Source organism: Streptomyces sp. NPDC050433 (genome assembly GCF_044458565.1).
In the GTDB taxonomy this organism is placed as follows: domain Bacteria; phylum Actinomycetota; class Actinomycetes; order Streptomycetales; family Streptomycetaceae; genus Streptomyces.
In genome coordinates this window covers 173,015-213,951 of record NZ_JBITIB010000009.1, presented here as the reverse complement: position 1 = coordinate 213,951, position 40,937 = coordinate 173,015, and the positions used below count along the sequence as shown (strand labels likewise).

Genomic DNA, 40,937 nt, shown 5'->3' with positions numbered 1-40,937 from the left:
CCCACCGGGGCGCGGGGGCGGGCCCCGCCGGCCCTCACCTGGGCACCCGGGGTGCAACCCGCACAACCCGGGGGGGCGGGCCGCCACCCCCCCCGCCCCGCCCCACCGGCTTGTTCCGTAACGCTCCCGACGGGGTCACAGGCCCCGGCGCGGCGCCGGTGGCAGAGCCATCTGCGGGCGGCCTCCCGAATACTGCCGGCCGCTCTGCCACGTACTCGCGTACGAGGACTGCCGGTCCTCCGAGGAGCCGTGCATCCCTGTACCGAAGGCGGTGAAGCCCAGGTTCTCCTCACCGCTCCGGTCGCCCGGCAGGGTCCGGAACGACCGCAGGTACTCGGAGTACAGCGCGTCGTAGATCGGCGTGGCCGAGTATCCGGACGAGTACCCGGCCGGGGGGTCCTGGGCCGGGCGCATGGCGGGGACCTGGGGCTGGTACTGCTGGCGAGAACGGTCGTATGAGTGCACGTAGGTGCCAACGACCCCGTCGCCCGTCGGATGCGGGCTGACCGGCGAAAATGCTGGTCGCGAGGGGTGGGAGGACGAACCGGCCGGGGTACGGGCCGGGTCCCCGGCACGGTCCCGCTCCTCCGTGGGGGCGTGGCCCTCGTCCGTCACGTGCCGGCCAGCGGCATCGAGGCCGCCACCAGACGCCCGTTGGCCGCCGCCTTGTCCAGCGCGTCGCGCAGCAGGTCCTCGCGCGGCTGCTGGCCGATGGAGCCGACCGGCGCGGCGAACACCAGGACCGTCCGCGACTTGTTGGCGGCGGCCCGCCAGTCGCCGGTCACCTGGAGCGGCTGGTGCGCCTGCCACCAGGCGACCGGGGTGCCACCGCCCGTACCGGGCTGGAGGATCGCGTGCAGCTGGCCCATCGCGAGCAGCACCGACCAGCCGGACAGCGCGCCCGGAGGCTGCTCCAGATCACCGACCGGCTGGAAGCCCTGCTCCACGAGGAGCGGCAGGAACTCGTCCTCGGTGCCCGCCGAACCGGGCCGGGCGATGGGGCCGGTCGGCTCGACGACCAGCGCGGGGTGCAGCCGGTTGTCGATCAGGACCAGACCGCTGGTGACACCGAGGACGGCCTGTTCGCCGCCGGTGCCCGTCGGCCGGGGTTCGCCGCCGGTGATGCTGCGGACGGCGCCCTGGAGCTGGTCCTCGGCGACCTTGACGACCTGGGAGGGGATACAGCTGGCGTGGGCGAAGGCCAGGACGGCGGTCTCCTCACCGATGAACAGCACCGTGCTGGTGCGCTCGGTCTCGGAGTCGCCGGGAGTACGGCAGGAGGTGCAGTCGTAGCTGCCCGGGGAGTTGTCGCCGACGAGCAGGCGATCGGCTTCTTCGTCGCCGATCTCGGCGCGTACGTCTTCGCTGACGTCGAGCATGCGCGGCACGGGTGGCTCCTCGAACTCGGTGCGGGGGCCGGGCTGTTCCCGGCTCGTAAACAGACAACGGGTCAGCTGTCGCCGGGGTCACGCGCGAAGCCGGACGAATCGAGCCACCCGGCCGGCTCGCACGTACGGGTGAAGCTTCCGGCCGCCCCCGCCCGGTCGGCACGCAACCGGCGTGCTGCCGCGCGAAGGTGCGGCGGCGCCGACGCACCGGCCGGCGGTCCCGCGCACGGCTCACGCGTACGGCGGGACGGGCCGGTCACCGGCCTACAGTCGCTCCAGATTGACCAGGGAGACACCGCGAGCCCATGCACATCTCTTTTCTGCTCCACAACGCCTTCGGCGTCGGCGGCACGATCCGCAGCACGTTCAATCTCGCGCGGGCGCTCGCCGAGCGGCACGACGTCGAGATCGTCTCGGTCTTCCGGCACCGCGACGAACCGACCCTGGGCGCGCCCGACGGCGTCCAGCTCCGCCATCTCGTCGATCTGCGCAAGAACAGCGCCACCTACGACGGCGGCCACCCCGACCTCGGCCGGCCGGCCACGGTCTTCCCGCGCGGAGACGGGCGGCACCGGCAGTACAGCCGTCTCACCGACACCCGTATCGCCGAGCATCTGCGGTCACTGACGGCCGATGTCGTCGTCGGCACCCGGCCGGGCCTCAACTGCCATATCGCCCGGCAGACCGGGCGCGGCCCGGTCCGGGTCGGCCAGGAGCACCTGACGCTGGACAGCCACAGCCACCGGCTGCGCCGCGAGATCGCCCACCGGTACGTGCTGCTCGACGCCGTCACCACCGTCACCGAGGCCGACGCGCGGGCCTACCGCTCGCGGCTGCGCCTGCCCGGCGTACGGATCGACGCGGTGCCCGGCAGCGTGCCCGCGCCCGTCGTCGCCCCCGCCGACTCCACCGCGCGATGCGTCGTGGCGGCGGGCAGGCTCACCTCGGTCAAACGGTACGACCTGCTGATCAGGGCCTTCGCCACGGTGGTGGCCGCGCGGCCCGACTGGCGGCTGCGGATCTACGGGGCGGGGGACGCGACCGGCGACGAACGTGCCGCGCTGCGCGCCCTGATCGAGGAGCGCGGGCTCTACAACCACGTCCATCTGATGGGCACGGCGAACCCGCTGGAGCCCGAGTGGGTCAAGGGTTCGATCGCCGCCGTCACGTCGAGCCTCGAATCCTTCGGTATGACCATCGTCGAGGCGATGCGCTGCGGTCTGCCCGTCGTCTCCACCGACTGCCCGCACGGGCCCGGCGAGATCATCGAGGACGGGGTCGACGGCCGGCTGGTGCCGGTCGGGGACGTGGACGCCATCGCCCGCGGGCTCCTGGCGCTGATCGAGGACGACGACCTGCGGCGGCGTACGGGCCTGGCGGCCGTCGAGTCGTCCGCCCGGTTCGACCCGGCGCGGATCGCCGAGCGGCACGAGGCGCTGTACACCGACCTGGTCGCGCGGGGCCCGAGGACGGGCCCGCGCGAGACGGTGCTCGGCACCGTACGGCGCGGCCGTGGTCTCTTCGTGGGAGGGACGCGGACGGTGCGTGAACTGGCGGCGGCTGCGGTCCGCAAGGGGCGGGCCACATGAGCGCCACCGTCGCGCACTGCACCGCCGACGCGGCGGGCACCGTCACCTTCCATCTGGCGGCACCTCCCGGAGCCCCCGGCACGGAGCTGGTGCTGCGCAGACGCGGCGCCACCCCGGCGGACGAGGTACGGCTGCCGCTGACCGGACAGCGCGCCGTACTGGACCCTGCCACCCCGCTCGCCGAGGGCCGCTGGGACATCGTCCACGTCGCGGAGCCGGGCGACCGCGACGGCCGCCCCGTCCGCCCCGGCACCAGGGACGTACGCGCGCTCGTCGACCGGATCCCCGGCGCGGGCCCGGTCACCGTCCGCGTGCCGTACCCGACCGCCGAGGGCCGCCTCGCACTGCGCTGCTGGGTCCGCGCGCCGCACGCGGAGGCCGGGCCGATCCATCTCGCGGACGGCGCCATGACCGTGCGGGGCGTGCTGTACGGCGCCGAGGCGGGCGACGGCGCGACGGCCGAGGCGCGGCGGTGCGTGGGCCGCGGCGACGGCGGTAGGGCGCCCCGTGCGCGGAGTGTCCCCGTGACGGCCGGCGCGGGCGGCGCCTTCGTCTTCACCCTGCCGTACGTGACGCTGGCCGAACCGGCCATGACGGTGCGGCAGTTGTGGGACCTGTGGCTGCTGCCCGAGCCCGGCGCGGCGCCCGTCAGGCTCTCCCGGATCCTCGACGACGTCTGGGACCGCAAGAGCGTCTACGTCTATCCGGCGTACCGGGCGGACGGCTGGCTGGCCGCCCCGTGCTATTCGGGAGACAACAATCTCCACGTACGCCTCGATCCGGGGGACCGGGAACGCTGAGGCCCCCCATGCGGACAGTCCCTGTCCGCGACGGCTGAGAGAATCGGCGCATGCTGGAGACCTCGGCCCGACTGCTCCGCCTGCTCTCCCTGTTGCAGGCCCACCGCGAATGGTCCGGCTCCGAGCTGGCCGAACGTCTCGGGGTGACACCGCGCACCGTGCGGCGAGACGTCGACCGGCTGCGGGAGCTGGGCTATCCGGTGAACGCCAGCCCCGGCACCGGCGGCGGCTACCAGCTCGGCGCCGGTGCCGAGCTGCCGCCGCTGCTGCTGGACGACGAGGAGGCCGTCGCCGTCGCCGTCGGACTGCGTACGGCGGCGGCGGGCGGCATCGACGGCATCGGCGAGACGTCCGTCCGCGCGCTCGCCAAACTGGAACAGGTTCTTCCCGGCCGGCTGCGCCGCCGGGTCGGCGCGCTCAACGCGTTCACCGTCCCGATGCTCCGCGGCTCGGGCCCGACCGTCGACGCGAGCCTGCTCACCGAGCTGGCGAACCTCTGCCGGGACGGTGAGCGGCTGCGCTTCGACTATCTCGACCATGTCGGCTCCGCCAGCCGCCGGACCGTGGAGCCGCACCGGCTGGTGTGCACCGAACGCCGCTGGTACCTGGTCGCCTGGGACCTGGACCGCGACGACTGGCGTACGTTCCGGGCCGACCGCATCACCCCCAGGCCTCCGCACGGCCCGCGCTTCCCGCCCCGCGAACCGCCCGCCGACGATCTGGCCGCCTATGTCTCCGAGGGCGTCTCCACCCGCGCCTACGCCTCGACCGCGGTGATCAGGCTGCACACGTCCGCGGCGGAGGCGGCGGAGCTGGTGTCACCGTCCGCCGGCGTGCTGGAGCCGATCGACGAGCACAACTGCCTGCTGCGCACCGGGGCGGGCGGTCTGGACGTGATGGTGGTCCATGTGATGCTCCTCGGCGTCGACTTCACGGTGGTCGAACCGCGGGAGCTGACGGAGTACATGAGGACGGCGCGGGACCGCCTTTCGCGGGCGCTGGGGGACACTCCGTAACACCGGAGTGACCGCGTCCGCAGTCATCCGGAAGGTGTCGTACCGCCAATGGCTGTGCGAGGGAGAGGTGAATTCCATACGTCCTGACAAATACCGGCGGACCGTCGAACGCGGGAATTCCGGGGCCGGAAAATACGGTGATCTTCGAGTCTGCCGAATTACTTGTCGCTTACTTGCGGCCGATGTGTGAACACCGGTCCGAAGTAAGCGGAAGTCGCCGAACACGTGTCGTGATCCTGTGACACAAGTGTGACCGCCTTCGTACGCAAGTGCGGAGGGACAGTGACCGGACATCCGCCGCGCACGGGCCTTCCGTCACCGTCCGCCGTCGCCGCCGAACTCTCCCGCCGCCGGGCCGCGACGGCCCGAAAGGCCTAGGCTGAACCGTATGGCATCGATACCGACACCTCCGGCACAGCCCGACGACGCGCCCGACTCCTATGTGGGCCTCGCCGCCCCCGAGGCCGAGCGGATCGCACGTGAGCGCGGCTGGACCACCGTCAGGGCGCTGCCGCCGGGCGCCATCATCACCCTGGAATTCCTGCAGGGGAGGCTGAACTTCGAGGTCGAGAACGACACCGTCATCCGCTGCTGGCTGGGCTGACCCCGACAGCCGAGGACCCCCGGCGGAGCGCCGGGGGTCCTCGGCTGTTTCGGCCGTGCCGGTCGCCCGTCCTTCAACTGGCGCCCGCCGGGCGGGGTTCAGCCGCCTGTCACCGGCCGTGAACGCGGCGGACGGCGGCTGCCGGCCGGGGTGGTCGGCGTCCGCTCCGAGCGCGCCGTGGCGTGCGGCCGGGGCTGGGTGAGCTGCGCGGTGCTGTTCCTGCCGGCCGCGCCCCGTCCCGCGTGGGCCGTGCCGACCGGCGGGCGTCCGGCGTCCTCTTCCTCCTGCGCCTGGAGCTGAGGGACTATCACGGGCCAGGGCCCGCCCGCCGGTGCCGGTTCGGGGGCCGTCGTCCCGCGCCGCTCGCGCCACCGCGCGCGCCACTGTTCACGCACCGCGAAGATGGCGGCCTCGGTACGGCCGATCGTCGGCTCGAACCACGGCAGGGCGAGCAGGATCAGCAGACCGGCGACCCAGCCGAGCAGTACGTCGCTCAGCCAGTGCGTACCCAGATAGACGGTCGTCGCGCCGACCCCGAGGGCGACCACGGACGACCCGATCGACAGATAGCGCCTGGCCCGCGGGGTGGTGGCCAGATAGGCCAGGATTCCCCATGTGACCACGGCGTTCGCGGTGTGTCCCGAGGGGAATATGTCGCCGCCCGCGAAGAGTTCGGCGGATCCGATCTGTGTCGCGTAGTGCGGGCCGAGCCGGCCGAGGCCCAGCTTCACCGCCCCCACGGTCACGTTGAGCAGCAGCAGCGACGCGCCGAGAACCAGCAGCGGACGCAGCGTGTGCTGGCGCCACGAGCGCCAGCCCAGCCAGGCGGCGATCATCACGGCCGTGGGCCCGCGCTGGCCGAGCACCACGAAGTAGTCCAGGAACGCGTGCAGTTGCTGCCACTGCTGGTACGGCCGGAACAGCATGATCTTCCAGTCGAGCGTCACCAGCCAGGTAGAGGCGAGAACGGCGACGACGATGGCGAGATAGAACGCCAAAGTCCCGCCGAAGAGAGTCACGCGGGTACGGCTCATCCGCGGGATCTCTATCTTCGGCGGCTCCGGCTCCCGGTCCAGCCGGGCGAAGATGTCGGTACGCACCCAATCGACGTTACAGCGAGTGAACGGCCGACTCGGTCGTTCCAGTCTCTTTGTGATGACGATGTGATGTGGAGTGTGTCTCGGATCGCTGTTTATCCGAGGCGGTTCCGCAATTTCACGTGACCTTGCGCTCTATTGCTCGCCGCGGGCTCCCGGTAAGTGTCTTTGTGCGCAACAGAATTAGTTCACCGTGGCGATGCGCGGAATTTTCCGGCCGCTTGACCGAGGCTTGACCGCGCCCGGGTGACCCCCCGGCCGTCCTCCACCGGTCGGTGTAAGCGACACTTCAACGTCCGGCGAGGTGAGGTGGGCCACGTTCCGGACGGGGGAACTCGCGTACGCTGTCCGCGCACTCGCCCGTCGATGCCGGGCCGCCCCGGGGGACCACCGCCGTCCCCGGCTGGTCCACCGAGCGCGAGGGACATACTGGGAGGTAGGTAGATGTCCGGGACCACCACGGCCGGCGAGCGGCTGCGTGCCGCCGTCGGCGGCGGTGCCCCCGGTGGCGGCGTCAACCGCTGGGCCGTCCTGGTCGTACTCTGCGTGAGTCTGCTGCTCGTCGCGCTCGACGCGACCGTGCTGCACGTCGCCATCCCCGCCGTCACCGAGGACCTGCGGCCCAGTGGCGTCGAGCTGCTGTGGATCGTGGACGCCTACCCGCTGGTCTGCGCCGCGCTGCTGATCCTCTTCGGCACGCTCGGCGACCGGATCGGCCGGCGCCGGGTCCTGCTCATCGGCTACGGGATCTTCGGCCTGGCCTCGGTGGCCGCGGCGCTCGCCGAGTCGCCCGGCATGCTGATCACCGCGCGGGCCCTGCTGGGCATCGGCGGTGCGATGATCATGCCCGCGACGCTCTCCATCCTCCGTACCGTCTTCCCCGACCGGCGCGAGCGCGCCGTGGCGATCGGCATCTGGACGGCGGTGGCCGCCGTCGGCGCCGCGACCGGTCCGGTCCTCGGCGGATTCCTCGTCGAGCACTTCTGGTGGGGCTCGGTCTTCCTGATCAACGTGCCGCTGATGGCGCTGATCCTCCCCGTCGGCCGCTTCCTGCTGCCCGAGTCGAAGGGCGGCTGCGACGGCCCGTGGGACGTGGTCGGCGCGCTGATGGCGGCGGCCGGGGTGCTCGGCGTCGTCCTCGGGGTGAAGCGTCTCGGCGCGGGCGCCTCGATGCTCGACGTGAAGACCTTCGGGCCGCTGCTTCTGGGCGCGGTGCTGCTCTTCCTCTTCGTACGGCGGCAGAAACGCCGGAAACATCCGCTCATAGACGTCACGATGTTCGCCCGGCCGGCCTTCTCGACGTCCGTCGGCTGCATCGTCCTCGCGATGCTCGCGCTGGTCGGCCTGGAGCTGATCGCCGTCCAGTATCTGCAACTGGTGCTCGGGCTCGGCCCGCTGGAGACCGGACTGCGGCTGCTGCCGCTCACCTTCGCCGCCATAACGGCGGGCGCCACCGGCTCGTACACCCTGCGCCGTGCCGGCCCGCGCCGGATGGTCGCCTGCGGCTTCGTCCTGACCGCGGGCGCCGTGCTGCTGCTGGTGATGATGGGCCAGCACGACCGGCCCGCGCTGCTGACCTCGGCCTTCGTGCTGCTCGGCTTCGGTCTCCAGTCCACGCTCTTCGGCGCGTACGAGTCGATGCTCAGCGAGGCGCCCCCGGAGCAGGCGGGTGGCGCCGCCGCCATCGGCGAGACGTCATACCAGCTCGGCGCGGGCATGGGCATCGCGCTGCTCGGCAGCGTCATGAACGCGGCCTACGCGCCCGCCCTGTCGTCGGGCGCGGTCGACGGGGTGCCGGAGGCCGCGGGGTCGGCCGCCGCCAACTCGCTGGGAGAGGCGTATCAGGTGGCCGCCCAGCTGGGTGGTCCGGCGGGGGAGGCACTGCGTATCGCGGCGCGTCACTCCTTCGTGCACGGTCTGCATGTCACGCTCCTGGTCAGCGCGGCCCTGCTGCTGCTCGGCGCAGCGGCGGCGCTGCGGCTGCCGCGGGTGATGGACTGCGGGACGGCGCACCAGGGCGAGGCCGACGGCGCGGAAGCGGCGGTTCCGGCGGAGGCGGGTATACCGGCGGCGCGCGACGGATTCGCCGTCCCGGCGGGCCGCGGCCCCGTGCGCGGCGGTGGGTCTGGACGGGTGCCTGCTCTGCGCCGTAATGTCGGCGCAGAGCGTAACTAGCGCTGCTAGTTTTACTGACATCCGCGAGCCGCCGGAGGCAGCCCCCATGTCCGCACCCTCAGCGTCGAAACGTCCGCCCTTCGACCCGCGCGATCCCCTCGGCATCGACGATCTGCTGGAGCCCGAGGACCTGGCCGTCCGCGACACCGTGCGCTCCTGGGCCGCCGACCGCGTCATGCCGCACATCGCCGAGTGGTACGAGCGCGGCGAGCTGCCCGGCATCCGTGAGCTGAGCCGTGAGCTGGGCGCCCTCGGCGCGCTCGGCATGTCGCTCCAGGGCTACGGCTGCGCGGGCGCCAGCTCGGTCCAGTACGGACTCGCCTGCCTGGAGCTGGAGGCGGCCGACTCCGGGATCCGCTCACTCGTCTCCGTACAGGGCTCGCTGGCGATGTACGCGATCCACCGGTTCGGCTCGGAGGAGCAGAAGCAGCGGTGGCTGCCCGGCATGGCGGCCGGCGAGATCATCGGCTGCTTCGGTCTCACCGAGCCCGACCACGGCTCCGACCCGGCCGGGATGCGCACATACGCCAAGCGCGACGGCACCGACTGGGTGCTCACCGGCCGCAAGATGTGGATCACCAACGGCTCGGTCGCGGGCGTCGCCGTCGTCTGGGCGCGTACGGATGACGGAATCCGGGGGTTTCTCGTACCGGCCGACAGCCCCGGCTTCTCGGCGCCCGAGATCAAGCACAAGTGGTCGCTGCGCGCCTCGGTCACCAGCGAACTGGTCATGGACGACGTTCGGCTGCCCGCCGACGCCGTGCTCCCCGAGGTCACCGGGCTGCGCGGTCCGCTCAGCTGTCTGAGCCACGCCCGCTACGGGATCGTCTGGGGCTCGATGGGGGCGGCGCGCGCCAGTTTCGAGTCGGCCGTCGACTACGCGAAGAGCCGCGAGCAGTTCGGCCGGCCGATCGGCGGCTTCCAGCTCACCCAGGCCAAGCTCGCCGACATGGCCCTCGAACTGCACAAGGGGATCCTGCTCGCGCACCATCTCGGCCGGCGCCTTGACGCGGGGAAGCTGCTCCCGGAGCAGGTCAGCTTCGGCAAGCTGAACAATGTGCGGGAGGCGATCGAGATCTGCCGTACGTCGCGCACGATCCTCGGGGCCAACGGGATCTCGCTCGAATACCCCGTGATGCGGCACGCCACGAATCTGGAGTCGGTGCTCACCTACGAGGGCACGGTCGAGATGCACCAGTTGGTACTGGGCAAGGCACTCACCGGTCTGGACGCCTTCCGGTGACCGGGGGCGTGACCCGGTGAGCGCCCTGCTCAGCTCTGGTTGAAGAAGCCGTCCCGGCCGTGCGTCGGGGACTCCCCGCTGACGATCTCGGTGTCGGCGGGGGTCAGCAGGAACACCCGCGTGGCGACACGGTCGATCGAGCCGCGGAGACCGAAGATCAGCCCGGCGGCGAAGTCGACCACACGCTTGGCGTCGGCGGGCTCCATCGCGGTGAGGTTCAGGATGACCGGGACGCCCTCCCGGAACAGCTCGCCGATGCCACGCGCGTCCCGGAAGCTCTCCGGCGAGACGGTGGCGATCCTGCGCTCCTGCTCCGGAGCCGACTCGGCGGCGATCCGCACGCGCGGATCGGTCTTCCAGGTGTCGTTGCTCTCGGCACCCTCGGAGTACTCGTCGTCGTAGTAACGCTCGTCGTTGTCCTCAACGAGGCCCAGCCAGGCACTCGCCTTGCGCACCGATCCCATGGACGCCTCCTTTCACCGCGGTCGCTTGTGGTTCCGCATCCCTATGGTTGTCCATGATGCGGATTGCGCGCCAAGTGGATTGTCGTCGCGCAGGGGGTTCGTGACGGTACTGGTGCAGAACATATGGCGATTCGTCAGGTTTCTTCCTGTGTACGGGCCCTGACGTACCGAAAATATGAAAGTCCCTCCAGACGGGTGACGGTGAGGACGTACGGGTGAACCGGGTGGCTCGATACGATGCCTGGCGCACGTCGAACGACACATGGGGGGACCGTCATGTTCGGAATTGTGAGGCCTTGCAGCCATCGACTTTCGGAAGGACTCAAGACCGAGTGGATGGCTCATCTGTGCGGGCTGTGCCTGGCACTTCGCTCGGACCACGGACAGCTCTCCCGCATCGTGACCAACTATGACGGTCTGATCGTTTCCGTTCTGACGGAGGCTCAGGCCGAGCGCAGCACCGGATGGCGCCGCACGGCTGGCCCTTGCCCACTTCGCGGGATGCGAACCGCTCCGGTCGCGAAAGGCGAAGGCGCACGCCTCGCCGCCGCCGTCTCGCTGGTGCTCGCCTCGGCGAAGGTACGGGACCACGTCGCCGACGGGGACGGGGTGTTGAAGCGGCGGCCGGTGGCGCTCGCCGCGCGCCGGATAGCGGGCGGCTGGGACCGCGCGGGCGCGCGTACCGGCGCGGAGCTGGGCTTCGACACGGCGTTGCTCGTCGACGCGGTCGACCGGCAGACCGGCATCGAATCGCTCGCCGGACCGGGCACCCCGCTGCTCACCGTCACCGAGCCGACCGAGACGGCGACGGCGGCGGCCTTCGCGCACACCGCCGTACTCGCGGGCCGGCCGGGCAACATGGCGCCGCTCGCCGAGGCGGGCCGGCTCTTCGGCCGGCTCGCCCATCTGCTGGACGCCGTGGAGGACCAGGGAGCCGACGCCGCGTCGGGTGCCTGGAACCCGCTCACCGCGACCGGCACCTCACGCGCCGAGGCGCGCCGGCTCGCGGACGACGCGCTGCACGGCATCCGGCTGGCGCTGCGCGACGCGGAGTTCGTCGACGACAAGCTGGCGCATGTGCTGCTGGCGCACGAACTGCGCACCTCGGTCGACCGGGCGTTCGGGACGTCCTCCTGCTCGCACGAGGGGCAGGCGAACGTCCAGGGCGGGAACCCGTACGGAGGGCAGGGCGGGAACCCGTACGGCTCGAACAATCCCTACGGGAGCGGGAATCCGTACGGCGACGGCAACCCCTACGGTGGCGGGAGTCCGGGCGCGCCCGGCGGCCCCCGTGGCCCCCGCGACCTCGGACCCAACCCCCCTTCCGAGCCGCCCCGTCGGCCGGAGCGGCGCGGCTTCTGGGCCGGCTGCGCGGTGGCGATCGGGCTCTGCTGCACCTGCAAGCTCTGCTGCGCCAAGGAGTACGAGGGCCCGTGGTCGCGCAAGAAGCGCGAGGGCTGCTGCCGGGACTGCGACTGCGGCGACTGCTGCGACTGCGGGTGCGACTGCTGAGTCACGGCCGCCGACGCGCCCGTGTGGAAAGCTGCGTCGGCATGAGCGCAGACACAGACCCGGATCCCGCCCGGAACTGGAAGAAGTGGCACGAACGCCGTATCGCCGCCGTCTCGGCGCCGCACGGACCGCTCTCGCTGACCGGCACCCACTGGCTCTCCGACTATCCGGAAGGTCGGATTCCGGGGGTGCCGGGTGTGTGGCGGGATCGCGGTGACGACGTGACGCTGACCGCCACGGTCGACGACGGGCTTGACGTCGACGGGCGTCCGCTGACCGGTGAAGCCCTCCTGGCCGCCGACCGGGGGCCCATCGGCGAGTCCCGCGTCACACACGGTGGGCGCAGGCTGGTGGTCATGCGCCGCGAAGGGCTCTGGGCGGTACGGGACTTCGATCCGCGGTCGCCGGCGCGCACGGCGTTCGTGACCGTCGAGGCCACGCCGTACGACGGCCGGTGGGTGCTGCCGGGCTGCTTCCGTGCGTACGACGGGAGTCGCACCGTGCGGGTCGAGAACGCCGACGGGCAGGAGCGCGGGCTCGGGCTCGCGGGTGAACTGGCCTTCCCCGTCGACGGTTCGGAGCACACGCTCCAGGTCGCCGTCGAGCCCGACGGGTCACTCTGGGCGGTCTTCGCCGACGGCACCAGCGGGCTGAGCAGTTACCGCTTCCGTTTTCTGCGGCCGTCCCCGCCGGCCGCGGACGGCACGGTGACCGTCGACCTCAACCGGGTGCTGCTGCCGCCCTGCGCCTTCGCGGAGCACTTCATCTGTCCCTTCCCGCCGCCGGGGAACACGCTGCCGTTCAAGATTCCGGCGGGGGAGCGGAACATCATCGTCCGCTGAGTGCCCCCAACTGCTGCCCGCAGCGGCCCCGGTTCGCGTCGCGCGGACCGGGGTCGTCCGCTATGTGGGCAGCGCGTAAACCTAGGCAGGGGCAGCGTTTTCAAGACGCTTCACTGCCTTTCGGCCGGTGGCACTGGCTGAAAGACGCCCTTGCGTGGCCGGTTGGCTCATTCAATACTCCCCTCAGCGCTTGTCAGGGGCACAGCAAATCCGGATTCCGGACGTATCCCTGACTGCGCCTCACGGGCCAGACCACCCCAACCGGGCCCCAGATTCCTTCGGAGGAACAACACGTGAGGATCAAGCGCACCACCCCCCGCAGTGGTATCGCCAGACGTACTCGTCTGCTCGCCATCACCACTGGCCTCGTCGCCGCTGCCGCGATCGCCGTCCCCACGGCGAACGCCGACACGGCGGGCACCTTCAGCGCGAACCAGCTCACGGCGGCGAGCGACGCCGTCCTGGGTGCCGACGTGGCAGGCACCGCCTGGTATGTCGACAAGGCGACGAACACCCTCGTCGTCTCGGCTGACAGCACTGTCAGTAAGTCGGAGATCGCCGAGATCAAGCGCGAGGCCGGGGCCAACGCCGGCGCCCTGCGTGTCGAGCGCACTCCCGGCAAGATCTCCAAGCTCCTGTCCGGTGGCGACGCGATCTACTCGGCCAGCGGTCGCTGCTCGGCCGGGTTCAACGTACGCAGCGGCACCACCGACTACTTCCTGACCGCCGGTCACTGCACCGACGGCTACCCGAACTGGTACACCAACTCGGCGCGTACCACGCTCATCGGTCCGACGGCGGGCTCCAGCTTCCCGGGTAACGACTACGGCATCGTGCGGTACTCCAACTCCGCCGTCTCCCGTCCCGGCACCGTCGGCAGTGTCGACATCACCAGCGCGGCCAACGCCACGGTGGGCATGTCGGTGACCCGTCGCGGCTCCACGACGGGCACCCACAGCGGCAGCGTGACGGGCCTCAACGCCACGGTCAACTACGGTGGCGGCGACATCGTCTACGGCATGATCCAGACCAACGTCTGCGCCGAGCCCGGCGACAGCGGCGGCCCGCTCTACTCGGGCAGCCGCGCGATCGGCCTCACCTCGGGCGGCAGCGGCAACTGCTCCTCCGGCGGAACGACGTTCTTCCAGCCGGTCACGGAGGCGCTGAGCGCGTACGGCGTCAGCGTCTACTAGTGCCACCCGGCAGGCCTGACCGCCGAGCCGAGAACAGCTGAGAAGAGTCCCCGCCCGAGAGCTCCGGGCGGGGACTCTACGCGCGTTACGGGGGCGAACTCCCGCACTAGGGGGTTGGTTTCAAGACAGGACTAGTCCTCACCCGCTGCCGAACCGGTGATTGCGCCGAGTGTTTACGAATGGAACGGTCCCGGCTCTGACCTCCGCACGTGAACGGGTCGGGAAGGAAATGAACCCGTCGTGTGCCCGTCCTGAAGTCGACCTTGTGTGCTACTGGCGAGTTTAGGAATAGTGGGCGCCTCATCCTCCGTGTCACCGCACCCCACATGCGATGACACGGCCCCCACAGGAGGTATCAGTTGAAGCACCGACGCATTTCCAGGAAGCGCGTGGCGATAGCGGGTAGCGCTGTCGCGGCCATGGCCGTGGCCGGGATTTCCTTCCAGACTGCGAACGCCAGTGAGGACGCCACCACGGCGACGGCGAAGACACTGTCGGCGCCGGCGGCCGGAAAGCTCGCATCCACCCTCGTCGGCGACCTCGGCGGTGACGCGGCCGGTTCGTACTACGACAGCAAGACCAAGTCCCTGGTCGTCAACGTCATCGACGAGAAGGCGGCGGAGACCGCGCGCGAGGCGGGTGCCAAGGCGAAGGTCGTGGCGCACTCCCTCGCCGAGCTGAAGGACGCCCGCGGCTCCCTCACGGGCGAGGCGAGCACCCCCGGCACGGCCGTGGCCGTCGACCCGGTGTCGAACAAGATCGTCGTCACGGCTGACCGCACGGTCAAGGGCGCCGCCCTGAACAAGCTCACCAAGGCCGTGGAGAAGCTCGGCGCCAAGGCCGAACTGAAGAAGACCGCCGGGGAGTTCAAGAAGTTCATCGCCGGCGGCGAGGCCATCCACTCCGGCGGTGGCCGCTGCTCCCTCGGCTTCAACGTGGTCGTCGGCGGCGAGCCGCACTTCATCACCGCGGGCCACTGCGGCACGGCGGGCAGCTCGTGGTCCGACTCCGCCGACGGTGCCGAGATCGGCTCCATGGTGGACTCGCAGTTCCCGGGCAACGACTTCGCGCTCGTCAAGTACACCGGCTCCACGGAGCACCCGAGCGAGGTCGACCTGTACGACGGCAGCACGCAGGCCATCGCGCAGGCGGGCGACGCGACCGTCGGCCAGGCGGTCTCGCGCAGCGGCTCCACCACCCAGGTGCACGACGGTGAGGTCACCGCGCTCGACGCCACCGTGGACTACGGAGGCGGCGACGTCGTCGAGGGCCTCATCCAGACCACGGTCTGCGCCGAGCCCGGCGACAGCGGCGGCTCGCTCTTCGCCGGTGACACCGCGCTGGGTCTGACCTCGGGCGGCAGCGGCGACTGCTCCTCGGGCGGCGAGACGTTCTTCCAGCCGGTGCCGGAGGCGCTGTCGGCGTTCGGTGCCGAGATCGGCTGACCGTACGGACCAACGGACCAACGGAAAGCTGGCAACAGAAACAAGAGGCCCGGCCCGCCGTCATCGGCGGGCCGGGCTTTTCCGTGCGCCCGGTGTTCCCGCAGGTGGGGAGGGTCTGAATGGCGAACGGGTCATGATGTCGCACAAGCGTTCGATATTCATCTATGGTGGGAGCGGGGGAGGTGAGAACGGATCGATCAGGAGGTGCGGATGACCGGGTTCACGCATCTCCATACCGTCTCGGGGTTCTCCCTGCGGTACGGGGCCTCCCACCCCGAACAGCTCGCCGAGAGCGCCGCCGCCCGCGACATGGACGCCCTCGCCCTGACCGACCGCGACACCCTCGGAGGCGCCGTCCGCTTCGCCGAGGCGTGCGGGGAAAAGGGGATCAGACCGCTGTTCGGAGTGGAGCTGGCGGTACGCGAACCGCCGGCCGGGCCGACGGGTGGACGTGAACGCGGCCGGGCCCCCGCCGTACGACGGCGCACCCCGGTGCGCGGCGGCGCCTTCATCGACGAGTCCGCGCCCCGCGCCGTCTTCCTCGCCCGCGACGGCGCCGCCGGCTGGGCCGACCTGTGCCGGCTCGTCACCACCGCGCACGCCGCGGGGGACAGCGGCCCGCTGCTGCCCTGGCAGGACAACCACGGCACGGGTGTCGTCGTGCTCCTCGGCCCCGGCTCCGGCATCGGCCGGGCGCTGGCCGCCGGCCGCACCGGCGACGCCGCCCGGCTGCTCGCCGCCTGGCGGGAGATCTACGGCGACGCCCTGCGTCTGGAGGTCGTCCACCACGGGCGGCAGGGCACCGGCCCCGGATCGCTGCGGCACGCCGCCCGTACCCTCGGCTTCGCCGTCGAACACGGCGTACGGGCCGTACTCGGCAACGCCGTACGCTACGCAGACCCCGGCCAGGGCCCGGTCGCCGACGTCCTCGACGCGGCCCGCAGGCTGGTGCCCATCGACCCGCGCAAGGGCCTGGACAGCGGGGAGCGCTGGCTCAAGGACCCGGCGGCGATGGCCCGTACCGCCGAGCTGGTGGCCGAATCGGCCGGGCTCGGGCAGGGCACCGCGCACCGGCTGCTGGCCATGACACGGGAGACGGCCGAGAGCTGCCGGGTCGACCCCGAGGGCGATCTCGGTATCGGCACCGTCCACTTCCCGGAGCCGCGGCTGGTCGGCGCGGACCGGCGGACCGCCGCGCGGGTGCTCCGGTCGCGGGTGGCCGCCGGCATGGTGCGGCGCGGCTACGACCGGAACCGCGCGTACTGGACGCGGGCGGAGGCCGAGCTGGGCACGATCGAGCGGCTGGGCTACCCCTCGTACTTCCTCACCGTCGCCCAAGTGGTGGACGACGTACGGGGGATGGGCATCCGGGTCGCGGCGCGCGGCTCCGGGGCCGGCTCGCTGGTCAACCATCTGCTGGGGATCGCCCACGCCGACCCGGTCGAGCACGGACTGCTGATGGAACGTTTCCTCTCCTGGCGCAGGCTCGCCGATCCGAAGACGTTCGAACTGCCGGACATCGACATCGACGTCGAGTCCGCCCGGCGCCTGGAGGTCTACCGCGCGATCCTCGACCGGTTCGGCCCCGAGCGGGTCGCCGCCGTCGCCATGCCCGAGACCTACCGGGTCCGCCACGCCGTACGGGACGTGGGTGCCGCCCTGTCCATGGACCCGGCCGAGATCGACCGGATCGCCAAGTCCTTCCCGCACATCCGGGCACGCGACGCCCGCGCGGCGATGGACGAACTGCCCGAACTGCGCGAGGTGGCCAAGGAGTCACGACAGGAGGGGACGGGACACGCCAAGCTGTGGGACCTGGTGGAGGCACTGGACGCGCTGCCGCGCGGAATCGCCATGCACCCCTGCGGAGTGCTGCTCTCCGACGCCTCGCTGCTGCGCCGTACGCCGGTCGTGCCGACCAGCGGCGAGAGCTTTCCCATGTCCCAGTTCGACAAGGAGGACGTGGAGAAGCTGGGGCTGCTCAAACTCGATGTGCTGGGCGTACGGATGCAGTCGGCGATGGCGCACGCGGTCGCCGAGATCGGGCGTGCCACGGGCCGGAAGCTGGACATCGACGATCCGGCGCAGGTGCCGGCGGGCGACCCGGAGACGTACCACCTCATCCGCTCCGCCGAGACCCTTGGCTGCTTCCAGATCGAGTCGCCCGGCCAGCGTGATCTGGTCGGCAGGCTCCAGCCCGCCACCTTCCACGACCTGGTGGTCGACATCTCGCTCTTCCGGCCCGGTCCCGTCGCCGCCGACATGGTGCGGCCCTTCATCGAGGCCCGGCACGGGCGCGCGCCCGTCCGCTATCCGCACCCGGATCTGGAGGACCCGCTGAGGGAGACCTACGGCGTGGTCGTCTTCCACGAGCAGATCATCCGGATGGTCGACATCATGACCGGCTGCGGCCGGGAGGAGGCGGACCGGGTGCGCCGAGGGCTCTCCCATCCCGAGTCGCAGAACGAGATCCGGGTCTGGTTCGAGAAGGAGACCAGGGAGAAGGGGTACAGCCCCGAAGTCACCGCCCGTGCCTGGGAGATCATCGAGGCCTTCGGGTCGTACGGCTTCTGCAAGGCGCACGCCGTCGCCTTCGCCGTACCGACGTATCAGTCGGCCTGGCTCAAGGCGCACCATCCGGCGGCGTTCCTCGCCGGGCTGCTGACGCACGACCCCGGCATGTACCCGAAGCGGCTGCTGCTGGCGGACGCGCGGCGGCGCGGGGTGCCGGTGCTTCCGCTGGATGTGAACCGGTCGGCGGCCGTCCATCGAATCGAACTGGTGTCCGGTACGTGGGGTGTGCGGCTCGCGCTCTCCGACATCCACGGCATCAGCGAGGCCGAGACCGCGCGGATCGAGGCCGGACAGCCGTACTCCTCGCTGCTGGACTTCTGGCAGCGGGCCAGGCCCGCCCGCCCGGTCGCCGAACGGCTGGCGCAGGTGGGCGCGTTGGACGAGTTCGGTGCCAACAGACGGGATCTGCTGCTGCATCTGTCGGAACTGCACGGGGCGACGCGGCGCGCGGGCGCCCACGGGGACCAACTCCCCCTGGAGGGCGGGCGGCGGACGGCTCCGGCGGGCCTGCCCGACCTGGGCGACGCGGAGCGGCTGAGCGCCGAGCTGGGCGTCCTCGGCATGGACGCGTCCCGCCATCTGATGGCGGACCACTACCCGTTCCTTCAGGAGTTGGGAGTGCTGTCGGCGAAACGGCTGCGGGAGGCGCCGCACGGCAGCACCGTCCTGGTCGCGGGCGCGAAGGTGGCCACCCAGACCCCGCCGATCCGGTCCGGCAAGCGGGTCATCTTCACGACGCTGGACGACGGTACGGGCCTGGTCGACCTCGCCTTCTTCGACGACAGCCACGAGGCGTGCGCGCACACCGTCTTCCACTCCTGGCTGCTGCTGGTACGCGGGGTGGTGCAGCGGCGCGGCGCACGGAGTCTGAGCGTGGTGGGCGCGGCGGCCTGGAATCTGGCGGAGCTGGTCGAACTCCGGGAGAAGGGCGGCCTGGAGGCGGTCGCCGCCGCGCTGGACGCGCCGGCACCGGGGCAGGGGGCAGCGTCAGGGTCCGGGTCCGGCGACAACGGGCGGCGCATCGAGATGCCCACGGGCTACGCGATGAACCCCTGGGCCGATCTCCAGCCGCCCGGCGAAGGGCTGCCCACGGGAAGGAAGTTGTGGCATTCGAGTCCGGGGAGCGCGGGATGACGGGGAGCACGGGATGATCCTCTGCGTACGGTTCCACCACGAGGCCGAGACCGGGATCGAGGCCGTACTGCCCGCCCTGCTCGGGCTGATCGAGGACCTCAGCCCGGTCGTCCAGGCGCTGCCGCCGGACTCCGCGCTCGTCGATGTGCGCGGTGCCGAGCGGTACTTCGGGCAGGACGCGGCCCAGATCGCCGCCGTCCTGCGGGTACGGGCGCTCGCCCATGTCGGGGCCGGCTGTGCGATCGGCGCCGCCGCCACCCCGATGCTCGCCAGGATGGCCGCACGCGAGGCGGCGCCGGGCAGCACGCTGACGGTCCCGGACGAGGCGCGTGCGGTCGCAGAGTTCCTGGGGCCGCTGCCGGTCGCCGCGCTGCCGGGGGTCGGCGCGGCGACCGCCCGTACGCTCCGTTCGTACGGACTCGGCACCGTCGGGAAGGCGGCGGCCGTACCGCTGTCGACGCTGCAACGGGTCGCCGGGGTGCGGATGGGGCGCGAGGTGTACGAGAAGGCCCACGGCATCGACCGTACGACGGTCGCTCCGAATGCCTCCGCCCGCTCGCTCGCCGCCGAACGGGCCTTCCCCTACGACGAGTTGGACCAGAGCCGGCACCGGTCGGCGCTGCTCTCGATCACCGAGGAGCTGGGGGGCCGGATGCGGGTCGAGGGGCAGGTGTGCCGCTCCCTGACACTCACGGTGCGCTACGCAGACCGGTCCACCACCACCCGCGCCCGTACGCTGCGCGAACCCACCGCGCACTCCGTCACGCTCATCGCCGCCGCCTACCGGATCCATGACTCGCTCGGGCTCCAGCGGGCGCGGGTGCGGGCCCTGTCGCTGCGCGCCGAGGGGCTGACCCCGGCCGAACGGGCCACCCGCCAGCTCACGTTCGACCCCGTGGACGACCGGGCGCGCCGGATCGAGGCGGTGGCGGATCTGGCCCGTGCCAGGTTCGGCCCGAGGGCGGTCGTTCCCGGCACGCTCGCCGTACGCCCTTAGAGTTCTCGGATCACACACCCACCGAGCGGAGCGGAATCGACATGCCTGACGGATGGCAGTGGGACAGCACCCTGTTCCGGGGAAGCGCCGCCCACTACGAGCTGGGCAGGCTGCCGTACGCACCGGGCTTCGCCGGGACCGTGGCCACCGTCCTCGGGCTGGACGGGCGGGGGCGGCTGCTCGACGTGGGCTGCGGGCCGGGCATCGTGACGCTCGCCATGGCGCCGTACGTCACCGAGGTGGTCGGCGTCGACCCGGACGAGGACATGCTGGCGGAGGCCGAGCGGCAGGCGGCGCGGCGCGGAGTGGGGAACGTACGCTGGGTGGCCGCACGCGCGGAGCAACTGCCCGCCGGACTGGGGGAGTTCCGGGCCGTGGTGTTCGCCCAGTCGTTCCACTGGACGGACCGTGACCGGACCGCCGCCGCCGTGCTGGGGATGCTGGAGCCGGGAGGCGCCTTCGTCCATATCAGCGACCTGAAGAACCCTCCCGCCCCGACGACGCCGCTGCCCCGGCCCGCCCCTCCGTACGAGCGGATCGGCGACCTGGTGCGCCGGTATCCAGGGGGTGTCTTGCCGATCTTGCCGGGCTCGCGGTCCCTGGCACGCACGCTCGCCGCGTTGTCGTCGGTCGCCAACGCTCCGCGTTGTCTCCCTCCTCCGCCTTGCGATCGCACGCACCAGACCCCGCTCCCTGATCCGGCCTGATCGACAAGACACCCCCTGGGTCCCGTACGGCGCGCGGGACAGGGGACGCTCGTCAACGGCACGCCGGGCCGGGAGGATCTGGTCCTGGCGCGGGCCGGGTTCGAGCACTTCGAACGGCATGTGGTGCCCGCCGGGGACGTGGCCGACCGCCCTGCGGACTCCGTCGTGGCGTGGGTGTTCTCCCGGTCGGACTCCGCGCCCCATCTGTTCGGCGACAGGCTGCCGGACTTCGAGCGGGACCTGCGCGCGCTGCTGCGGGAGGCGTCGGCCGACGGGCGTTTCGCGGAGCATCTTCCGCCGACCGAGATCATGACTTGGCGCAAGCCGCCAGTTTTTACCGACGCGTAACTTCCCTTCCAGTTCCTACCCGTGCGTAACTTGGCATGAGCACAGCCAATGTGTGGTCCGGGCCACAGGGCTGACAGTTATCGCCTTTTCCCCTTGAGCCGCAAGGAGATCGCTCGATGCTGCCCTGGAAACGCGCGTTCGGACCGCTGGCGGCGCTGCTGCTGGCGGTCTCGGTCGCCACCACCGCCCCCGCCGTCGCGACCACCCCCACCGCGACCCCGACCGTGACCCCGACAGCCGTCACCGCCGCGAGCAGCGGCTGGAACGACTACTCCTGCAAGCCCTCCACCGCCCACCCCCGCCCCGTCGTCCTCGTCCACGGCACCTTCGCCAACTCCGTCGACAACTGGCTCGGTCTCGCCCCGTACTTGGTGAACCGCGGCTACTGCGTCTTCTCCCTCGACTACGGGCAGCTCCCCGGAGTGCCGTTCTTCAACGGCCTCGGCCCCATCGACAAGTCGGCCGAGCAACTGAGCGCGTACGTCGACCGGGTGCTCGCCGCCACGGGCACGTCGAAGGTCGACATCGTCGGCCACTCGCAGGGCGGCATGATGCCCCGCTACTACCTCAAGTTCCTCGGCGGGGCACCGAAGGTGAACGCCCTGGTCGGACTCGCGCCCAGCAACGACGGCACCACCCTGCTCGGTCTGACGAAGCTGCTGCCGCACTTCCCCGGCGCGGAGGACCTGCTGACCGAGAAGACCCCGGCACTGGCCGACCAGATCGCCGGATCGGCGTTCCTTACCAAGCTCAACGCGGGCGGTGACACGGTGCCCGGCGTCAAGTACACGGTCATCGCGACCCGTTACGACCAGGTGGTCACGCCGTACCACAGCCAGTTCCTGTCCGGGCCCGGCGTACGCAACGTCACCCTCCAGGATCTGTGCGCGGTGGACCTCTCCGAGCACGTGGCGATCGGGCTGATCGACCGGATCGCGTTCCACGAGGTGGCCAACGCGCTCGATCCGAGCCGGGCCACACCGACGACCTGCGCGTCGGTCATCGGCTGAGCCCGACGCACCGCGGGGCTCCGGACCGACCGGCCCGGAGCCCCGCGCCGCGTACTCCCGCGTCAGCGGCCGTGCCGGCCGCCCGCGGGCTGGGCCTTGCGGCGTACCGTGCCGAACATCACGGCCGCGCCGGCGGCGAGAATCGCCGCGCCACCCGCGGCGATGTACGGCGTGGTGCTGTCGCCACCGGTCTCGGCGAGGTTCTCCGAACCACCCGCCGGCTGGGGCTCGTCGGCGTCGGCGCCGTTCGCCTCGGGGGCGTTGGCCTCCGGCCCGGTCGCGGAGTCCTCGTAGCCGCCGGCGTCCTTCGCGGCGTCCTTCACCTCGGTGCCGGTCTCCTCCGGGCTGTCCCCGCCGTGCCCGTTGTGGTCGACGGTGGACTTGGCCGCGCCCTCCTCGACATCGGCCTCGGAGGGGGCGGACGCCTCGGGAGCGGCGGGCGAACCGCCGTTGTCGGCGCCGAAGACCACATCGGAGCAGGTGTAGAACGCCTCGGGGCTGTCCGATCGCTGCCAGATCGAATAGATCAGATGGCGGCCGGACTTGCCGGGGACGATTCCGTCGAAGACGTACGCGCCGTTCTCCAGCTTCGGGTCGGTGACCTTGGCGAACGGCTTGTCCTCCAGGTCGGACCAGTTCAGAGGCCGGCCCGGGTCGTAGCCGTCCTTGGTGATGTACAGCTCGAAGGAGCCCTTGTGCGGGGCGGTGGCCTTGTAGGTGAACGTGCGGTTGCCCGCCGTGAACGGCGACGACGGCCAGTCGCCGCGCGGCAGGTCGAGCCCCTTGTACTTGTCGCGGCCGGCCGAGCAGAGCTTGCCGTCCGGGATGATCGACTTGTGGTTGCCCGCGGCGTCGGCGATGTTGACCTCGTTCCAGTCGTAGAACGCCTGCGTCCCGCTGGACGCGACCGCCGCCTTGCAGGCGGCCGACCGCGGGCTCTCCGGCCCCTCGGCGAAACACGCGGACACGCGGCTGACCGGGTCCGTCATCGACCCGTGGGCCGCGGCCGGCCCGGCGGCCAGTCCGACGAGCGCGAGCGGCGCGACACCCAACGCGACGCCCAGCGCGGTGATCCCGGTGGTCCTGCGACGAGCGGTCATGGATTCGATCTCCTTCAAACGGCACGAGCGGTGCGAGTGGGGGTGCGGAGCGGGACGAACTCCCGGTGGCGTGACCTCCGTTGCACACGGCGCCACCCGGTGGCCGTCCCGCTCCGGCCCTCAGCAAGCTAGCCCCTCGAAACCCCGGAACGGCCTGCTGGGACAGGGCGAAGAGGATCCTTATGGTCCGCTTAAGGAGAGGCTAAGAGGCCGCTGAGATTCGGCCGCGGCCGTAATGCCGCGCCACGGCGTGGAACGACTTCTTCGGCTCCCAGTGCCAGTCCGAATCCGGGTCGTCCGGATCGTCCTTGAGGGTCTTGGTGAGGCTGTAGCTCGCCATGTCGAGGTCGCGGCGCGGGTCGTCGGGGCGGTGCGGGGCGTCGGGTGTGACGAAGCCGTAGACCAGCGACGCGTACAGGTTCATCGACTCGAAGACGCCGAGAACGTCGCTGAGATACGCGGCCTGGGCCCGCTCGCTGCGAACCAGATTCCCCTTGATCTCGCCCTTCTCGTGATCGACCACGTCCCAGCCCATGCCGCCAGCCTCGGGGGCGCCCAGATAGGTGCACGAGCCGCACTCGGTGATCGCCACCGGTTTGCCCCAGCGCAGGTAGGGGGTCAACTCCGCGACGTAGCCGGCCCGGCGCGGAAAGTACGAGTAGTAGTTGACGCTGACGAAGTCGAACAGGTCCCAGTCGACCTCGTCCTCGTGTGCCGCGCCGTAGCTGAGCCGGCCCTGGAAGACGGACCGGCCCACCTTCGCCGCGCGCGAGATGAAGGCGGCCAGCCGACGCCGCATCAACTCCGGGTCGTACGTGCCCGCGAGAAGGTTCTTGATTCGCTCAAGCGCGTCGTCGCCCGGCACGATGCCGGGCACGAACAGCACGAACTCGCAGCCCACGCTGAGATGGACGTCGGCTCCCTGACGGCGCAGCCGTTCGGCGTGCTCGCCGGTGGCCGCCAGATGGTCCAGGATCTCGCTGTGGGGGCGGTCGGCGAGGCGCGGCTGGAGCCAGACGTTCAGCCCGCGCTCCGCCGCCTCCGACGCGGTGGCCCCGAGCCGGTCGACGCCGTCGCCGAAGACCGAGACGGTGTCGGCGTCCAGGTCGTTCCTGACGGCCCGCAGGTCCGCGCGCATCCGCTCGGCGTTCCAACTGGTCGCCGGGCTCTCACCCGTGATGACCTCGTACATCACCCCCCGATACCTGACACCGCCACCGGGTCGGCCACGACGGGCCGCCGGCTCCTGCGCCGCCCCCGCCCGCCCCGCCGCGAACGCCCCCGCCACGCCCGCGACTCCGACGGCCGCCGCCCCGCCCAGAAACCGCGCCCTGCTGATGCCTTCGCCCCGCACCACTGTGCCTCCCCGTGTTCCTGTGTGTGCGCACCACTGTGGCGAGTGCCGGTACGCCGGGGATTCGGCCGAAGGTCTACGGGGCGGTGACCTTGGTAGCGGCGGCGCGTGTCATCCGACCCAGCGGTAACGCCGCTCCGGGCGGCCCGTCCCGCCGTACCGCAGCGTGACCTCGGCCCGGCCCGTGTCGGCGAAGTACTCCAGATAGCGCCGCGCGCTCACCCGCGACAGCTCCCCCTCGTCCGCGCACTCCGTCGCCGAAAGCCCCTCCGCGTGCCGGCGCAGCGTCCGTTCGACCAGCTCGGCCGTGTGCGCGGCCAGCCCCTTCGGAAGCTCACGGGAGCCCGGCGGGCGCGTACCGAATATCTGGTCGACGTCCTCCTGGCGCGCCTCGCCCAGCCGGTCCAGCCGGGTCCGCAGCGACGCCACGTGCCGCAACTGCTCCTGGAGCGCGGACCGGCTGAACGGCTTGATCAGATAGTGCAGCGCCCCCGCCCGCAGCGCGGCGCGGATGACGCCCGCGTCCCGCGCCGCCGTGATGAACAGGGCGTCCACGCTCGTACGGGTCGTGTCCTGCTCCTCCGCCGCCCGCAGCTCGCGCAGCACGGCGATGCCGTCCATGTCGGGCAGATAGATATCGAGAAGCACCAGGTCCGGCCGCTGCCGCTCGGCTGCGCGCAGCGCTTCGGCGCCGCTGTGCGCCACCCCGACGACCTCAAACCCGTCCATCGCGGACACATAGCGGCCGTGCAGCTTCGCGACCATGAAGTCGTCGTCCACCACCAGCACCTTTGTCACGCCGACACGCTAAGCCGCGACCGTAACGACCACAACGTCCGTTGATTCCGGAAGAGAGACAGCTTGTTAACACGAAGGCAACATGTGGCCCACCTCACTGCCCTCCGACTTGCTTCCCTGAAAGGCGGCTCACGTGCGTTTCCGCACTCCCCTCGCCCTCCTCGGGGCCGCGCTGATGGTGCTGGTGGGTCCGCCGCTGCTTTCAAAGGGCAGTGGCGACGACACCGGTACCCAGATACCCGGCCTGCGCTTCATGGTCCCCAACACACCGGGCGGCGGTTACGACATCACAGCCCGCACCCTGGCCAAGAACGCCGAGGACGCCGAGCTCAACCACAACATCGAGGTCTTCAACCTGCCGGGAGCCGGCGGCACCGTCGGTCTCGCCCGCGCCGTCAGCGAGCACGGCAACGGCAAACTCGTGGTCTCCATGGGCCTCGGCGTCGTCGGCGCCGTACGCACCAACAACTCGCACGAGACGCTTGCCGACACGACGCCGATCGCCCGCATCAGCGAGGAGACCGACATCGTGGTCGTCGCCAAGGACTCCCCGTACAAGACGCTCGACGACCTTCTCACGGCATGGAAGAAGGACCCGGCCAAACTCCCCGTCGGCGGCGGCTCGTCGCCCGGCGGACCCGACCACCTCGCGCCCATGCTGATGGCGCGGGCCGCGGGCATCGCGCCGAAGACCGTCAACTACGTCCCCTTCGACGGCGGCGGCGAACTCCTCGCCTCCATCCTCGGCAACAAGGTCGCCTTCGGTGTCTCCGGTCTCGGTGAGTACCGCGACCAGATCGAGGCGGGCGAACTGCGGCTGCTGGCCGTCACCGGCCCCGAGCGGACCCCCGGCATGGACGCGCCCACTCTGCGCGAGGCGGGACTCGACACCGACTTCACCAACTGGCGCGGCATCGTCGCGCCGCCCGGACTGTCCGACGCCCAGCGCGACAAGCTCATCGCCTTCTTCGAGAAGCTGCACGCCACACCTCAGTGGAAGGACTCGCTGAAGAAGAACGGCTGGGACGACGCCTTCCTCACCGGTGACAAATTCGGCGACTTCCTCGCCGCCGAGGACAAGCGCGTGGAATCCGTCCTGAAGGAGCTCGGACTGTGACCACCCAGGCGAACACCCCTCCCAAGGCGGAGACCCCCGCGTCCCGCGGCTGGCTGCGCGAGCACTCCGAACTCGGCGTCAGCCTCATGCTGCTCGTCCTCGGGGTCCTCGTCCTCACCGACGCCCTGACCATGGACGTCGACATCACCCAGCGCGGCCCGGTCGGCCCCAAGACAGTGCCGATCGTCGTCGGCATCGGTCTGCTCGTCATCGCCGCCCTCCTCAGCCTCGACGTCCTGCGCGGCGGCCGGGGCGAGTCCGAGACCGGCGAGGACATCGACCTGAGCGAACCGAGCGACTGGCGCACCGTGTTGCTGCTCGCCGGAGTCTTCCTCGGCAACGCCGTACTCATCGGTCCCCTCGGCTTCCCCATATCCGGGGCGCTGCTCTTCTGGGGCTCCGCGTACGCGCTCGGCAGCCGCCACCTCCACCGCGACCCGCTCATCGCCGCGGGTCTCTCCCTCGTCACCTACTTCCTCTTCAACAACCTGCTCGGCGTCCCCCTCCCCGGTGGCCCGCTGATGGGAGTGATCTAGACCATGGACTCCCTCAACTCCCTGATCGACGGCTTCGGTACGGCGCTCACGCCGATCAATCTCCTCTGGGCCGCGGTCGGCGTACTGCTCGGCACCGCGATCGGCGTCCTGCCCGGCATCGGCCCGGCCATGGCCGTCGCCCTGCTGCTCCCCGTCACCTACGGCCTGGAGCCGACCGGCGCGTTCATCATGTTCGCCGGCATCTACTACGGCGCCATGTTCGGCGGCTCCACCACCTCGATCCTGCTCAACACCCCCGGTGAGAGCGCGGCGGTGGTCGCCGCCATCGAAGGCAATCCGATGGCCAAGGCGGGACGCGGCGCGCAGGCGCTCGCCGCCGCTGCCGGCGGTCACTTCGTCGGCGGCATGATCGGCACGATCCTGCTGGTCGTCCTCGCCCCGACCGTCGCCTCCCTCGCCGTCGACATCGGCGCGCCCGACTACTTCGCGATCATGGTGCTGGCCTTCATCGCCGTCACCTCGGTCCTCGGCTCTTCCCGGATCCGCGGGCTCGCCTCGCTGCTCATCGGCCTCACCATCGGCCTGGTCGGCCTGGACCAGATGACGGGCCAGCAGCGCCTCACCTTCGGCACGCTCGAACTCGCGGACGGCATCGACGTCGTGATCGTCGCCGTCGGTCTCTTCGCGATCGGCGAGGCCCTGTGGGTCGCCGCGCACCTGCGGCGCTCGTCGGGCGAGCCGGTCCCGGTCGGCCGCCCGTGGCTGGGCAAGGACGACGTACGGCGCACCTGGAAGCCGTGGCTGCGCGGGCCGGCCATCGGCTTCCCGTTCGGCGCGATCCCGGCCGGCGGCGCGGAGATCCCGACGTTCCTCAGTTACGTCACCGAGAAGCGGCTCTCCAAGCACAAGAACGAGTTCGGCAAGGGCGCCATCGAGGGCGTCGCCGGACCCGAGTCGGCCGCGTCCGCCTCGGCGGCCGGAACGCTCGTGTCGATGCTGACCCTCGGACTGCCGACGACCGCGGTCGCCGCCGTGATGCTGGCCGCGTTCCAGCAGTACGGCATCCAGCCGGGACCGCTGCTGTTCGAGCGCGAGTCGGAGCTGGTGTGGGGTCTGATCGCCTCGCTGTTCGTCGGCATGGTGCTGCTGCTGGCGCTGAATCTGCCGCTCGCTCCGGTGTGGGTGAAGCTGCTGCGCATCCCGCGCCCCTACCTCTACGCGGGCATCCTCTTCTTCGCCGCCGTCGGCGCGTACGCGGTCGGTGGAGAGGCCCTCGACCTGGTGATCCTGCTGATCATCGGTCTGATCGGGTTCGGTATGCGGCGCTACGGACTGCCGGTCCTGCCCGCCGTCATCGGTGTCATCCTCGGCCCGGCCGCCGAGCAGCAGATGCGCCGGGCGCTCCAGATCAGCGACGGAAGCGTCACCGGCCTGGTCAACACGCCCTTCTCGGTGACGGTCTACGCCGTGATCGTGCTGATCGTCTGCTGGCCGCTGGTGCGGAAGCTGGTGCTGGGCCGCCGGAAGGGGAGCGAGGAGCCCAAGGTCCCGGCGTAGTACCGCGTCGTACCCACGTCGTACCGCGGTCCTCGATCGCCGGACGGGCTCGACAGCCCGTCCGGCGATCGTGCGTAGGCGCCCGCGCGCCGGTGACCGAAAGCCCGCTGGTCCGAACTGTCGGTGGTGGATGGGACCATCGTCGGATGACCGCGATCGACTGGGACGACGCCGCAGACTCCTTCGACGAGGAGCCCGACCACGGGCTGCTCGATCCGGCCGTGCGCAAGGCCTGGGCCGCCAAGCTCGCCGGCTGGCTGCCGAGCGAGCCGTCCAGGGTGCTCGACCTCGGCTGCGGCACCGGCAGCCTCGCCCTTCTCGCCACCGGGCAGGGGCACCGCGTCACCGCCGTCGACCTCTCGCCGCGCATGGTCGGACTCGCCAGGGCCAAGCTGTCGGGCACGGACACGGAGGTGCTGGTCGGCGACGCGGCCCGACCGCCCGTGGGGGAGCGGACGTTCGACGTGATCATGGCCCGTCATGTGCTCTGGCTGCTGCCCGACCCGGACCGGGCCCTCGCCCACTGGCTGTCGCTGCTGCGCCCCGGCGGACGGCTGCTGCTGATCGAGGGCGTCTGGGCCGGCGCCGGGCTGCCCGCCACCCGCGTCACGATGTCCGTCGCCCCGCTCGTGGAGCGGGTCCAGCACGAACATCTCTCGCCCGACGCCGCGCTCTGGGGCCGCGCCGTCGACGACGAGCGGTACGCGCTGATCGCCCACACCGCCCAGCACCGCCGCCACACGGAAGTCGTCGACGTCCATCTGATCCTGCGCAGGGGCGACGAGGTGCTGCTCGCCCGCCGCTCCGGCACGGGTTACGCGGACGACCTGCTCAACACCCCCGCGGGCCATGTCGAGGACGGTGAGGACGTCCGCGCCGCGATGATCCGCGAGGCGGCCGAGGAGGTCGGCGCCGTCCTGGACCCCGAGGACCTGCGCACGGCCCTGGTCATGCACCACCGGGGTCCGGGCGGGCGCCCGCGCACGGGCTGGTTCTTCGAGGTGCGGTACGACGCGGAGCACGCGCCCTGGGAGCCGTACAACCGGGAGCCGGAGAAGTGCTCGGGTCTCTCCTGGCACCCGCTCGCCGCGCTCCCGGACGACATGGTCGCCTACTGCCGCGCGGGCCTGGAGGCGTATCGCGCGGGGGAGCGCTTCGTCCTCCACTGGCACGAGGACACCGACCCGATCGCCCACGACCCCGCGGGCATCTCGCGCGCGGTCCCGCTGGCCAGGACGGAGCGGGGCGTCAGGACGGCCGGGGGTGAGCGAGGAGGGTCCTGAACGCGCCGTCGGTCACGAGGAGTTCCAGCTCGTCCAGTGCGCGGCGCGCGGCCTCGGCCGCCACCGGGTCGCGGTCGGCGAGGCCGCTCTCCTCGAACTCGTCCTCGTCGAGCCGCAGGATCGTTCCGCCGTCGGCCGACGCCCACAGATCCAGGTCGAGATCCTCGACCAGCAGCTCGTACCGGAGTTCACCCGGTCCGCGACCGCTCACGACCGCCGGCCGGGTCACGTCGCAGTACCAGCCCTTGAGGATGCCGTCGCCCGTGCGGACCTCCTTCACCGCGTACCACCGGTCGCGCCAGTAGTGCTCGGTGAAGACGTCGCCGGGCTCGAAGCGTACGAAGCCGAAGTCCCGTACGCCGTCGGCCGCCCAGGGCGCGCGCACCACCACATGGGTGCCGTCGTCGGCGAGGAGGGAGGCGGGGTAGCAGATCTTCGTACGGCCCGCCTTGACCAGACGCACCTCGACCTGGACGCCGCCGGTGGTCTGTGGTCCGGTCTCAGTCGAGCTTGCGGACATGGCGTACCTCCGAGGCACAGATCTCGTAGCCGAGCCGGGCGTTGACCGCGAGCATCGGCTCGTTCCCGGCGTCGTTGTTCGTGAAGGCGTCCGTGTAACCGGCCGCGCGGGCACGGCGCAGCGAGTCGACCTTGGCGGCCCTGGCCAGACCCCGGCCGCGATGGTCGCGCAGCGTGCCCGTCATGGCCGACAGATAGGTGGTCGCACCGTCCGTGTGGGCGGCGGTGAAGGCCGCGATCCGGCCGTCGGCGACCACGAGGGTGCTGAGTTCGTGGTCCAGACAGGGGTGGCGCCAGGTGTGGTTCAGCCAGTCCTCGTAGTCGTCGAGGTCCGTGCTGATGTCGCCCGGTTCGTCCGACGTGGCCTCGGCGTCGGCCTCGAACACCGACCGCGGGTCGTCGGCGAAGTCCGCCGCCGTCGCCAGGGTGTACCCGGCGGGCAGGTCCAGAGGTTCGAGCTGCGCGCCGGCCGTCAGATCCAGCCGCTGGAAGTGCGCGGTACGCAGCGGCGAGTAGCCCCGGCGCTCGGCGAAGGCGAGACTCGCCGGGACATTGTTGACCCAGGTGAGGAAGGTGGTCGCGCCCACGGCGGTCAGATGCTCCTCGGCGGCCCGCAGGAGCGCCGATCCGACGCCTCGGCCCGTGTGGTCGGGGTGCACATGGGGGTTGAGACGGGCCACACCCGCCTCGTCGCTGTCGTACGCGAGCGCGACATGCGAGGTGCCGACGACCTCCCCGTCGTAATCGGCGACCAGCATGCGGTACTTCGACGCCGGGTGGGCGCTTCGCACGGTGAAGTGCAGAGCCTCCTCGGTCGTGATGGCGGCCTGCACGGAGGCGCGCCGGACACGGACGACGGCGGCGGCGTCCTCGCGGCGGAAGTCACGAACGATCACGGTCATGGAGCGGCACGCTACGCGGGCGCGCCGCCACGACGCCTCTCATTTTCCGCCGGGGAACGCGGCGGCGAACACGGGCGCGGAACACGGGGGATGGGGGACAATCAGCCGTGTGACCTTGAGAATCGCCATTGCCATCGACGACGGAGCCGCTGCCGCCGCCCCGTACGAGCAACTGCGCACCCAGATCTCCGAACTGGCGCGCTCGGGTGCGCTGCCCGTGGGACACAAGCTTCCGACGGTACGCGGCTTCGCCGAGGAACTCGGCCTCGCGGCGAACACCGTCGCCAAGGCCTACCGGGCGCTGGAGTCGGACGGGGTGATCGAGACGCGCGGCAGGAACGGCACGTTCATCGCGGCGGCGGGCGAGGCGGCCGACCGCAAGGCGGCGGCAGCGGCGCAGGAGTACGCGGAGCAGGCGCGGCGGCTGGGGCTGGCCCGGACCCAGGCGCTGTCCCTGGCCGAGGACGCGGTGCGGGCGGCGTACTCGCGCTGACCACCGCGCCGGCCGGCCGAGCAGGGACTCATTTTAGCTCTGAAGGGGAGGAGTCGGTCAAAAGGGATATGCGGGGGTGGGGGCGACTACAGATACAGCCCCGCGTCCGCGCCCTTCGACTGGCCGGGTACCGATGTCGGGCCGTTGCCGCGCCGCAGCGCGAACAACTCGGCCAGCGTCGCGCCCTCCCGGCCCACCTTGCCCTCCCAGTCGCCCTCCTCCCGGCTCAGCCAGCTCTCCGCTTCCCGGCGGGTCAGCGAGCCGACCTCGATACGGGCCAGACAGCGGCCGGGCCTGACGACCGCCGGGTGCAGCCGCTCCAGGTCCTCGTTGGTCGTCACGCCCACCAGGACGTTCCTGCCCTGGCCGAGCAGTCCGTCGGTGAGGTTCAGCAGCCGGGAGAGCGCCTGGCCCGCCGTGTGCTTGGCCTCGCCGCGGATCAACTCGTCGCAGTCCTCCAGGAGCAGCAGCCGCCAGCGGCCCTTCGCCGAGCCCTCGTCCTCCCCGATGGCGATGTCCATCAGATAGCCGACGTCGTTGAACAGCCGCTCCGGGTCCAGGACGCAGTCGACCTGGCACCAGTCCCGCCAGGACCGGGCCAGCGTCCGCAGCGCCGACGTCTTCCCGGTGCCGGGCGGGCCGTGCAGCAGGAGCAGCCGGCCGGCGATGTCGTCCGGTGTCACCTTCATGAGCCGGTCCATGGCGTCCGCCACCGGCGCCGTGTAGTTGGCCCTGACCTCGTCCCAGGTGCCCGCCGCGATCTGCCGGGTCGTCCGGTGCGGGCCACGGCGCGGCGACACGTACCAGAACCCCATCGTCACGTTCTCGGGCACCGGCTCCGGCTCGTCCTGCGCGCCGTCGGTGGCCAGGGCGTGCACCTTCTCGGCGAGTTCGGAGGTGGTCGCGGTCACCGTGACGTCCGCGCCCCTGTTCCAACGGGAGACCAGCAGTGTCCAGCCGTCGCCCTCGGCGAGCGTGGCGCTGCGGTCGTCGTCACGCGCCGAGCGCAGCACGGTGGCGTCCGGCGGCAGCAGGGAGACGCCGGACTTGACGCGGTCGATGGAGGAGCTGTGCGAGTGCGGCTGCTCGCCCGTCGCGAAACGGCCGAGGAAGAGCGCGTCGACCACGTCCGACGGCGAGTCGCTGTCGTCGACGTTGAGCCGAATCGGCAGGGCGTCCTGAGGCTTGGCAGACATGGCGCCCATGATCCGGCACACGCGCCCCCGGCGCACGGTGTTTTGCCCGGTGACGCCCCGGTCCGTCAAGTCCCCGTTCAAGCCAGTTCGAGCGGTATACGCGCGTCCATCAGCAAGTTGTCACCGGATCTATTTGGCATGAGCACTTCCAGTGAAGTCCCGTGCCTGGTACGAACGTTGAGGCAGAGATCCTGCTCAATGGAGGTTCCATGAAGCTGTCCAGATTCGCCGCGCTCTCGTCCTCACTCCTGCTCGGTGCCGTCCTCGCGTTCACCGGCGCGGGCCAGGCCCAGGCGGCCGAGGCGGCGGCGCTCGACTACGTCGCCCTCGGCGACTCCTACTCCTCCGGCCTCGGGGCCGGCTCCTACGACAGCGGCAGCGGCGACTGCAAGCGCTCCAGCAAGGCCTACCCGGTTCTCTGGGCCGTCACCAACGCACCCTCGTCGTTCGCCTTCACGGCTTGCTCGGGCGCTCGTACGGGTGATGTGACCGGCAGTCAGCTCGGCCCCGTGAACTCCGGGACCGATCTCGTCAGCATCACGGTCGGCGGCAACGACGCGGGCTTCGCCGACGTCATGACCACCTGTGTCCTCCAGTCCGAGGCCACCTGTGTGGCGCGCGTGAACACGGCGCGCGCCTATGTCGACTCGACGCTGCCCGGCCAACTGGACTCCGTGTACAACGCGATCAGCGCCAAGGCGCCGGCCGCGCAGGTCGTCGTCATCGGCTACCCCCGCTTCTACCAGCTCAACGGCACCTGCGTGGCGGGCCTCAGCGAGGTCGAGCGCAGCGCCATCAACGGTGCCGCCGACCATCTGAACTCCCTGCTCGCCAAGCGCGCCGCCGACCACGGCTTCCGCTTCGCGGACGTCACCGGCCCCTTCACCGGTCATGAGATCTGCTCGCCGGCGTCCTGGCTGCACAGCGTGAATTGGTTGAACATCGGCGAGTCCTACCACCCCACGGCACAGGGCCAGTCGGGTGGATATCTGCCGGCCTTCTCTTCGGCCGTCTGACCCAATCGCGGATCGTACGAACTGACCGCGACACGGATGACCGGTCCGCCCGTCCCCCCGGGCGGGCGGACCGGAGTCTGACGTTCGACGTGGTCGAACTGTTCAGTGGTCGTTTGTCCAACTCGCCCTGGAATACAATGGATTCACTGGGCGGGGTGCATCCCCGAAGGGATGCTGTCAATCCCCGAGGCGGGATACACGAGTGTCCTACGGGGGCGATAGGGTTAACCTGCCCGAGCCGGGTGCCCTCGTACGGGTGGGGAGTGACATGGATCAGATAACGGTGCACAGCAGGGCGCGAGTCCCTGCCATCACATGTGGGAGCAGCGCGACCAGTTCACGGCTCGACCGCCATCTCTCGGTGCTCGGCGGCCCTGCCGTCCCGCAGCGCGAGGCAGCCGAGGCGACCATGCTGATGCGGGAGTTGACCTCGCGGGACGAGGTACGGACCCGTAAGAGCAAGAGCGCGCGTGTCTCCCTGTTCGCACCGCTCAGGCGGCTGCGACGGTCCCTCTTCGGCAGCCGCCGCTGATCCCATCCGGTCGGCGCTCGCCGACCTCCGGACAGCGCTCGGACGATCACACCGTCCCGACGCAGCGCCGCGCTCCGCTCGCCCGTCACTCCCAGGGCCCGCGGCGGTGCGTCGGTGTGCTCGCCGAGTGCCGGCTCCGTTGTCGGCTGTGTCCCCCGACGGTGTCGCCCTCTCACCACCCGGCAAGGTGAACCGGCGGCACAACAGGGCGGGGGTACACGGCTATTCGCCGCTCCTGGTGTATCTGCGGACCGTCAGCGGCACGAACACCACCAGGGTCACCACACCCCAGAGCAGCGCGCCCGCCACGGGGTTGGCCGACGGCCAGGCCGCGTCGGCGCTCGGCGACGCGTTGCCGCACAGATCGCGTACGGCCGCCGCGACGGCGCTGATCGGGTTCCACTCGGTGACCACGCGGAGCCAGCCCGGCAGGCCGTCGGTGGGGATGTACGCGTTCGAGAGCAGCGGCAGGACGAAGGTGACGCTGCCCAGTTGACCGGCGATCTCCTCGTTGCGGATGAGCAGCCCGAGATACGCGCCGACCCAGTTGGCCGCGAAGCGGAACAGCAGCAGCAGACCGAAGGCCCCGAGCGCGCCCGGCAGACCGCCCTCGATCCGCCAGCCCACCGCGAGACCCACCAGCACCAGCGGCACCATGCCGACCGCCGTGGTGAGCAGATCGGCCGAGGTCTGGCCCAGCGGTACGGCGACCCGGCTCATCGGCATCGTGCGGAACCGGTCCATCACGCCGCGCTGCGCGTCCTGCGAGGACTGGAACATGCCGGTCATGATGCCGCCGGCCGCCGTCGCCGCGAGCAACCCCGGCACCAGGAAGGCCCGGTACTCCTGGCCCGGTGTCGCGAGCGCGCTGCCGAAGACGAAGCCGAAGAAGAGCAGCATCGTGATCGGCATGGTCTGGGTGAGGATCACCACGCCGGGGGAGTGCCTGATCCGCCGGAGATGGCGGCCGAGGACGGCCGTGCTGTCGTAGGCGACGGTGCTCATGCGGCGCTCTCCTCGATGCGTGCGGGCGTGGTCGTACGGGCGGTTCGGCGCTCGGCGCCGCCGGTCAGGCGCAGGAACACCTCGTCCAGCGTCGGCGGGCGCAGGCTCGCGTCGACCACCGGCACCCCGGCCGCGTCCAGCTCCCGGACGATCCGGGGGAGGGTGAGCGTGCCGTCGGCCGCCACGACGCCCACCGCCCGGCGCTCCCGGTCGATCACCGGCTCGGCGCCGGTCAGTTGGTCGAGCACGCCCGCCGCGGTGAGAAAGGCCTTCTCCGTGGCGTCCTCGGCCACCACCACCTCCGCGTACGACCCGATACGGGCCTTCAGCTCGGCGGGCGTGCCCCGGTGCGCCGCCCGGCCGTGGTCGATCAGCACGATGTCGTCGGCCAGTTGGTCGGCCTCCTCCAGATACTGGGTGGTGAGCAGGACGGTCGTGCCTTCGTCGGCCAGCTCGCGCACCGCCGTCCAGATCTGGCCGCGGCTCTGCGGGTCGAGCCCGGTCGTCGGCTCGTCGAGGAAGAGCACCCGCGGCCTGGTGAGCAGGCTGGACGCCAGGTCGAGTCGGCGGCGCATCCCGCCGGAGTAGGTGCGGGCGGCCCGGTCGGCGGCGCCGGTGAGCGCGAACCGCTCCAGGAGTTCGTCCGCGCGGGCCCGGCCCGCCGCTCCCCGCAGCCGCAGCAGTTTCGCGAAGAGCCGGAGATTCTCCCGGCCGGTCAACTCGCTGTCGACGGAGGCGTACTGGCCGGCGACGCCGATCGCCGCGCGTACCGCCGCCGCCTCCTTCACGGTGTCGTGCCCGGCGACGCGGGCGGACCCGCCGTCCGGGCTCGTGAGCGTGGTGAGGACGCGTACGGCGGTGGTCTTGCCCGCGCCGTTCGGCCCGAGCACACCGCAGACCGTGCCGCGGGCGACGGCGAGATCCAGCCCGCGCAGGGCGTGGACCTCGCCGAATCGCTTCTCCAGACCTTCACTAAGTACGGCGTACGTAGTATTCATGCGGCCCACGGTACCTCACTACGTACGGTGTACGTAACTGGGTGCCTGGGGGACAATGGCGGGCGAGGTGATGACCGATGGCGGGGAGACCTGCTGAACCCGAAGTGATCTGGTCGCGTCCCGAGCGTGCCGCTCGTGGCCCGAGGCCCACGCACACCCGTGCCGAGATCGCGGCCGTCGCCGTACGCGTCGCGGACGACGACGGCCTGGACGCCGTCTCCATGCGCCGGGTGGCCGGGGAGCTGGGCAGCGGCACGATGTCGCTGTACAACTACGTGCCGCGCAAGGAGGACCTGTACGAGCTGATGGTCGACCTGATCGCGGAGGAGCACGACCTGCCGGAGCGGCCCACCGGCGACTGGCGGGCCGATCTGACGGGTCTCGCCCACCGGTCACGGGCGATCATGCGGCGTCATCCGTGGATGTCGCGCCTGATGTCGGCGGCCTACGGCTTCAGCCCGAACTCGATGAAGCTCCTCGAATTCAGCCTCTGGTGCCTGGATCCGCTCGACCTGCCCTACGGCCGGAAGGTGGAGCTGGTGGCGATGGTGAACGGCGTCGTCACCACCTACGTCGCCAACGAGATCCAGAGCGCCGAGCGCGTCCGCTCACTTCCCTGGTCGGCCGAGCGTGAGCAGGAGATCCGGACGGCCCATCTGGAGAAGCAGCTCGCCACCGGGCGCTACCCGCGGCTGGCGGCGGCCGTCGGGGAGGACTCGGGGCCGGTCGACATGGAGGCCGTCTTCGACCGGGCGCTGAGCCGGGTGCTGGACTCGTTCGCGCGCGGCTGACACCCCGTCAGCAGCTGCCAACTCACCTCAGACCAGGGCGAACTGGCCGTCCGGGCCCTCCTCGTGGTGGTCGAGCACGGAAGCGGGGCGGCGGGTGGTGTGCGGTACCGGCAGCACTCCGGCGCCGCGCAGCTCGTCCGTGCCGATCACCGGCCCCTCGTCCAGCGCCGCGCTCAACTCCCGCTGGCGGGGCCCCGCTTCGGCGAGGAGCGCGAGCACGGTGATCAGCTCCAGCAGCTCCGAGGTCCACTCCTGCGGCCACGCGCGTGGGCCGATCGCCTCCAGGGTGCCCGGCTCCGGGGTCCCGGCGCGCCGCTCGAACCACAGCTCGATCATCCGCACGCCGCCGACCTGGTAGTCCCACGCCCCGGCCGGTACGGGTGAGATCCGCCCCGCACCGATATGGAGCGTCTCGTCCTCGGAGTCGTAACTGATCGTCGTGGGCCGGGCGGGGACCGCGGCGCGTACGTACGGGCGCCGGCCGCCGGGCAGCCGATGGCGCTCTCCGCCCCGCGCGCCCCGCAGTTGGACGCCGGTCAGCAGGGCACCGAGCGCCACGCCGGTGGTCCACAGATCCGGGTCGGCGGTCAGCGGCACCACACAGCCGCGCGGCGACGGGCGGGCCGCCGCGGCGGCCCAGTCGAGCAACTGGCGCGGGGTGACCTCATGTCCGAGGCGCGCGGTCAGCGACCGGATCAGTCCCGGTGTCAGATTGGGCTCGGCGCCGCCCGGCCGGCGGAACAGCGGCCGGATCCGGCCGGGCCGCCCGGCGGGGGAGCGGCCGTCCGGCAGTAGGGCGCTCACCAGCAGCGCCGGACCCTCGGTTCCCGGCACGAACCCCTGTTCCACGGCGAAGAGCTGACTCTCGTCGGCGACCCGCCACAGCTCCGGCCTGGCCGCGTCGATCAGCCGGTGGTCGGGGATCAGATACCGCTCGTCGAACGGCCCGTGCCCCACCCGCAGCGGCGGCGGACACCGCCCGGACTCCCGCGCGAACCTCCCCGTTCCGGTGAGCTGCCCCGGCAGCGCGGCGACCGCGCTGTGCGGCGTACGGGACCGGGTCGGCCGGAACAGCGCCTCACGCTCGGCACCGGTGGCCCGTATCAGCGTGTCCCAGCGCGCGGTGAGCGAGGCGGCGTCGGGGGCCAGGATCCAGCCGCGGCCGAGCCGCAGCGGTGCTACCGACCAGGGCATGAGGTCGTTCAGCAGTGGGGCCGTCGTGGCCGTCATACGGGCACACCCCTCCGGTCCGTCACGTGCCGTCGGCGAAAGCGTACCGACCGGGTGCGGTGGCCGGTCTCCCCGCTGTGACCGGTCTACCCGCTGTAGCCGGTCAGTCCGTCTCCATCGTGACCGAGAAGGAGAAACGGTCGCCCCGGTAGCGGATCCTGGCCACGTCCACGACCTGGCCCTCCGCGTCGTACGTGACACCCGTGTAGTGCAGGATCGGGCTCAGCAGCGGCACTTGGAGCAGCTCGGCGGTGGCCGGGTCGGCGAGCGTGGCCTCGACCGTGTCCGTGATCCGGCCGATCTTCACCCCCAGCACGTCGCGCAGCACCTTGGTCATCGGCCACCGTTCCAGATCGCCGGGATCCAGCCGGTCCGCGACCTCCGTACGCAGCGCGTTCTCGGCCCAGTTGGTCGGCTCACCGCTCTCGCCGTCGCGGCGCAGCCGTCGGTAGAGCGCCACCTCGCCGACGCCGGGGAAGTACTCGCCCAGTTCGCCGGGCACCGGTGCCCGGCCGTGGCCGATCACCGTCGTCCGCTCGCCCGACTGCTGCGCGACGACCGCGTCGACGGAGCCGAGCAGCCGGCGGGGCGCGCCGCGCCGCGCGCCCGGCTCGATGAACGTGCCGCGCCGCCGGTGCCTGCTGATCAGGCCCTCATGCTCCAGCTCCTTGAGTGCCTGACGCATCGTCAGGACGCTGACGCCGTAGTGCCCGGCCAACTGCTCCTCCGTGGGCAGACGCAGCGGATCGTGCGGACGCCGGCCGAGTATGGAGGCGCGCAGCGACTGCGAGACCTGGTACCAGAGCGGCAGTTTGCGGTTGAGGACCAGCGAATCGGGTGCGAATGCGGTCACGGCGGGGCTCCGGGTCAGGGTCTGTCGGTGGGGGCCGGTCCGGACGTGGGCCGGAAGTGGCGCTCCAGACCCTGCCACACGTCGTCGTAACCGGTCTGAAGGTGTCCGGCCGTCGCGGCCTGGCTGGTCGCGGTCACCGGCCAGCGCGTCTCGAACATGAACGCCAGACCGTCGTCGATCCGCTGCGGTCGCAGCTCGGCGGCGCCGGCCCGGTCGAACGTCTCCCGGTCGGGGCCGTGCGCCGACATCATGTTGTGCAGCGAACCGCCGCCGGGCACGAAGCCTTCCGCCTTCGCGTCGTACGCGCCCTCGATCAGGCCCATGTACTCACTCATCACATTCCGGTGGAAGTACGGTGGCCGGAAGGTGTTCTCGCCGACCAGCCAGCGCGGCGCGAAGACCACGAAGTCCACTCCCGCCAGTCCGGGAGTGTCGGACGGCGAGGTCAGCACCGTGAAGATCGACGGGTCGGGGTGGTCGTAGCTGATGGTGCCGATCACATTGAAACGGCGCAGGTCGTAGACGTACGGCAGATGGTTGCCGTGCCAGGCGACGACATCGAGCGGGGAGTGGTCGTACGTCGCGGTCCACAGATTCCCGCAGAACTTGTTGACCACCTCGGTCGGGCGCTCGACGTCCTCGTAGGCGGCGACGGGGGCGAGGAAGTCCCGTGCGTTCGCGAGTCCGTTGGCGCCGATCGGGCCGAGGTCGGGGAGGGCGAAGGGGCTGCCGTAGTTCTCGCAGACGTAGCCGCGTGCCGTCTCGTCCAGCAGTTCGACCCGGAAGCGCACGCCGCGCGGGATGAGGGCGACCTCGCCGGGACGGGCGGCGAGCAGGCCGAACTCCGTGGCGATCAGCAGCCCGCCGTGTTCGGGGACGATCAGCAGCTCACCGTCGGAGTCGCTGAACACCCGGTCGGTCATGGGGGAGTTGGCGTGATACAGGTGCACGGCCATGCCCGTGCGCTGCGCGGCGTCGCCGTTCCCGCCGAGCGTCCAGAGGCCCGCCAGAAAGTCCGTGCCGGGCGCGGGGGCCGGCAGCGGGTTCCAGCGCAGCCGGTTGGGGTCGGGCACCGACTCGGTGAACGGCGCGCCGCGCAGGGCCCCGTTGTCGGTCCGGGTGAACGGCGGGTGCGCCGCCGAGGGGCGGATCCGGTAGAGCCAGGAACGGCGGTTGTGCGCGCGGGGCTCGGTGAACGCGGTGCCGCTCAGCTGCTCCGCGTACAGGCCGAGCGGGGCTCTCTGCGGCGAGTTGCGTCCCACGGGCAGGGCGCCGGGCACGGCCTCGGAGCTGTGCTCGTTGCCGAAGCCGGTGGCGTACGCCAGGCTTCCGGCCGTCTTCCTCGCCTGCTCGATGCCGCTCATCGTCGCTCCCCGTTTCACGGTCGTTCCCGATCACTGAATCCTATGGGTCACCGTAGGATTCCGGCAGTGGCGCGTCAACGGGGACTGGCCGCGTTGGCCGAAAGAGACGTCCGTGCCGACTCGGGGAACCGAAGTGCGGTCGCCCGTCTCGAACAGCGGCCGTCGGCGAGGGAGACTCGAAGGGCCGCGACCAC

At 71.4% G+C, this 40,937-nt stretch carries 37 protein-coding genes and 1 pseudogene; 23 read left to right on the top strand and 15 right to left on the bottom strand.

Annotated elements, in window-relative coordinates; genetic code table 11:
* Window positions 1–135: 135 nt before the first annotated feature.
* Together ACIBLA_RS13795 and ACIBLA_RS13790 are read right to left on the bottom strand one after the other, a co-directional pair.
* Window positions 136–414: a hypothetical protein gene (locus tag ACIBLA_RS13795; protein ID WP_399198642.1), complete on the bottom strand. Its 279-nt coding sequence runs from the start codon at window positions 412–414 to the stop codon at window positions 136–138.
* A gap of 197 nt (window positions 415–611) precedes the next feature.
* Entirely contained in the window at window positions 612–1,388 is a 777-nt protein-coding gene (locus ACIBLA_RS13790) for a hypothetical protein (RefSeq protein ID WP_363246625.1), read from the bottom strand.
* Window positions 1,389–1,693: 305 nt separating this feature from the next.
* Between ACIBLA_RS13790 and ACIBLA_RS13785 the strand changes: the two genes are divergently transcribed.
* From ACIBLA_RS13785 to ACIBLA_RS13770, 4 genes are all read left to right on the top strand, one after another.
* Window positions 1,694–2,977 (top strand): glycosyltransferase family 4 protein, encoded by a 1,284-nt coding sequence (locus ACIBLA_RS13785; RefSeq protein WP_363246623.1) that lies wholly within the window; start codon window positions 1,694–1,696, stop codon window positions 2,975–2,977.
* On the top strand, window positions 2,974–3,777 hold the full coding sequence (locus ACIBLA_RS13780; RefSeq protein WP_363246622.1) for a hypothetical protein: 804 nt from the start codon (window positions 2,974–2,976) through the stop codon (window positions 3,775–3,777). Before ACIBLA_RS13785 ends, ACIBLA_RS13780 begins: the two co-directional genes overlap by 4 nt.
* A gap of 50 nt (window positions 3,778–3,827) precedes the next feature.
* Entirely contained in the window at window positions 3,828–4,793 is a 966-nt protein-coding gene (locus ACIBLA_RS13775) for a helix-turn-helix transcriptional regulator (RefSeq protein ID WP_399198640.1), read from the top strand.
* A gap of 388 nt (window positions 4,794–5,181) precedes the next feature.
* Window positions 5,182–5,397, top strand: coding sequence for an I78 family peptidase inhibitor (locus ACIBLA_RS13770; protein ID WP_363246620.1), 216 nt, complete (start codon window positions 5,182–5,184; stop codon window positions 5,395–5,397).
* 98 nt (window positions 5,398–5,495) lie between these two features.
* Here ACIBLA_RS13770 and ACIBLA_RS13765 read toward each other — a convergent pair whose 3' ends face one another.
* Window positions 5,496–6,497, bottom strand: coding sequence for a phosphatase PAP2 family protein (locus tag ACIBLA_RS13765; RefSeq protein WP_399198639.1), 1,002 nt, complete (start codon window positions 6,495–6,497; stop codon window positions 5,496–5,498).
* 441 nt (window positions 6,498–6,938) lie between these two features.
* Between ACIBLA_RS13765 and ACIBLA_RS13760 the strand changes: the two genes are divergently transcribed.
* Both ACIBLA_RS13760 and ACIBLA_RS13755 read left to right on the top strand, forming a co-directional pair.
* Complete coding sequence (locus tag ACIBLA_RS13760) at window positions 6,939–8,669, top strand: MFS transporter (RefSeq protein WP_399198638.1); 1,731 nt, start codon at window positions 6,939–6,941, stop codon at window positions 8,667–8,669.
* Window positions 8,670–8,715: 46 nt separating this feature from the next.
* Window positions 8,716–9,912 (top strand): acyl-CoA dehydrogenase family protein, encoded by a 1,197-nt coding sequence (locus ACIBLA_RS13755; RefSeq protein WP_363246617.1) that lies wholly within the window; start codon window positions 8,716–8,718, stop codon window positions 9,910–9,912.
* A 29-nt stretch (window positions 9,913–9,941) separates the two neighbouring features.
* On the opposite strand, the gene ACIBLA_RS13750 is transcribed toward ACIBLA_RS13755, so the two are convergent.
* Entirely contained in the window at window positions 9,942–10,376 is a 435-nt protein-coding gene (locus ACIBLA_RS13750; RefSeq protein ID WP_363246616.1) for a cell division protein SepF, read from the bottom strand.
* 276 nt (window positions 10,377–10,652) lie between these two features.
* Here ACIBLA_RS13750 and ACIBLA_RS13745 point away from each other — a divergent pair, with 276 nt between their 5' ends.
* From ACIBLA_RS13745 to ACIBLA_RS13705, 9 genes and pseudogenes are all read left to right on the top strand, one after another.
* Window positions 10,653–11,888 (top strand): DUF5685 family protein, encoded by a 1,236-nt coding sequence (locus ACIBLA_RS13745; protein WP_399198637.1) that lies wholly within the window; start codon window positions 10,653–10,655, stop codon window positions 11,886–11,888.
* A 41-nt stretch (window positions 11,889–11,929) separates the two neighbouring features.
* Window positions 11,930–12,730, top strand: coding sequence for a DUF1684 domain-containing protein (locus tag ACIBLA_RS13740; RefSeq protein WP_399198636.1), 801 nt, complete (start codon window positions 11,930–11,932; stop codon window positions 12,728–12,730).
* Window positions 12,731–13,023: 293 nt separating this feature from the next.
* Window positions 13,024–13,923 (top strand): S1 family peptidase, encoded by a 900-nt coding sequence (locus ACIBLA_RS13735; RefSeq protein ID WP_399198635.1) that lies wholly within the window; start codon window positions 13,024–13,026, stop codon window positions 13,921–13,923.
* A gap of 359 nt (window positions 13,924–14,282) precedes the next feature.
* Window positions 14,283–15,368 (top strand): S1 family peptidase, encoded by a 1,086-nt coding sequence (locus tag ACIBLA_RS13730; protein WP_363246612.1) that lies wholly within the window; start codon window positions 14,283–14,285, stop codon window positions 15,366–15,368.
* A gap of 210 nt (window positions 15,369–15,578) precedes the next feature.
* Window positions 15,579–19,076 carry a DNA polymerase III subunit alpha gene (locus ACIBLA_RS13725; RefSeq protein WP_363246611.1) on the top strand — a complete coding sequence of 1,166 codons (3,498 nt, stop codon included), beginning with the start codon at window positions 15,579–15,581 and terminating at the stop codon, window positions 19,074–19,076.
* A gap of 13 nt (window positions 19,077–19,089) precedes the next feature.
* Window positions 19,090–20,073 carry a DNA polymerase thumb domain-containing protein gene (locus ACIBLA_RS13720; RefSeq protein ID WP_363246610.1) on the top strand — a complete coding sequence of 328 codons (984 nt, stop codon included), beginning with the start codon at window positions 19,090–19,092 and terminating at the stop codon, window positions 20,071–20,073.
* 41 nt (window positions 20,074–20,114) lie between these two features.
* Window positions 20,115–20,780 (top strand): class I SAM-dependent methyltransferase, encoded by a 666-nt coding sequence (locus ACIBLA_RS13715; RefSeq protein WP_399198632.1) that lies wholly within the window; start codon window positions 20,115–20,117, stop codon window positions 20,778–20,780.
* Between the two features lie 15 nt (window positions 20,781–20,795).
* Window positions 20,796–21,128: pseudogene (locus tag ACIBLA_RS13710) on the top strand (SAM-dependent methyltransferase); the annotation flags it as partial.
* Between the two features lie 116 nt (window positions 21,129–21,244).
* Window positions 21,245–22,138 (top strand): alpha/beta fold hydrolase, encoded by an 894-nt coding sequence (locus tag ACIBLA_RS13705; RefSeq protein ID WP_363240853.1) that lies wholly within the window; start codon window positions 21,245–21,247, stop codon window positions 22,136–22,138.
* A gap of 62 nt (window positions 22,139–22,200) precedes the next feature.
* Here the strand turns inward: ACIBLA_RS13705 and ACIBLA_RS13700 are convergent, their stop codons facing one another.
* From ACIBLA_RS13700 to ACIBLA_RS13690, 3 genes are all read right to left on the bottom strand, one after another.
* The gene (locus ACIBLA_RS13700) at window positions 22,201–23,238 is read right to left on the bottom strand and encodes a lytic polysaccharide monooxygenase (RefSeq protein WP_363240854.1); all 1,038 of its coding nucleotides are present in this window, start codon (window positions 23,236–23,238) and stop codon (window positions 22,201–22,203) included.
* A gap of 202 nt (window positions 23,239–23,440) precedes the next feature.
* Window positions 23,441–24,595, bottom strand: coding sequence for an abortive phage infection protein (locus ACIBLA_RS13695; RefSeq protein ID WP_363240855.1), 1,155 nt, complete (start codon window positions 24,593–24,595; stop codon window positions 23,441–23,443).
* Window positions 24,596–24,703: 108 nt separating this feature from the next.
* Window positions 24,704–25,381, bottom strand: coding sequence for a response regulator (locus ACIBLA_RS13690; protein ID WP_363240977.1), 678 nt, complete (start codon window positions 25,379–25,381; stop codon window positions 24,704–24,706).
* Window positions 25,382–25,523: 142 nt separating this feature from the next.
* Here ACIBLA_RS13690 and ACIBLA_RS13685 point away from each other — a divergent pair, with 142 nt between their 5' ends.
* The 4 genes from ACIBLA_RS13685 to ACIBLA_RS13670 all read left to right on the top strand — a co-directional run bounded on the left by ACIBLA_RS13685 (window position 25,524) and on the right by ACIBLA_RS13670 (window position 29,844).
* Window positions 25,524–26,507 carry a tripartite tricarboxylate transporter substrate binding protein gene (locus ACIBLA_RS13685; protein ID WP_363240856.1) on the top strand — a complete coding sequence of 328 codons (984 nt, stop codon included), beginning with the start codon at window positions 25,524–25,526 and terminating at the stop codon, window positions 26,505–26,507.
* Window positions 26,504–27,043: a tripartite tricarboxylate transporter TctB family protein gene (locus tag ACIBLA_RS13680; protein ID WP_363240857.1), complete on the top strand. Its 540-nt coding sequence runs from the start codon at window positions 26,504–26,506 to the stop codon at window positions 27,041–27,043. Before ACIBLA_RS13685 ends, ACIBLA_RS13680 begins: the two co-directional genes overlap by 4 nt.
* Window positions 27,044–27,046: 3 nt before the next feature.
* Window positions 27,047–28,561 carry a tripartite tricarboxylate transporter permease gene (locus ACIBLA_RS13675; protein ID WP_363240858.1) on the top strand — a complete coding sequence of 505 codons (1,515 nt, stop codon included), beginning with the start codon at window positions 27,047–27,049 and terminating at the stop codon, window positions 28,559–28,561.
* A 146-nt stretch (window positions 28,562–28,707) separates the two neighbouring features.
* Complete coding sequence (locus ACIBLA_RS13670) at window positions 28,708–29,844, top strand: methyltransferase domain-containing protein (protein WP_399198631.1); 1,137 nt, start codon at window positions 28,708–28,710, stop codon at window positions 29,842–29,844.
* On the opposite strand, the gene ACIBLA_RS13665 is transcribed toward ACIBLA_RS13670, so the two are convergent.
* Window positions 29,810–30,364 (bottom strand): DUF402 domain-containing protein, encoded by a 555-nt coding sequence (locus ACIBLA_RS13665; protein WP_399198630.1) that lies wholly within the window; start codon window positions 30,362–30,364, stop codon window positions 29,810–29,812. The genes ACIBLA_RS13670 and ACIBLA_RS13665 overlap by 35 nt on opposite strands.
* The gene (locus tag ACIBLA_RS13660; protein WP_399198629.1) at window positions 30,345–31,265 is read right to left on the bottom strand and encodes a GNAT family N-acetyltransferase; all 921 of its coding nucleotides are present in this window, start codon (window positions 31,263–31,265) and stop codon (window positions 30,345–30,347) included. Before ACIBLA_RS13660 ends, ACIBLA_RS13665 begins: the two co-directional genes overlap by 20 nt.
* Window positions 31,266–31,374: 109 nt before the next feature.
* Here ACIBLA_RS13660 and ACIBLA_RS13655 point away from each other — a divergent pair, with 109 nt between their 5' ends.
* Window positions 31,375–31,758 (top strand): GntR family transcriptional regulator, encoded by a 384-nt coding sequence (locus ACIBLA_RS13655; RefSeq protein WP_399198628.1) that lies wholly within the window; start codon window positions 31,375–31,377, stop codon window positions 31,756–31,758.
* A gap of 86 nt (window positions 31,759–31,844) precedes the next feature.
* On the opposite strand, the gene ACIBLA_RS13650 is transcribed toward ACIBLA_RS13655, so the two are convergent.
* Entirely contained in the window at window positions 31,845–32,954 is a 1,110-nt protein-coding gene (locus ACIBLA_RS13650; RefSeq protein ID WP_363240863.1) for a DUF5925 domain-containing protein, read from the bottom strand.
* Window positions 32,955–33,163: 209 nt separating this feature from the next.
* Here ACIBLA_RS13650 and ACIBLA_RS13645 point away from each other — a divergent pair, with 209 nt between their 5' ends.
* A complete protein-coding gene (locus ACIBLA_RS13645; protein WP_399198627.1) occupies window positions 33,164–33,970 on the top strand; it encodes an SGNH/GDSL hydrolase family protein in 807 nt (268 codons plus the stop codon).
* A gap of 268 nt (window positions 33,971–34,238) precedes the next feature.
* The gene (locus ACIBLA_RS13640; protein ID WP_363240865.1) at window positions 34,239–34,502 is read left to right on the top strand and encodes a hypothetical protein; all 264 of its coding nucleotides are present in this window, start codon (window positions 34,239–34,241) and stop codon (window positions 34,500–34,502) included.
* A gap of 222 nt (window positions 34,503–34,724) precedes the next feature.
* On the opposite strand, the gene ACIBLA_RS13635 is transcribed toward ACIBLA_RS13640, so the two are convergent.
* Window positions 34,725–35,507 carry an ABC transporter permease gene (locus ACIBLA_RS13635; RefSeq protein WP_363240866.1) on the bottom strand — a complete coding sequence of 261 codons (783 nt, stop codon included), beginning with the start codon at window positions 35,505–35,507 and terminating at the stop codon, window positions 34,725–34,727.
* Complete coding sequence (locus tag ACIBLA_RS13630; protein ID WP_363240867.1) at window positions 35,504–36,505, bottom strand: ATP-binding cassette domain-containing protein; 1,002 nt, start codon at window positions 36,503–36,505, stop codon at window positions 35,504–35,506. The genes ACIBLA_RS13635 and ACIBLA_RS13630 overlap by 4 nt, the downstream gene beginning before the upstream one ends.
* 77 nt (window positions 36,506–36,582) lie before the next feature.
* Here ACIBLA_RS13630 and ACIBLA_RS13625 point away from each other — a divergent pair, with 77 nt between their 5' ends.
* Window positions 36,583–37,296, top strand: a complete 714-nt coding sequence (locus ACIBLA_RS13625; protein ID WP_363240868.1) for a TetR/AcrR family transcriptional regulator — start codon at window positions 36,583–36,585, stop codon at window positions 37,294–37,296.
* A gap of 27 nt (window positions 37,297–37,323) precedes the next feature.
* Here the strand turns inward: ACIBLA_RS13625 and ACIBLA_RS13620 are convergent, their stop codons facing one another.
* The 3 genes from ACIBLA_RS13620 to hmgA all read right to left on the bottom strand — a co-directional run bounded on the left by ACIBLA_RS13620 (window position 37,324) and on the right by hmgA (window position 40,743).
* A complete protein-coding gene (locus ACIBLA_RS13620) occupies window positions 37,324–38,526 on the bottom strand; it encodes a type ISP restriction/modification enzyme (protein ID WP_399198626.1) in 1,203 nt (400 codons plus the stop codon).
* A 103-nt stretch (window positions 38,527–38,629) separates the two neighbouring features.
* Window positions 38,630–39,379: a GntR family transcriptional regulator gene (locus tag ACIBLA_RS13615; protein ID WP_363240870.1), complete on the bottom strand. Its 750-nt coding sequence runs from the start codon at window positions 39,377–39,379 to the stop codon at window positions 38,630–38,632.
* Between the two features lie 14 nt (window positions 39,380–39,393).
* Window positions 39,394–40,743, bottom strand: coding sequence for a homogentisate 1,2-dioxygenase (gene hmgA, locus ACIBLA_RS13610; RefSeq protein WP_363240871.1), 1,350 nt, complete (start codon window positions 40,741–40,743; stop codon window positions 39,394–39,396).
* Between the last annotated feature and the right edge of the window lie 194 nt (window positions 40,744–40,937).

Coding starts and splice junctions, on each gene's coding strand:
- ACIBLA_RS13795 (WP_399198642.1), bottom strand. CDS start 414: ATGCGCCCGGCCCAGGACCCCCCGGCCGGGTACTCGTCCGGATACTCG.
- ACIBLA_RS13785 (WP_363246623.1), top strand. CDS start 1,694: ATGCACATCTCTTTTCTGCTCCACAACGCCTTCGGCGTCGGCGGCACG.
- ACIBLA_RS13780 (WP_363246622.1), top strand. CDS start 2,974: ATGAGCGCCACCGTCGCGCACTGCACCGCCGACGCGGCGGGCACCGTC.
- ACIBLA_RS13775 (WP_399198640.1), top strand. CDS start 3,828: ATGCTGGAGACCTCGGCCCGACTGCTCCGCCTGCTCTCCCTGTTGCAG.
- ACIBLA_RS13770 (WP_363246620.1), top strand. CDS start 5,182: ATGGCATCGATACCGACACCTCCGGCACAGCCCGACGACGCGCCCGAC.
- ACIBLA_RS13760 (WP_399198638.1), top strand. CDS start 6,939: ATGTCCGGGACCACCACGGCCGGCGAGCGGCTGCGTGCCGCCGTCGGC.
- ACIBLA_RS13755 (WP_363246617.1), top strand. CDS start 8,716: ATGTCCGCACCCTCAGCGTCGAAACGTCCGCCCTTCGACCCGCGCGAT.
- ACIBLA_RS13750 (WP_363246616.1), bottom strand. CDS start 10,376: ATGGGATCGGTGCGCAAGGCGAGTGCCTGGCTGGGCCTCGTTGAGGAC.
- ACIBLA_RS13745 (WP_399198637.1), top strand. CDS start 10,653: ATGTTCGGAATTGTGAGGCCTTGCAGCCATCGACTTTCGGAAGGACTC.
- ACIBLA_RS13740 (WP_399198636.1), top strand. CDS start 11,930: ATGAGCGCAGACACAGACCCGGATCCCGCCCGGAACTGGAAGAAGTGG.
- ACIBLA_RS13725 (WP_363246611.1), top strand. CDS start 15,579: ATGACCGGGTTCACGCATCTCCATACCGTCTCGGGGTTCTCCCTGCGG.
- ACIBLA_RS13720 (WP_363246610.1), top strand. CDS start 19,090: ATGATCCTCTGCGTACGGTTCCACCACGAGGCCGAGACCGGGATCGAG.
- ACIBLA_RS13715 (WP_399198632.1), top strand. CDS start 20,115: ATGCCTGACGGATGGCAGTGGGACAGCACCCTGTTCCGGGGAAGCGCC.
- ACIBLA_RS13705 (WP_363240853.1), top strand. CDS start 21,245: ATGCTGCCCTGGAAACGCGCGTTCGGACCGCTGGCGGCGCTGCTGCTG.
- ACIBLA_RS13700 (WP_363240854.1), bottom strand. CDS start 23,238: ATGACCGCTCGTCGCAGGACCACCGGGATCACCGCGCTGGGCGTCGCG.
- ACIBLA_RS13675 (WP_363240858.1), top strand. CDS start 27,047: ATGGACTCCCTCAACTCCCTGATCGACGGCTTCGGTACGGCGCTCACG.
- ACIBLA_RS13670 (WP_399198631.1), top strand. CDS start 28,708: ATGACCGCGATCGACTGGGACGACGCCGCAGACTCCTTCGACGAGGAG.
- ACIBLA_RS13665 (WP_399198630.1), bottom strand. CDS start 30,364: ATGTCCGCAAGCTCGACTGAGACCGGACCACAGACCACCGGCGGCGTC.
- ACIBLA_RS13660 (WP_399198629.1), bottom strand. CDS start 31,265: ATGACCGTGATCGTTCGTGACTTCCGCCGCGAGGACGCCGCCGCCGTC.
- ACIBLA_RS13650 (WP_363240863.1), bottom strand. CDS start 32,954: ATGTCTGCCAAGCCTCAGGACGCCCTGCCGATTCGGCTCAACGTCGAC.
- ACIBLA_RS13645 (WP_399198627.1), top strand. CDS start 33,164: ATGAAGCTGTCCAGATTCGCCGCGCTCTCGTCCTCACTCCTGCTCGGT.
- ACIBLA_RS13640 (WP_363240865.1), top strand. CDS start 34,239: ATGGATCAGATAACGGTGCACAGCAGGGCGCGAGTCCCTGCCATCACA.
- ACIBLA_RS13635 (WP_363240866.1), bottom strand. CDS start 35,507: ATGAGCACCGTCGCCTACGACAGCACGGCCGTCCTCGGCCGCCATCTC.
- ACIBLA_RS13630 (WP_363240867.1), bottom strand. CDS start 36,505: ATGAATACTACGTACGCCGTACTTAGTGAAGGTCTGGAGAAGCGATTC.
- ACIBLA_RS13625 (WP_363240868.1), top strand. CDS start 36,583: ATGGCGGGGAGACCTGCTGAACCCGAAGTGATCTGGTCGCGTCCCGAG.
- ACIBLA_RS13620 (WP_399198626.1), bottom strand. CDS start 38,526: ATGACGGCCACGACGGCCCCACTGCTGAACGACCTCATGCCCTGGTCG.
- hmgA (WP_363240871.1), bottom strand. CDS start 40,743: ATGAGCGGCATCGAGCAGGCGAGGAAGACGGCCGGAAGCCTGGCGTAC.